Origin of the sequence: Cryptosporangium sp. NPDC051539 (genome assembly GCF_044454545.1) — a bacterium.
Taxonomy (GTDB): Bacteria; Actinomycetota; Actinomycetes; order Mycobacteriales; family Cryptosporangiaceae; genus Cryptosporangium.
The window spans coordinates 360214-416374 of record NZ_JBITDV010000003.1 but is presented as its reverse complement, the minus strand read 5'-3'; the positions used below and the strand labels follow the sequence as shown (position 1 = coordinate 416374).

Below are 56161 nucleotides of genomic sequence, written 5' to 3'. Positions count from 1 at the left end.
TGAGGTCGATCGCGACGATGCCGGCCTGGGCGTACCGCGGTGCGTTCGCCCGGTGCACGGAGGCCGACGTCGCTTCGAAAACCAGATCCGGACGCTCGTCCTGGGCCAGCAGCCAGTCGACGCCACCCGCGCTGACCTCGAGCCCGGCGTCGGCCGCGCGCTTGAGCCCCTCGCTGTCCGGGTCGATGCCGATCATCCAGCGCGGCTCGATGTTCTCGGCGCGCAGGAGTTTGTACATGAGATCGGTTCCGATGTTCCCGGACCCGACGATGGCGGCGGTGCTCACGACTCACCTCGCTGAGTGGGTAGGCGACCGGCGGCGCTCAGCCGCGTAGCGTCCGAAGGAGGATCGAAGGTGAGGTGGACCGCACCGAGCGGGCCGAACTCGGCACGGAACGTGTCGCCGGGGCGGGCGTCGACCGCACGCGTGCAGGAACCGGGCAGCACCACGTGACCGGCGCGCAGCCGGACGCCGAACCGCGCCACGGTGCGGGCCAGCCAGGCGACCGCGACCAGCGGGTTGCCGAGCACGGCGGCCGACGTCCCGGCGCCGACCTGGTCGTGGTTGCGGTGCAGCACCACCGGCAGCGTGGTGAGGTCGACGCGGCGGGGGTCGAGACGGGTCTTTCCGAGGACGAACCCGGCCGAGGACGCATTGTCGGCGATCGTGTCGGGCAGGGCGATCTTCCAGTCGACGATGCGGCTGTCGATCAGCTCGAGTGCGGGCGCGATCGCCTCGGTGGAGGCCAGGGCCTGCGCTTCGGTGCAGTCTTCGGGCAGGTCGTCGCCGAGGATGAAGCCGACCTCGGGCTCGACCCGGGGGAGCAGGTAGCGGCCGGCGTCGACCGGCTGGCCCTCCGTGCAGCGCATGTCCGCGAGCAGGTGGCCGTAGTCGGGCTCGTCGACGCCCATCATCTGCTGCATCGCCTCGGACGAGAGGCCGACCTTGTGGCCGACGACCGGGGCTTCCCGGCGCTCGATGTTGAACAGCTGGATGCGGTACGCGTCGTGGACGTCGATACCGGGGTACGTGCTGATCAGCGGTGGGATGGCCACCCGGTCGCGCTCGGCGTCGCGCAGCGCGTCGGCGGCCGCCGCGAGGTGTTCGGCGTCGAGCACCGGTTTTCCTTCCCGTGACCTAGAACGCGTTCTTTTTCGGGCCTGGCTCTCACCATAGCGGTGCGGTCGGTCCAAACTATAACGTGTTGCAGAAATGGGAGGAGCGTCGATGTCGGAGAGCTACGACCTGGTCGTCGTCGGTGCCGGTGGGGCCGGGATGGCCGCGGCGCTGACCGCCGCGTCGGCCGGCCTGCGCGCGATCGTGGTGGAGAAGGCGCCGCACTTCGGCGGGTCGACCGCCCGGTCGGGCGGAGGCGTCTGGATCCCGAACAACCACGTGCTGGCCCGGGACGGCGTCGAGGACTCCCCCGAGGCCGCACGCGCCTACCTGGACCACATCGTCGGCGTGGCCTCCCGGCCGGACGACGAGGACTTCGCCTCGCTGCGCGAGGCCTACCTGCGGCACGGCCCGGACATGCTCGCGCTCGTGGAACGCGAGACCCCGCTCCGGCTGGGGTGGGTCCGCGGCTACTCCGACTACTACCCGGAAGCACCGGGCGGACGTCCGGCCGGACGGTCGATCGAGCCCAAGCCGCTGCCGTCCTCGGTGCTGGGCGGGTTGCGGGCGGGGCTGGAGCCGCCGTACCTGTCCGCGAAATCGGGGCTGGCGATCACCCAGGCGGAGTTCCGCTGGCTGAACCTGGTGCTGCGGCACCCGCGGGGGCTGACGACCGCCGGACGGGTGGGCGCCCGGGCCTGGGCGAGCCGGTTGCGGCGGCGCGAACTGCTGACGATGGGCCAGGCCCTGGCCGCCGGGCTGCGTGCCGGTCTGGCCGTTCGTGACGTGCCGGTCTGGCTGTCGACGCCGCTGACCGAGCTGGTCGTGGACGGCGGACGGGTCACCGGCGTGCGGGTGGCGGTACGCGGGGCCGAGCCGGAGGTGCTGTTGGCGTCGCGAGGCGTCCTGCTGACCTCCGGCGGGTTCGAGCGCGACGACGCGATGCGCAAGCGGTACCAGAAGGAACCGATTGGCACCGAGTGGACGGTGGGCGCGGAAGCGAACACCGGCGACGGGATCCGGGTCGCGCAGGACCTGGGCGCGGACGTCCGGCTGATGGACGACGCCTGGTGGGGCCCGTCGGTGCCGCTACCGCGCGGGCCGTACTTCCTGCTGGCCGAGCGGACGCTGCCGGGATGCCTGCTGGTCGACCTCGACGGCCGCCGGTTCGTGAACGAGGCCGCGCCGTACGTGGACGCGGTCCACGCGATGTACGAGGCGCGGGAGCCGAAGGTGCCGTCCTGGCTGGTGTTCGACCAGCGGTATCGCGACCGTTACCTGTTCGCCGCGCGCGGGCCGCGGCAGCCGTTGCCGTCCTCGTGGTACCGGGCCGGGGTCGCGGCGAAGTCGTCGACGCTGGCCGGGCTGGCGGAGAAGATCGGCGTGCCGGCGTCCGCGCTGGACGCGACCGTGGAACGGTTCAACGGGTTCGCGGTCTCGGGGAAGGACCTGGACTTCGGGCGCGGTGACTCGGCCTACGACCGGTACTACGGGGATCCGCGGGTGCGCCCGAACCCGTGCCTGGCGACGCTGTCGAAGGCGCCCTTCCACGCGGTGAAGATCGTCCCGGGTGACCTGGGGACGAAGGGCGGGCTGGTCACCGACGCGCGGGCGCGGGTGATGCGGGCCGACGGCTCGGTGATCCCGGGGCTGTACGCGGCCGGCAACTCCAGCGCGCTGGTGATGGGCCGGACGTACGCCGGCCCGGGCGCGACGCTGGGCCCGGCGATGACGTTCGGGTACCTCGCTGCTCTGGATGCCGCCGGTGCCCTATAAAAAGGCGCTGTGACTTCCGAGGACCAGGGGCCGGCAGGGATCGACACGTCGGTGGCGCATCCGGCGCGGCGGTACGACTACTGGCTCGGCGGGACCGTGAACTTCGCGGCCGACCGGGCGTCGGGTGACGCGATCGCGGCGGCGTTCCCACGGACGCGGACGGCCGCGGTGGAGAACCGGAAGTTCCTGCGGCGGGCCGTGTCGTGGCTGCACGCGGCCGGGATCCGGCAGTTCCTCGACGTCGGCACCGGGATTCCGGGTGCCGGGAACGTGCACGAGGTCGCGCCGGACTCCGCCGTCGTCTACGTCGACAACGATCCGATCGTGCTCCGGTACGCGTCGCCGCTGATGACGCGGCGGACGACGTACCTCGAGGGAGACCTGCGGTCGCCGTCGTCGATCCTGTCGCGGGCGCCGCTGGACTTCGACCGGCCGGTCGGGCTGCTGCTGCTGTCGGTGCTGCACTTCGTGGAGGACCGTGATTCGCCGTACGCGCACGTGGCGGAACTCGTCGACGCGCTGGCGCCGGGGAGTTACCTCGCCCTGACGCACGGGACCGTCGACCACCAGACGCCGGCGGAACTGGAGGCGATGGCGCCGATCATGGCGTCGACGCCGGGGCAGTTCCGGTCGCACGCGGAGGTGTCGCGGTTCTTCGACGGGTTGTCGCTGGTGCCGCCGGGGCTGGTGTCGATCTCGGACTGGCAGCCGTCCGAGCCGTCCGAGCCGGCGGGGTCGTCTGAGCCGGCGGGGCCGCCTGAGGCGCTACGGCCGACGCCGGCCGAGGTGGCGATGTGGGGCGGGATCGGAGCCAAGCCGTGACCGCTCGCTGCGGGCCGGTGGTTCGTACGCCCTAGGGTCTGCGTGTGCCGGAGAAACGTGTCAGCTGGGCGGAACTGTTCTTCGATCTGGTCTTCATCTACGCGGTGACGCGGATCTCGTTGCTGCTCGGCGTCGACCACACCGCGCTCGGGCTGCTCCAGGCGCTGGTCGCGTTCGTGCCGGTGTACTGGCTCTGGGTGGGCGCGGCGATCCAGACCAACCATCGGGACGTGACCCGGCCGCTCATGCGGCTCGCGCTGTTCGCAGTGGCGCTGGTCGCACTGTTCATGGCGCTGGCGCTGCCGGAGGTGTTCGCCTCCTCGTCCGAGCGCGCGCTGCTGTTCGCCGGTGCCTACTGGGTGGGGCGGCTCGTGCTGGCCGCCGTGTCGTTCAGCGGGCCGGAGCATCCGATCGTCAGCCCGTACCTCGTCAGCCTGGTGGTGACCGCGCCGCTGCTCGTGGTGGGTGCGGTCCTGCCGCCGGACGGCCGCACGGCGCTGTGGGCCGTGGCCGCAGTGGCCGACCTGGCCGCGCCGCGGCTGCTGCGCTCCCGGCTGGCCTCCAACCACTTCGTCGCGGCTCACCTGGCCGAGCGGTTCGGGCTGTTCGTGCTCATCGCGCTCGGCGAGTCCGTGGTCGTGATCGGCGAGTCCGCCGAGGAGCACCGGCTCGACCTCGCCACCGGTGCGGCCGTGGCCGGGGCGTTCGTGCTGGCCTGCGCCTTGTGGTGGGTGTACTTCCACTTCGCCGCGGACGCCGTGCGGCACGCGCTGGCGACCGCGGAGGCGCAGCTCGACATCGCCCGGACCGTGCTCTCGTACGGGCACCTCTCGTTCATCGCGGCGATCATCCTGGTAGCGGTGGGTCTGCACGAGGCGGTCGCGCATCCCACCGAAGAGCTGAGCCCCGGGTATGCGTACCTGCTCGGCGGCGGGGTGGCCCTGTACCTGCTCTCGTTCGGGTACACCCGCTGGCGGATGTTCCGGCTGCTCTCCACGACCCGGGTGACCGCGGGCGTGGTGGCGCTGGCCGCGACGCCGGTGTTGCCGCTGATACCGGCGCTGGCAGGCCTGGCGCTGCTGGCGGTGGTGGTGATCGTGTTGAACGTGTACGAGTGGCTCAGCAACGACCGGATCGGCTGGCGCTTCCGTCTGGGTCGCCGGGCGTCCTGACCTTCCCAGGAGAAGCCGGGAATCCAGCTGCGCCGGCCGGGACGGGGCGTCCCTCAGTCGTACGACACCCGGAACGGCCCCGCCTTCGGCAGCGACTGGCACGCCAGCACGTAGCCCTCCGACAGATCGGTCGCGTCCAGGACCTCGTTGTTCACCATCTCGACCTCGCCGTCCTCCAGACGGCACGTGCAGGCACCGCAGCGCCCCTCGCGGCACGACGACGGCGCCGACAGGCCGTGCTCGACCAGCACGTCGAGCATCCGACGCTCGGGCGGCCACACCAGCGAGTGCGTCGTCCCGTCGATCTGGACGTCGAGCGGAAAACCGTCGGCGACCGACGGGGGAGCCGACGCGACCGAGGCGAACGGGTCCTCCGACAGCGACTGGAACCGCTCGACGTGCACGCGCGCCACTTCCGACGACCGCAGCGCCTCCTCGACCGCGGCCATGAACGGCGCCGGCCCGCACAGGAACGCCTCCACCGAGGGCCCGGTGAACGGCGAGAGCAGCGGCCCGATACCGGCCACTGACGGCAGCCCGCTCACCGACTCCAGCCAGTGCACCACCCGCAGCCGGTCCGGGTATTCCGCGGCCAGTGCGCGCAGCACCCCGGCGAAGATCACCGACCGCTCGTCCCGGTTCGCGTAGAACAACGTCACCCGGCCGGTCCCGGCGGTCAGCACCGTGCGCAGGATCCCCAGCACCGGCGTGATGCCGCTCCCGGCGGCCACCAGCAAGAACTCACCGTCCAACGACCGCGGCGAGAACCGGCCGGCCGGCGGCAACACCTCGAGCAGGTCACCTTCCGAGACCGACGAGCACATCCACACCGACCCGAACCCGTCGACGGTCCGCTTCACGGTGATCGTCAGCGGCGAGCCGGGCGCGTTGCACAGCGAATAGCACCGGGCCACCGACGCCGCCCGCACGGTCAGGAACTGCCCCGGCTCGTGCGCGAACACGTCGGCCAGCTCCGGTGGGACGTCCAGCACGAACGAGCGCGCGTCCGCGGTCTCCGGGATCACCGAAGCGACCCGCAGCGAGTACGACGTCACGAACGCTCCGGCGGAAGCTCGCCCCGGTTCGCCGCGGCACCGATGGCGCCCATCAGCGCCGCGCACCGCACCACCGGGGCCCCGTGGGCGTCCCGGTCGAGCAGCGACGGGCAGGCCGCCGACGCCGGCCACTGGATCGACGTCTGCTGCTCCGACGACCGCCTCACCAGCACGGTCGTCGTGCAGGCGGCGCACGCCACCGGCCGGAACCCGCTGTGCAGTTGCTCCTCGCGGTGAGTGTCGAGCACGCGCGTCATGACTCCCCGGCGGAACGGGCCAGGTTCTCCGCCACCTCGGCCTCCCACGTCTCGACCGCCCGCGTGGTGTCGACCTCGAACTCGAACCGGGCCACCATGTCGCCGGTGACGTCGGCGGCGTCGACGTAGAACTGCTCGTACCAGCGGCGCAGCTGGTAGACCGGCCCGTCCTCCTCGCAGAGCAGCGGGTTGTCCATCGCCGACTTGTTCCGCCAGATCTCGACGTCCTGGAGGAAACCGACACCGTAGCTCTTCGTGAGCTTCCGGGCGATCTTGTTCGACGTCACCTCGTCCACGCCGGGGATGTTCTTGACCATCAGGCCCCACTGCAGCCGGAACGATGTCGGCGAGACCGGGTAGTGGCAGTTGATGAGGATCGTGTCGAGCGTGAAGCCGTTGGCCATCTCGTTCTTCAGGTAGTCGATCATGTACGACGGCCCGTAGTACGACGCCTCGGACTTGAGCAGGTCGCCGGGGTCGCTCCCGGCGCCGAGACCGGTGTCGGCCCGCGCCCGCGAGTGCAGGTACTGGCTCGCGATGTGGCCCTCGAACACGTTCTTGAAGAACACCGGGAACGCGTGGTGGACGTAGAAGAAGTGCGCCATGTCGACGACGTTGTCGATGATCTCCCGGCAGTTGGCCCCCTCGACCAGGATCGAATCCCAGGTCCAGGCGCTCCACTGGGCCCGCTCGGACGCGGGGAGAATCGCGGGGATGTCGACCCCCGGCGGCGGGGGATTGCCCTCCGGGTCGTGGTAGACGAACAGCTGCTCGTTGCGCTCGAGCGTCAGCCAGGTGCGTGTGCGCGCTCGCGGCGGCACCCGGCGGGCATAGGGAATGCTGACGCACCGGCCGTTGCCGCCCCAGCGCCAGTCGTGGAACGGGCAGGCCACCTCGTCGCCCTTGATCGTGCCCTGGGTGAGGTCGCCGCCCATGTGCCGGCAGTACCCGTCGAGGACGTGCAACGCCCCCGCGCTGTCGGCGAAGACGACGAGCTTGGTGCCGAACACGTGCACCGCGTGCGGTGCGCCGTCGCGGAACGTCTCCGCCAACCCCAGGCAGTGCCATCCCCGTGCGTAGCGTGCGGGCGGCTTCCCGGTGTCGATCGTCCGGACGTCACCGTCGGAGCTCGTCAGCGTCATGCCGAACCTCCCGGTCTGTCGGGCCTTAGTGTAGAACACGTTATAGTTTAGAACCTGTTCTAGACTAGGCCGCACCCGACGGACGGAGAACGCAGCGATGGTCCAACCGACCGAGCAGAGCAGCGTCGGCGAGAAGGTGCTGGACGCGGTCCGCGACATCCTGCCCGCGCTGAACGAGCGTGCCTCGGAGGCGGAGACGCAGCGCCGGGTACCGGCCGAGTCGATCCAGGCGATGCAGGAGAGCGGCGTACTGCGCCTGCTGCAGCCGGCCCGCTACGGCGGTCACGAGACGCACCCGCTGTACTTCTACCGCGCGGTCCGCCTGATCGCGAGCGCCTGCGGGTCGACCGGCTGGGTCGCGTCCGTGCTCGGCGTCCACCCCTGGCACGTCGGGCTCTTCGCCGACGAGGCGCAGCGCGAGGTCTGGGCCGAAGACCTCGACACCCGGATCTCGAGCTCGTACGCCCCGCAGGGCCGGGCCACCGCGGTCGACGGCGGCTACCGCTTCACCGGCCGCTGGAGCTTCTCCTCCGGTTCCGACCACGCCACCTGGGTGCTGGTCGGAGGACTGGTGATGGGCGCCGACGGCGCCCCGACCGACTTCCGTACGTTCCTGGTTCCCCGCGCCGACTACGTGGTGGACGACGTCTGGCACACCGTCGGCCTGAGCGGCACCGGCAGCAACGACGTGGTGATCGAGAACGCGTTCGTGCCCGAGCACCGCACGCTGTCGTTCCGGAGCACGATGAAGGTCAAGTGCCCGGGCCAGGAGGTCAACGACGGGCCGCTGTTCCGGATGCCGTACGGCACGATCCACCCGTTCGCGATCACCGCGCCACTGATCGGCATGGCCGACGGCGCCTACGAGGCCTACGTCGGCTACACCCGTAACCGCGTCCGGGCCTCGTACCTGGGGGAGAAAGCCAAGGACGACCCGTTCGCGCAGGTCCGGGTCGCGAAGGCCGCGGCCGCGATCGACGCCGCCTGGCTCCAGCTCGAGCGCGACGTCAACGAGGAGTACGCGCTGGCCGTCAGCAAGACCCGGATCCCGGTCGACGTCCGGTTGCGGGCCCGGCGTGACCAGGTGCTCGGCAGCGCGGCGGCGATCGAGGCCACCGACAGCCTGTTCGAGAGTGCGGGCGGCAAGGCGATCAACACGGTCGCGCCGATCCAGCGGTACTGGCGCGATGCCCACGCGGCACGGGTGCACGCCGCCAACGACGTCGAGAAGGCACTGCTGATGTACGGGCGGGTCGAGCTGGGGCTCCCGGTCACCGACGGGATGTTCTGAACGATGGCCAGCCCCACTGAGCTCCCGGCGTCCCCCACGTTCGAGAACACCAGCCACACGGTGACGGTCGCCTCCGGGCTGGAGGTGCATTACCACGACGCCGGTGAGGCCGGAGACCGGCCGCCGGTCGTGCTGCTGCACGGCGGCGGGCCGGGCGCGACCGCCTGGAGCAACTTCGGGCGCAACCTCGCGGTCCTGTGCCGGTCGGCACGGGTCCTCGCCGTCGACATGCCTGGTTTCGGACGCTCGGCGAAACTCGCCGAGCATCCTCAGTACTTCACGTTCGCCGCTTCCGTACTGACCGAGCTGCTGGACGCCCTCGGGCTGGACGAAGTCGACCTGGTGGGCAACTCGCTCGGCGGCGGGGTCTCGACCAGGTTCGCGCTCGACCATCCCGGGCGGGCGCGGCGGCTCGTGCTGATGGCGCCGGGCGGCCTCGGGCTCAACGTGTTCTCGGCCGACCCGACCGCGGGCGTGCAGCGGCTCGGTGCGTTCGGCGCGCCGCCGGGGCCGACACCGGAGAAGCTCAAGGCGTTCCTGCGCACGCTGGTGTTCGACCAGAAGCTGATCACCGACGAGCTGGTCGCCGAGCGGTTCGCGGTGGCGAGCGACCCGGCGTCGCTGGCCGCGATGACCGCGCTGGGCATGTCGTTCTTCCGGCACCCCGAGGAGGGGCAGCTCTGGCGCGACGCCCACCGGGTCACCCAGCCGACGCTGATGATCTGGGGCCGCGAGGACCGGGTCAATCCGCTGGACGGCGCGCTGGTGGCACTCAAGCAGCTGCCGGACGTCCAACTGCATGTCTTCAGCCGGTGCGGTCACTGGGTGCAGGTGGAAAAGTTCGACGAATTCAACCGGCTGACGGAGGCGTTCCTAGAATGATCAAGTCGCTCGGGTACCTGCGGATCGAGTGCACGGACCTGGAGGCCTGGCGGACGTACGGCCTGAAGGTGCTGGGCATGGTCGAGGGGCGCGACGCGCCCGACGGTGAGTTGCACCTCCGGATGGACGACTTCCCGGCCCGGCTGGTGATCGTGGCCGGCGAGGCCGATCGGCTGGTGGTGACCGGGTGGGAGACCGCGAACGAGGAGGGCCTGCGGGAGATCGAGGCCCGGCTCGACGCGGCCGGGGTGCCGTGGAAGTCGGGCACGCCCGAGCAGATGGCATCGCGGAAGGTGACCGGGCTGATCCTGTTCGAGGATCCCTCCGGGAACATCCAGGAGGTCTTCAGCGGGGTCGCACTACAGCACCGGCGGGTGGTTTCGCCGTACGGGCACCGGTTCGTCACCGGTGAGCAGGGCCTCGGCCACGTCGTACTGTCCACCCGCGACGACGCCGAGGCGCTGCACTTCTACCGGGACGTGCTGGGCTTCAAGCTGCGCGACTCGATGCGGCTACCCGCGGTGGCGGTCGGCCGCCCCGCCGACGGGCCACCGGCCTGGCTGCGGTTCTTCGGCTGCAACCCGCGGCACCACAGCCTGGCGTTCCTGCCGATGCCGACGCCGTCCGGCATCGTGCACCTGATGGTCGAGGTGGAAGATACCGACGACGTGGGGCTCGCGCTCGACCGGGCCCGGCGGCAGAAGGTACCGATGTCGGCCACGCTCGGGCGGCACGTCAACGACCTGATGCTGTCGTTCTACATGAAGACGCCGGGTGGCTTCGACGTGGAGTTCGGCACCGGCGGGCGCGAGGTGGACGACACGGACTGGGTGGCTCGGGAGAGCACCGCGGTGAGCCTCTGGGGGCACGACTTCAGTGTCGGATTCACGAATTGACCCGGGCACGTTCCGGTCGGTGCTCGGCCAGTTCTGCACCGGTGTGACCGTGGTGACGGCGTGTCTCGGCGGCGAGCCGGCCGGGTTCGCGTGCCAGTCGTTCGCGGCGCTGTCGCTGGACCCGCCACTGGTCGTGTTCTGCCCGGGAGCCTCGTCGCGGACCTGGCCGGTGATCGCGCGGGCCGGGACGTTCTGCGTCAACGTGCTGGCGGCCGACCAGGCCGAGGTGAGCGCGGTGTTCGGCGCCCGGCGCGAAGACAAGTTCGACGTCGTGAAGTGGAGTGCGGCCCCGTCCGGTGCGCCGGTACTCGACGGCGTGCTGGCCTGGGTCGACTGCACTGTGGACGCGGTGTACCCGGGCGGCGATCACCACGTGGTCGTCGGGCGGGTCGACACGTTGCAGGCGCCCGGCGCCGGGCGGGCACCGCTGCTGTTCCACCGGGGCCGGTACACGGCGACGTCCGATCCGGAGCCCTGGTACGGCTGGCCGGAACCCGACGACTGGATCTGACGCCGTACGATCGCTTTCCGTGACCGGTCTGGTGCTGCAGAACGTCTCCGTGCGGTTCGGGCGGCGCGGTCCGTGGGTGCTGTCCGGGGTCAACGGCATGCTTCCCGGGGGCACCGTGACCGCGGTGACCGGCCGTAACGGCGCCGGGAAGACGACGCTGCTGCGTGTGCTGGCCGGGGTGCTGCCCGCGAGCCGGGGCGAGGTCGTCGGCCGGCCGGCGGTGGTGGGCTGGGTCCCGGAACGGTTCCCGGCCGAGCAGGCCTGGACGGTGCGGCAGTACCTGAACACCGCGGGCCGGATCCGGGGTGTCGTGGTCGGCGCCGCGGCGATCGAGGCCTGGGCCGAACGCCTGTACCTGACGCCGTTCCTCGACACCCGGCTCTCCGAGCTCTCCAAGGGCACCGCGCAGAAGGTCGGTCTGGTGCAGGCGCTGCTGGTGCGGCCAGGGCTGCTCGTGCTGGACGAGCCCTGGGAGGGGCTGGACGCGGCCACCCGCTCCGAGTTGCCCGCGCTGGTGCACGAGGTGATCGACGCCGGTGGCGTGTGCGTGGTGTCCGATCACCGCGGTGAGCTCGCCGGGTTGCGTCCGGACGCCGAGTGGCGGATCACCGACGGGCGGCTGACGGTGCTGGCCGTCGCGGCCGAGCCCCAGGTGATCGAGGTCGTGGTGGACGCGGGGGAGGTCGCGGCGGTGGTGGCGTCGTTGCGGGCGGAGGGCCATACGGTGCGATCGGTGCGCCCGGCCGAGGCGGTCGGGTGAGTACGGATGTGGCGTCGCCGGCCCGGCGGGTCGGGCGGCTGGCCTGGAGCCGGGTCAACGGATTCGCGCGGACGCGGCGGGCGCTGGCACCCTGGATCGCGTTGTTCGCATTGCTGGCGATCCTCCACGCGGGCGGCGCCGCACCGAGCATCGAGGCGTACGGCACGTCGGCGCTGGTGCTGCTGCCGGTGTTCGCCTGGCAGGTGAAACTAGTGCTGGACGCGGAGCCCGACGGGCAACGGCTGCTGGCCGGTGTGGCGGTCGGCGGGCTGTTCCGCGAGGTGCTGGCCGGGCTGCTGGCCGCGCTCACCCCGGCCGTGCTGACGATCGTCGTCGCGCTGGCGTTGCCACAGGTCATCGGCGCGATCAAGAACCCCGGGTCGGTCGTGGGCCTGGTGTTCGGGCTGTGGATCCACGGGCTGAGCGCGCTCGTCGGGCTGGCGATCGGGGCCTGGGCGTCCCGGGCGACCGCGCCCGACCTCGGCCGGGCTACGCTGACGCTGGTCGTCGGCGTCGTGCTGGTGCTGGCACTGGGGTCGGGTTCGGTGGATCCGCTCGGCTGGCTGGTGCCCCGGCTGACCGCGACGGTCCGGGCCGCGAACGACGGCTCGGTCCTCGGCGTGGTGCTGCTGAGCGTCCATGCGCTGGCGTGGATCGCGCTGGTGCTGGCGGGGTACGTGCGCACCCGGCTGACGGTCCGTCCATAACCCGGATTCACCGGTGTCTGACCAGCCATAATCGGCACCGTGCACTTCGGACGCGGGTGGGTGGGCCGCGCGGTCCTGCTGGTGGGGGCAGGCGTCGGCTCCGGGTTTTCGCTCTGGTTGTTCCGGCGGTCGGGGCTGACCGGGCTCGACCAGGTGGCGAACGTCGTCGGCGCGGCGCTGAGTGCGGCCGCGTTGCTCGTCGCGCTGCGTTCCGACCGCCGCCGAGCGGACCCCGAGGTCACCGTCGTACCCGGGGACGACCTGGCGCGTTCGGTCGCGGACCTGTGGACGCGGGAGATCGACGACCGGCTGCTCGACACGCCCGAAGCGATCCCGGTGGAGCTCGCGCTGGTCGGGCAGCCGGTGAGCGACCACTGGCGGAACATCCGGTCCGACGGGCTGGACGAACCACCCGACGTCTTCCCCGACCGGGACGCGACCGAGGCCGTCCGGACGTTCCTCGAGGGCCCGGACGTGCGGGGACGGCTGGTGATCCTCGGTGAGCCGGGGTCGGGCAAGACCGCGCTGCTGATCCGCGTCGCGGTCCGGATGCTGCGCGAACGGGCGCGGGGTGGCCCGATCGCGGTGGTGCTGCGCCTGACCTCGTGGACGCCCGCCGACGAGAGCTTCGACGAGTGGACGCTCCGGATGCTGCGCGAGGACTACGGCTGGATCCCGCGCGGCGCCGCCGGCCTGCCCGCGGAGGGTCTGATCTACTTGCTCGACGCACTCGACGAGATGCCGGACCAGGACCGCGCCGAGGCCGTGACCGTGATCAACCACTCGCACGCCCGGATCGTCGTCACCAGCCGGATGGACGAGTACCTCGAGACGTTCGCGGACGGCCGCCGGGGCGTGCTGGCGAGCGCGCTGGTGCTGAGCATCCCGGCGCTGGCCGGCGGCGTCGTCGAGAAGCATCTCGCGCGGGCGCTGCCGCCGGGTCGCGCGGCCGACTGGTCGGCCGCGCTGGAGGAGAACCCGGGCATCGCGCTGGCACTCGACCGTCCGCTCTGGATCTCGCTGGCCCGGGACGCGTACTCGAGCCTGAACTCCGACGCCAGCCCGCTCGAACTCGTGCCGGTCACCGAGCCCGACGGCATGCGGCTGCTCCTGCTCGACCGCTTCGTGGACGTCACCTACCGCAGCGGATCGGGCCGGGACGGGGCACGGCGGTGGTTACGCCGCCTGGCCCGGAAACTCGTCCGCGACGACGCCCACGACATCGCCTGGTGGGGCTTCGCCGACCTGTGCCCGTCGGCGTTCTTCGGCCTGGTGGCGGCGGCGGTGTTCGCCGGCCTCGCCGGGCTGCTGCAGGCGCAGACCGGTGCGGCGGTCCCGAGCTTCCTGGTCGCCGCGGTCGGCGTCGGGACGATCTTCGTGGTGACCGCGCACGGCTTCAATCCCGGGCCCGCGGGCCCGAAGGTGCAGATCAAATGGCAGTCCCCCGACTCGGCCGGCACCCGGATCCGGCGCGCGCTCTCGGTGGCCGGCCGGAGCCGGCGTCCGGTCCGGCTGGCCCAGTTGCTCGGGTACGCCACCGTCTCGGTGGCGGTCTGCTGGGCCTACGCGGACGCTCCGCTGGCCGGCCTGTTCCCGCCGTCGGTGGGTGTGGTGCTGACCGGCGTGGCGGCCGAGTTCACCACGTTCTGGGATTCGGACGCGAAGATCCGGGACACGACGCCCCGGCGGACGCTGGTCGAGGGACGCCAGGCGGCGTTCACCCGCGTCACGGTCGTCGGCATCGCGATCGCGGGCCTGATCTCGGCGGTACTGCTCGGGTACCTGCCGGCGTCGCGCGTCCTGCCGGTGGCGGTCGAGATCTGTCTGGCGACGGTGCTGATCGGCCTGCTGCAGGTCGCCTGGGGCCGGTACCAGCTGGCGCGGGTGTGGCTGGTGGTCACCGGCCGGCTGCCGTTCCGGATCATGGAGTTCCTCGAGGACGCCCACCGGCGCAGCGTCCTGCGCCGCGCCGGTGGCGTCTACCAGTTCCGGCACGCGTTGCTGCGCGACCGGATGGCCGGGGCCGTCACACGCGGGTGAGGATCGTCGCGGTGGCCAGTGCACCGCCGGCGCACATGGTGACCAGGGCGGTTTCGGCGTCCCGGCGTTCGAGCTCGTGCAGTGCGGTCGTCAGCAGGCGGGCGCCGGTGGAGCCGACCGGGTGGCCCAGGGCGATCGCTCCGCCGTTGACGTTCACCCGGTCGACGTCGGGCGAGTGGACGGACATCCACGACAGGGGTACCGACGCGAAGGCCTCGTTCACCTCGAACACGTCGATGTCGCCAATCTTCATACCGGCGTTGGCCAGCACTTTCGCGGTGGCCTGCACCGGGCCGTCGAGGTGGTAGAACGTCTCGGCGCCGACCAGGCACTGGGCGACGATGCGGGCCCGGGGGGTCAGGCCCCGGTCGGCCGCCGCGGACGCGTCCATCAGCAGCAGTGCGGCCGCGCCGTCGGAGATCTGCGACGACGTGCCCGCGGTGTGCACCCCACCGTCGAGCACCGGCTTGAGCGCGCCGAGCCCCTCCAGCGTGGTCGCCCGCAGGCCCTCGTCGCGACGGACGACCGTGCCGTCGGGCAGTTCCACCGGCACGACCTCGCGGTCGAACCGGCCGTCGGCCCAGGCCGCGGCCGCGAGCGTCTGCGACCGGACGCCGAACGCGTCGGTGTCGTCCCTGGTCAGACCACGGCGGGTCGCGATGCGCTCGGCGGCGCCGTACTGGTTCGGCAGGTCGATGTTCCACGTCGACGGTTTCGGCGTGTGGCCCTCGGAGACGTTGCTGCCCAGCGGCTGCCGGGTCATGCCCTCCACCCCGCACCCGATGCCCGCGGTGATCACGTCCGCGGCGATCAGCGCGGCGATCAGGTGCGTCGCCTGCTGGGCCGAGCCGCACTGCGCGTCGATCGTCGTGCAGCCGGCCTGCTCCGGCAGCCCGGCGTGCAGCCAGGCCACCCGGGTGACGTTGCCGGCCTGCTCGCCGGCCTGGGTGACGCATCCACCGATCACCTGCTCGACGTCGGCGGCCGGCACGCCCGCCCGCTCGACGGCGGCCCGCTGGGCGACCCCGAGCAGTTCGGCCGGGTAGAGGCCGGACAGTTGCCCGCGACGACGCCCGATCGGCGTCCGCACGGCCGAGACGATGACCGGACTTCCCATGCGCACTCCTCGAGTTCGGGTGTACCGTCCCGTAATTAGAACAGGTTCCATTTGTCTCTGGCCACCCGTCTCGGAGGTCGCCGCAATGACTGCACCCGACATCCCCGTCGGCATCGATTACACCGACCCCGACACCTACGCGGACGGCGTCCCGCTGGACGACTTCGCGGAGCTGCGCCGGGTGGCGCCGGTCTGGTGGAACTCGACGGAATTCCACGCGGCGGGCTTCGACGACGACGGGTACTGGGTGGTCACCCGCCACGCCGACATCGTCGACATCTCGCGCAACCCGTCGGTGTTCTCCAGCACCACGAACACCGCGATCGTCCGGTTCGGCCCGGACATGACGCGCGACGCCATCGACATGCAGTCGTTGATCCTGCTGAACATGGACCCGCCCAAGCACACCGCGCAGCGCTCGATCGTGTCCCGGATGTTCACGCCGCGGGCGGTGAACAGCCTGCGCGACGAGCTGACCCGGCGGGCCAGGCAGATCGTCGACGAGGCCGTCGAGAAGGGCGACGGCGACTTCGTCAGCGACGTGGCGGTCGAACTGCCGTTGCAGGCGATCGCCAGCCTGCTCGGCGTCCCCCAGGAAGACCGGCACAAGGTCTTCGAGTGGTCGAACCAGATGATCGGGTCCGACGACGACGAGCTCGCGACGGAGGCGTCCAACCTGGCGTCGGCCAACATGCTCGGGTACGCGATGGGGATGGCCGAGGAACGGCGGAAGTGCCCGGCCGACGACCTGGTGACGACGCTGCTCAACGCCCAGGAGGGCGAGAGCGGCCTCTCCGACGACGAGTTCGGGTTCTTCGTCCTCATTCTGGCCGTGGCCGGGAACGAGACGACGCGCAACGCGATCACCCACGGGATGAACGCGTTCCTCGATCACCCCGATCAGTGGGAGCTGTACAAGCAGCAACGGCCGAAGACCGCACCGGACGAGATCGTGCGGTGGGCGACGCCGATCATCGCGTTCCAGCGCACCGCGACGCAGGACACCGAGCTCGGTGGCCAGGCGATCAAGGCGGGTCAGCGGGTCGTGATGTTCTACAGTTCGGCGAACCAGGACACGGCGGTGTTCCAGGAGCCGGAGAAGTTCGACATCCTGCGCAGCCCGAATCCGCATCTCGGGTTCGGGGGCAGCGGCACGCACTACTGCATCGGCGCGAACCTGGCTCGACTGGAGATCGACCTGATCTTCAACGCGATCGCCGACGCGATGCCCGACATCCAGAAAGTCGGCGAACCCGCCCGCCTGCGCTCGGGCTGGATCAACGGAATCAAGCACCTGCCCGTCCGCTACGCGTAAGTGGGCTCCAGGTCAGAACCAAAGGCGCTGCCGCGCGCTGCACGGGAGGTTCAGCATGCAACTCGGGCTTCAACTCGGGTATTGGGGGGCGGGGCCGCCGGCTGATGCGCCGGAGCTGGTGGCGGCGGCTGAGGCGGTGGGGTTCGACGCGGTGTTCACGGCGGAGGCGTGGGGGTCGGACGCGTTCACGCCGTTGGCGTGGTGGGGTGCGGCGACGCAGCGGCTCCGGCTGGGCACGTCGGTCGTGCAGCTCTCGGCCCGGACCCCGGCCGCGTGCGCGATGCACGCGCTCACGCTCGACCACCTCTCCGGCGGCCGCTTCCTGCTCGGCCTGGGCGTGTCGGGCCCGCAGGTCGTCGAGGGCTGGTACGGCCGGCCGTTCGGCAAGCCGCTGGCCCGCACCCGCGAGTACGTGCAAATCGTCCGCGACATCCTGGCCCGCGAAGCCCCGGTCACCAACGACGGCCCGCACTACCCGCTGCCCTACACCGGCCCCGGCGCGCTCGGCCTCGGCAAGCCGCTCCGCCCGATCACCCACCCGCTCCGCGCCGACCTGCCGATCATGCTCGGCGCGGAGGGCCCGAAGAACGTGGCGCTCACCGCCGAGATCGCCGACGGGTGGCTGCCGATCTTCTACTCGCCCCGCCTGGCCCCGCTCTACGACGAGTGGCTCGCCGAGGGCTTCGCCCGCCCCGGCGCCCGCCGCCGGAAGGACGACTTCGAGATCATCTCGACCTGCCAGGTGACGGTCACCGACGACCGCCGGTCGGCTCTCGACGCCCAGAAACCCGTGCTCGCGCATTACATCGGGGGCATGGGCGCGCCCGGGATGAACTTCCACGCCGACCTGATCGCGCGGGCCGGCTTCGAGGAGGCCGTCGCCGAGATCACGGCGCTCTTCCAGGCCGGAAAGCGCGCCGAGGCCGTCGCCGCGGTGCCGGACGAGCTCGTCGACGAGCTGTCGATCGTCGGTGACGCCGAGCACGTCCGCGCCGGGATCGCCCGCCGCGAGGCGGCCGGCGTCACGATGCTGCTCGTCGGCTGCCGCACGGTGGCCGAGGTCCGTGCTCTCGGTTCCCTGGTCGAGGCCGACGTGGGGGCAGCGCGGTAGCGGGGGAGTGCGACGCTGGTCCCGGGAGGGGATCAACGATGAAACTGCTCTTCGAGGCTTCAGAAACGGTGGCCGCGCCGATCACCCGGGTGCAGCCGCTCCTCGACCAGGGGTGGGCGCTCGACGCGTTCCTCGGCAAGGGCGGCCGGGAGGTCGCCACCGCCTACCAGTACATCGACGTCGACCACCGGGACGGCGTCGTCGGGTTCCAGGGCCACTGGTGGTACCGGGGTGAGCTGTCTGCCACCCCGGAGAACGGCACCACGCTGCTGACCTACCGGGTCTACAACATCGCGTCCCGGATGGCCTGGGCCGTGCCGCTGGCCAACAAGATGTTCATCGGCTACGACAAGGAGGTCCGGGCCGGCGCGGTCGGCCTGGCCAGGGCCATCGAAGAGCACCTCGCCTAGCGGTGGGTCGCGCCCTTCCGGTACTCGGCGCGCAGTTCCCGCTTCAACACCTTGCCGGTCGGGCCGAGCGGTAGCGCCTCCACGAAGTCCACGTACTTCGGCAGTTTGTACCCGGCCAGTCGCGGCCGGGCGAACCCGATCAGGTCGTCGGCGGTCAGCGCGCTCCCGGGCCGGGGTACGACGACCGCCGTCACCGCCTCGCCCCACCGCGGGTCCGCACGCCCGACCACGGCGACCCCGGCGACGTCCGGATGGTCGGCGAGTACGGCCTCGACCTCGACCGGGTACACGTTCTCGCCGCCGGTGATGATCATGTCCTTGAGCCGGTCGCTGATCGTCAGGTAGCCCTCGCCGTCCAGGCGGCCGATGTCGCCGGTGTGCAGCCAGCCGTCGTCGTCGAGCAGGGCCGAGGTGGCATCGGGCTGGTTGTGGTAGCCGGGCGTGTTCACCACGCTGCGGACGAGGATCTCGCCCGCCTCGCCGGTGGACGCCTCGGCGCCGGTCGCCGGGTCGACGATCCGCAGTTCGACCCACGGATACGGCTTGCCGGCGGCCCGCATCAGGTGGGCCCGCGGCCCGTCCGGGTCGTGGTCTTCGGCGTCGAGCTGGACGATCGCCCCCTGCGTCTCGGTGAGCCCGTAGAGCTGGAACAGCGGGCGGCCGAACGTCGCCAAGGCTCGTCGTAGCTGGGCCGGCGTGATCGGGGAGGCGCCGTAGGCGATCGAGCGGAGCGCCGAGTAGTCGCGTCCGGCCGCGCCGGGCAGGTCGCAGAGCATGCCGATGACCGACGGCACCAGGAACGTGTTCGTCACCCGGCGCTCGACGACGAGGTCGAGCAGGGCGGCCGGGACCAGTTCGCGAACGATCACCACCTGGGCGCCGAACGAGAGACCGACCAGCAGGAAGCCCAGGCCTCCGATGTGGAACAGCGGCATCGCGGCCAGCGCCACCGAGTCGGCGTCGATACCCCAGGAGGGCGCCGCGCCGTCCTCGAGGACGCTGAGCGTGCGGTTCGTCGTGAGGACGCCCTTCGGCCGCCCGGTGGTGCCGGACGTGTAGAGCTGGAACACGACCGTGTCGGGGTCGCCCCGGTAGCCGTCGTCCTCGCCCGAGGCGGCGGCGAGCCACTCCTCGTAATCCTTGCCCAGGCGGACGGTCTTGGTCACCGTGCCCGCGGCCACCGCCACCCGATCGGCCGTCGGAGCGAACTCCTCGCCGGCGAACAGCATCGTCGCGCCGGCGTCGTCGAGCACCGCGGTGAGCTCGGGTTCGGCCAGCCGCCAGTTGAGCGGGATCAGGACCGCACCGGCCTTCACTGCGCCGAACAGCAACTCCCCGATCTCGATCGAGCCCTTGTCGAGCACCGCGATCCGGTCGCCGGGCCGGACGCCGTCCGTGCGCAGCGCGTTCGCGATGCGGGTCGTCCGCTCGTCGAGCGTCCGGTAGGTGATCGTGGTGTCGTCGAGGGTGAGCGCGGGATGGTCACCCCGCTCGCGGGCGTGTTGCCGGGGGACATCGGCCAGACGGAAATCGTCGTTCGCCACGGGCCACCTCGCTGTCGCCGCGAATGTTCGTTCACATTATGAGCGGCGTGTGCCGTTGATCAAGGAAACGGCCGTTGTCAGGAACAATAACCTGTTCTAATTTGGTGCCATGGTCCTCACCGTGGCAGACCTCGTCGAACATGCCGTCGACCTTGTTCCCGACCGCGTCGCCCTGGTCTTCGGGAGCCGTCGCCTGACCTACGCCGAATACGAGGGGCGGGCCAACCAACTAGCCCACCACCTGGCCCGACAGGGTGTGGGGCCGGGTGACCACGTGGCGCTCTACACGTCCAACACGGTCGAGGCCACCGAGGTGATGCTCGCGGTGTGCAAGCTCCGCGCCGTGGTCATCAACGTCAACTTCCGCTCGACCGAGAACGAGTTGCGATATGTGCTCCGCGACTCGGACGCGGTCGCGCTCGTCTACCAGCGCGGGCTGGCCGGGAACGTGGCCGCGGTTCGGGCCGACTGCCCCGATCTGCGGCACGTCGTCGAGTTCGAGGGTGCACCGCCGGGCATCGAGGCGCCGGGCACCGTCGACGGCGCGGCCGACTACGAGGAGGCGCTGGCGGCCGAGTCGCCGGAGCGCGACTTCGCCGAGCGCGATCCGCACGACCTCTTCATCATCTACACCGGCGGGACGACCGGCCGCCCCAAGGGCGTGATGTGGCACCACGAGGACATCTGGCGGGTGCTCGGGGGCGGCGTCGACTTCATGACCGGGGTGCCGATCGAGGACGAGTGGGAGCAGGCCCGCAGCGGCGTCGGGGGCGCGGTGGTGCGGCTCGTCTCCGCACCGCTCATCCACGGCGCCGCCCAGTGGACGCTCTACGGCGCCCTGTTCACCGGCGGCACGATCGTGCTGATGCCGAAGTTCGACGCGCACGACATCTGGCGCGCGATCACCGACGAGGGCATCAACGTCCTGGCGATCGTCGGTGACGCGATGGCCCGGCCGTTATTGGAGGCCTACCGCGAGGGCCCGCCGGACGGCGGCAAGTACGACCCGTCGTCGCTGCTCGCGATCTCGACGACGGCGGCGCTGATGTCGCCGGGGGTCAAACGCGAGTACCTCGACACGTTCCCGAACGTGTTCCTGACCGAAGCGGTCGGGTCGTCCGAGACCGGGTTCAGCGGGATCGGCGCGATCAGCAAGGACAACATCGAACCGCGCGGCCCCCGGGTGAACTCGAGCCGGGAGACGATCGTCATCGACGAGTACAACCGGAAGATCGAGCCCGGCTCCGGACAGGTCGGCCGGCTGGCCCGGGGCGGGTATCTCCCGCAGGGCTACTACAAGGACCCGGAGAAGACCGCGGCGCTGTTCGCGGTGGTCGACGGCAAGCGCTACACCGTGCCCGGCGACTTCGCGATCCCCGAGGCCGACGGCACGTTCCTGCTGCTCGGCCGGGGCAACACGTGCATCAACACCGGCGGCGAGAAGGTCTATCCGGAAGAGGTCGAGGGCGCGCTGAAGTCGCATCCGGGCGTCTACGACGCGCTGGTCGTCGGTGTGCCCGACGAGCGGCTCGGCTGGAAGGTCGGCGCGATCGTGCAGTGGCGCGAGAACGCGGAGCCCGACGTGGCCACGCTCGACGCGGCCGGGCGGATCGAGCTGGCCGGCTACAAGATGCCCCGCGCGTACTGGTGGGTGGACCAGATGCCGCGGCTGGCGACCGGGAAAGCCGACTACACCGGGGCCCGGCGCCACACCGAGGACAACCCGCCGTCCCAGGAACTCCCCGTGACGGCAGGCCACTAAGGAGCGGAAGCTTGCGTACTGACCTCTGCGACCGGCTCGGCATCGAGCACCCGATCGTCGGATTCACGCCGTCCGAGCACGTGGCGGCGGCGATCAGCCGGGCCGGTGGCCTGGGTGTCCTCGGTGCCGTCCGGTTCAACGACCCGGCCGATCTGGCTGCCGCGCTGGACTGGATGGACAAGAACACCGACGGCCGCCCGTACGGCGTCGACGTCGTGATGCCGATGAAGGCGCCGACCGAGGGCTCGTTCGGTGATCTGAAGTCGCTGGTCCCGGCCGGGCACCGCGACTTCGTCGAGAAGACGCTCCACGAACTGGGGGTGCCGCCGCTCCCGGCGTCCGACGATCCGGATCAGGACGGCGTGCTCGGGTGGCTGCACTCGGTGGCGCGGGCGCACGTCGAGGTCGCGTTGGAGCACCGCCCGGCGCTGATCGCGAACGCACTCGGGTCCCCGCCCGCCGACGTCATCGCGCAGGCGCACGAGCGCGGGATCCTGGTCGCCGCGCTGGCCGGGCGGGTCGACCACGCGAAGCGGCAGGTCGCCGACGGCGTCGACATCGTGGTCGCGCAAGGGTCGGAGGCCGGCGGACACACCGGTGAGATCGGCAGCATGGTGCTGCTGCCGGAGATCGTGGACGCGGTCGGCTCGTCCGTCCCCGTACTCGGCGCGGGGGGTATCGGGTCGGGGCGTCAGCTGATGGCGGCGCTGTCGCTGGGAGCGTCCGGGGTCTGGATGGGCTCGACCTGGCTGCTCACCGAGGAGTACGCGCTCGGGCTGCCGAACCAGACCGCGGTGCGGCGGGCGCTGCTCGCGGCGTCGTCGTCGGACACCGTGCGGGCCCGGATCTACTCCGGGAAGATGGCCCGGCTGGTGAAGAGCAAGTGGACCGAGGCCTGGGCCGCCGCCGACGCGCCCGATCCGCTGCCGATGCCGCTGCAGAACCTGCTGGTGGGGGAGGCTCACCGCCGGATCGCCGCCGCCGACGACCCGGAGGTCGTCGCGATGCCGGCCGGACAGGTCATCGGCCGGATCTCGGAGATCCGTCCGGTCGCGGACGTGATCGCCGAGATGGTCGCGGAGGCCGACGCCACGCTGGCGCGCCTCGACCGGCTGCGCTGACCAGAAATCGTTGCTACCGCACCGGGCGGTAGCAACGATTTGCCGCCGCGTTCAGATCAACGCCGCGGGGGTGTCGCGCACGAAGCGGAGCAGCGCTTCGCGGTCGCGGCGCACCCTCCCCGGGGGACTCACGATGAGACGGTCGACGCCGGCTTCGGCGTAGCCGGCCACCAGCGAGGCGTCCAGGGGCGTGCGGGCGTCCGGGGTCACCGAGATCTCCAGCCGGCCCAGGCCGGGCGGCCGGTCGAGGTTGTCGGCCAGCTCGGCCAGCTGGGTGACGATCGCCGCGGTCTGCTCCGGCCCGACCCCCCAGCCGTACCAGCCGTGCGCCCGGAGCACGGTCCGCCGCAGCGCCGCCGGGGCTGCCCCGCCGACGTGCAGCGGCGGCCCGCCCGGCCGGACCGGCCGGGGCTCCGCGGTCACTCCGCTGATCGCGACGCGCGGCCCGACGACGTGCACCGCCGACGTCGTCCAGAGCGCGGCCAGTGCGTCGAGGTACTCGTCGGTGCGGGCGCCCCGGTCGGAGATCGGGACGCCGAGCGCACGGAACTCCGGCTCGAGGTAACCGACGCCGACCCCGAACAGGAACCGGCCGTTGCTGATGCGGTCGACGCTGGCGACCTGCTTGGCCAGCATCACCGGCTGGTGCACCGGCACGACCGTGACACCGGTGCCCAGCAGCAGCGTGCTCGTGACCCCGGCGAGGTGGCCGAGCGCGACGAACGGGTCGAGGATCGGAGTGTCGGGCCGCGCCGGTGACGCGGGCACCGGCGGGTCGGGCAGCGCGTAGTGCTCCCCGGTCCAGGCGCTCTCCCAGCCGGACTGCTCGGCGGCCACCGCGACCTCCGCGGCGACCCGCGGATCCAGCGCGCAGAGGTCGGTGTTGACGCCGAACAGCCCCAGCCGCATGTGGAGAGAATACTCAGTCCGAGCTGAGCACCGTACCCAGCTCCAGGAGCTGTGTCGTCGCGCCTCCGCCCTCGAACTCGCTGCGCTTCGCCGCCAGGAAATACCGGTGGGCCGGGTGTGACACGTCGATGCCGGTACCGCCGTGGACGTGCACCAGCGTGTGCGCGACCCGGTGCCCGGCCTCCGCGGCCCAGAATTTCGCCGTCGCCACCGCGGCCCGCGGGTCGTCGTCCGACTCCAGCGCGTCGATCGCCGCCCAGAGCGTCAGCTCGGCCGCCCGTACGTCGACGTAGGCGTTGGCGAGCCGCTGGCTGACGGCCTGGAACGCGCCGATCGGGCGGCCGAACTGCTGACGGGTCCTGGCGTGCTCGGCGGTCATCTCCAGGGCCGCCTCCAGCACCCCCAGCTGCCACGCCGACCGCGCCACCGCGGCCCGCAACCGCAGCCACTCGGCCACGTCGTCCCCGTCCAGGCGGCGGTCGTCGGGCAACGCCACCTCGTTCAGCACCAGGAGCCCGGCGTCGTCCAGGTCGGTGCTGGGCTGCCGCTCGATCGTCACGCCGGGGTCGCCGGGCGTCACGACGAACACGCCGCCGACGGTCTCTACCAGCAGTGCGTCGGCGATCGGGCCGGCCGGGACCGCGATCACTTCACCGGAGAGCCGCCAGCCGCCGCCCGGCTGTCCGGCGACGGCGGGCTGCCGGACGTCCGGATGGGAAAGCGCGAACGTGAGGACGGCCGCGTCGGTCAGCCACCGCTCCCGTTGTCCGGCGGAGCCGAACCGGGCCAGCGCGGGCCTGGCGACGGCCACCGTCGGGAGGTAGGGGACCGGGGCGAGGCCGCGGCCGAGCTCGGTGAGGACCGAGCACTGTTCTGCGAGCCCGTCGACGTCGAGGAGGCCGGTCTCGGCGAGCACCGCCCAGAGCGCGCGGTCGTAGCGGGAACCGGACTCCTCGGCGGCCTGCAGGGACGCGGTCGTGACCCGGTCGCCGACGATCCGGCGGGTGAGCTCGGTGAGCTCGGTCTGCGCCTCGGTGAGGGTGAAGTCCATCGTCTACCGCCGTCCGACCGGCAGCCGGAGACCACCGGCCGCGATGATGTCCCGCTGGATCTCGTTCGTGCCGCCACCGAACGTGAGGATGAGCGCGGCCCGGTGGGCGCGCTCGATCCGGCCGTGGATCGCCGCGCCCGGCGAGCCGGTGCGAAGGGTCGCGGACGGGCCGAGTACCTCCATGAGCAGGCGGTACGCCTCGGTGGAGAGCTCGGTGCCGTAGACCTTGGTGGCGCTCGCGGCGGCCGCGGTCAGATCTTTCTCCCAGGCCGCGCGCAGGTTCATCAGGCGCAGCACCTCGGCGTGCGCGTGGACGCGGGCCAGGTGGGTCTGCACCCACTCGGAGTCGAGCAGCCGTTTGCCGTTGCGCCCGGGGGTGGCGGCGGCCCAGGCCCGCACGTCGGCCAGCGCCCGGCGGAGCGGCGCCGCCGAGGTGAGCGCGATCCGCTCGTGGTTGAGCTGGTTCGTGATCAGCGCCCAGCCCTCGTTCTCGCCCCCGATCCGCGCCTCGACCGGAACGCGGACGTCCTGGTAGTAGGTGGCGCTGGTGGTGATGCCGGCCATCGTGCGCACCGGCGTCCACGAGAAGCCTTTCGCGTCCGTCGGGACGACGAGGACCGACAGCCCGCGGTGGCGTACCGCCTCCGGATCGGTGCGGCAGGCCAGCCAGACGTAATCGGCGTAGCCGACCAGGCTCGTCCACATTTTCTGACCGTTGACGACGTAGTCGTCGCCGTCGCGGACCGCTTTCGTGCGCAGCGACGCGAGGTCGGTACCGGCGCCGGGTTCGGAGTAGCCGATCGCGAAGTGCAGCTCCCCGCCGGCGATGCGCGGCAGGTACTCGCGCTTCTGCTCCTCGGTGCCGTGCCGCATGATCGTCGGCCCGACCGTGTTGAGCGTCAGGAACGGGATCGGGACGCCGGCCAGCGCGGCCTCGTCGAGGAAGATCAGCTGGTCGAGCTGGGAACGGCCCTGACCGCCGTACCCGGTCGGCCAGCCGAGCACCAGCCAGCCGTCCTTGCCGAGCTGGCGGACGATCTCGCGGTAGGCGCTGCCGTCGCTCTCGTCGTCGAGGGATTCCAGGGCTTCGCGGCGCTCGGGAGTCATCAGCGTGTCGAAGTAGGCGCGTAACTCGGCCGCCAGGGCTCGCTGCTCCCGCGTGTAACGCAGCTGCATCCGCGTCTCCTTGTTCCGGTTCTTTCCGTTGAGCCGTCGCCTCCGCTAGCGTAGAACACGTTCTAGATATGCGGCGAGTTCGCGGCTCAGGTGGACCGTAACGGGTTTCAGGATGGGGTGCCGGTCTGTGGATGATCTCGACCTCTCCGGCCGGGTGGCGATCGTGACCGGCGCCGGGTCCGGTCTCGGCCGGGCCGAAGCCGCGGCCCTGGCGGCTGCCGGGGCGTCCGTCGTCGTCAACGACGTCGCTCCGTCGGACGTTCTGGACGAACTTCCCTCCGGCTGTGCTTTCGTCCAGGGTGACGTGTCCGACGCGGCGGTGGCCCGATCGCTGGTGACGACGGCGGTGGAGCGCTTCGGGCGGCTGGACGTCGTGGTGAACAACGCCGGGGTCGTGCGCGACCGGATGTTGTTCACGATGTCCGACGACGAGTGGGACCTGGTGATCCGGGTGCACCTCCGGGGGCATTTCCTGCTGTCGCGCAACGCCGGGGCGTACTGGCGTGCGCAGTCGAAGGACATCGGCTCGCCGGTCTACGGGCGGCTGATCAACACGACGTCGGAGGCGTGGTTCCTGGGCGCGGTGGCGCAGCCGAACTACGCGGCGGCGAAGGCCGGGATCGTGTCGCTGACGGTGGCGGCGGCGCGGGGCCTGTCCCGGTACGGGGTGCGCGCCAACGCGATCTGCCCGCGGGCCCGGACGGCGATGACCGAGCCGGTGTACGGCCCGGCGCCGTCCTCCGGGATCGACCCGCTGGGCGTGTCGCAGGTGACGCCGTTGGTGGTGTACCTGGCGTCACCCTCGTCGGAGCAGGTGAACGGACAGGTGTTCTTCGTGCACGGCGGGATGGTAGCGGTGCTCGCACCCCCGACCGTGGCGGCGCAGTTCGACGCGGCCGGGCCGGAGTGGACGGCCTCCGAACTGGCGGATTCGCTCGGGGAGTACTTCGCCGACCGCGGTCCGGACGACGTGTTCAGCGGACGGGCGATTTCGGCGGTGCAGCGCAGGGCTGCGCCGGGCCGAGCCTCGGTTACGGGAGGTTGACGTGGGACGTTTAGCGGGCAAAGTCGCGCTGATCACGGGTGCGGCCCGGGGGCAGGGAGCGGCGGCGGCCAGGCGGTTCGTGGCCGAGGGCGCTTCGGTGGTGCTGACCGACGTGCTCGACGAAGACGGCGCGAAGCTGGCAGCGTCGCTGGACTCGGTCTACGTCCCGCTGGACGTGTCCTCGGAGGAAGACTGGGCGCGGGCGGCCGGCGTCGTGCGCGAGCGGTTCGGGCGGCTCGACGTGCTCGTGAACAACGCCGGGATGCTGCACTTCTCGGCGTTGGCCGACACCACGCTCGCGGACTACGAGCGGGTGATCCGGGTGAACCAGTTCGGGACGTTCCTGGGCATGCGGACCGCGGTGCCGCTGATGCGCGAACACGGCGGGTCGATCGTCAACGTCTCGTCGATCGAGGGGCTGGGCGGGATGCCGCTGCTGGTCGCGTACGCGTCCAGCAAGTTCGCGATCCGGGGCATGACGAAGGTCGCGGCGATGGAGCTCGGGGAGCACGGAATCCGGGTGAACTCCGTGCACCCCGGAGCGGTGGACACACCGATGGTGTCGAACGCGCTGGGCGGGATGCCGGTGCCGGTCGAGCCGATCGGCAAGAAGGTGGCGCTCGGGCGGGTCGCCAGCGCGGACGACATCGCGAACATGGTGCTGTTCCTGGCGTCGGACGAGAGCTCCTACTGCACCGGTTCGGAGTTCGTGATCGACGGCGGGGCCACCGCGTCGCACGCCCTCGCGAACATCCTGCGGTGAGTCAGGCGGCGCCGCCGCCGTCCACGTCGAGGGTGGCGCCGGTGACGTAGCGGGCGGCCGGGCCGGCGAGGAACGGCGCGCGGATGTTCACCGCGATCGTCTGCTCCGAGTCGTCCGGGGTGAGCTGCTCGATCGGGCGCGGGCGCGGCGGCTGTGGGCGCGGATCTGCCCGGCGACGGGGTCGGCGTGGTCGTCGCTCGGCGGACGGCTCAGCCGGCGATCCGGGAGGGGAGGGTGTCGACGAGCAGGTCCACGAGTTCGGTGGGGCTGTTGGTGGCGCCCTGCGCTCCGCGGTGGTTCGCCTCGCGCCGGTGCTCCGGGGAACGGGAGGACGAGTAGACGAAGAAGGGCGTCTGCTTGTCGTGGGCGCGGAGTGCGTCGAGCAGTACGTAGCCTTCGTCGGGCCCTTCCCGGCGGCCCATGTCGGAGATCACGGCCCCGAAGCGGCGGTCGGCGAGTTGGGCCAGCGCTTCCCGGGTGGACGTCACGGTCGTGATCGTGAGCCCGAGTGCTTCCAGGGCGGCTCGTTCGTAGGAATTGTTCTGCGGGACATCGTCGACCCAGAGAATGGTGCGCCGCCAGTCGGAACTCTCGTCGATGCGCAATTGGCTCGTCAGGTCGATGCCCCGGAGCAATCGGACGGCAGCGTCTTTGGTGGCAGTTCCGTCCGGCGCGAGGGGATCGTCTTTATGGGTGGCATTGGCCAGCGCGACCGCACCCACGACCAGGCTTTCGAGCTGTTTGACGGTGAGGTTGCCGATTCGGGCGGAGTCGGGAACCGGAGTGCCGGGGTCGCTCTCCGGACCACGGTCGAGTTCGTGGGCCCGGCCGGCGATCTTGACCAGGCTGCGCTCCCAGAGCAGCCCGTGGACGATGGGCGGGAGATCGGTCTCGGGCAGCGACGAATCCGCGAGATAGACGAGAACCGGGCGCCCGGCACCCCAGAACGCGCCGAGCTCGGTGGCGCACCAGGACGAATGCACCGACTTGTGGGTCGCGACGAAAATGCAGGCGCTGCACTGGCCAATCGCGTCCCGGAGCCGGTCGCGGAGTGACTCTCCGACGCTGATGTCGCCCGGTTCCCAATAGGGGACGGATTCGCTGTCGAGGAAGTGCGTGACGTTCTCGAACTCCGGGCCGTCTCCGAAGTCGTGGCTGATGAATACCGTCACGTCTTTCCTTCGGGTTCGACGACGTCGGTTCACCTTTCCATATCGGGGGAGCTTTCGTGGGGAGTGGACTTGGTTTCCCGGCGGTGGGCCAGGCCGGAAGCGATTCTGATCGACCTGTTGGCGTCCGTCGCTGGTCCGCGTCCTGGCGTCGACCGCGCCTCCTTCCGACCGCGGGGTCGACAGCACGGCACCCTGCTCCTGGGCGCGCTCGGTTACGCCGGGCGGTCCGGCTCGGGAGACCGAGGCCGGTCGCCGGCACGCAGCGCGTAGACGGCGGCAGCCAGGGTGCCGACGCAGAGCGCGGCGGCGCTCAGGCCCAGCGACCAGTGGACGCCGACGACGGCGCCGAAGAGGCCGACGGTGACGCCGCTGCCGAACCGGCCGCCCATCGCGGCGGTGCCGTAGACCCCGAGGACCCGGCCCCGGTGCTCCGCCGACGCACGCAACTGGACGATCGTCTGGCCGATCGACATCGCGGCCAGGTTCGCCACACCCCCGACGACGAGCATGAGCAGCGCCAGCGGATAGTTGCCGGTCGCCGCGAAGATCACTGTCGTGACGCCGTAGACCAGCGTGCTCGCCACCGCCGCCCGGACGCTCGGGTTGAGCCAGCCGGTCGCCTCCAGCAGGAACCCGCCGAGCACCCCGCCGGCCCCGTTCGCGAACAGCAGCACCCCGTAGGCGGTGCCGGCGCTGCCCGCGCCGAGGTCACCGGCGAAGATCGGCATCGCCGACTGCAGCGACGCGCCGATGAAAAACGATCCCAGCCCGCCCAGCACGATCATGCTCACCAGCGTGTGATCGCTCCGGACGTCCCGCAGCACCCGGACCGAGTCCATCAGCCCGACCCGGGGCCGCTTCACCCGCTCGCCGTCGCGGGAATGGCCGGTGAATTTCGTCCGCAGGAGAAAGACGGTCAGCGGAACATAGATCAGCGCGTTCGCGAAGATGCCGGTGGTCGGCCCGAGGCCGAGCAGCAGGGCCGAGCCCACCACCGGGCCGAACAGGATCCCCAGGCTGCGGAACGTGGCGTTGAGCCGGACCGCGCTGGGCAGGTCGCGGTCACCGACGAAGTCGTGCAGCATGAGCTGCTCGCCGGGTCCCCACAGCGCACCGGCCATCCCGTGCAGGACGAGGAGCACGCAGGCTTCCCAGATCCGCAGCGAGTCGGTCAGGAACAACAGGCCCCAGGTGATCGAGACGACCATGAAGAGGACCTGGGCCGCCTGGATGACGCGGCGGCAGTCGTACCGGTCGGCCAGACCGCCGAAGTAGACCGAGAACAGCAGGAACGGCACCCAGTGGCTGATCACCTGGAACCCGGCGAGCGCGGGCGAGTGGAACTTCTCCCAGAGCACCCAGTACGTGATGACGTGCTCGATGTTGTCGGCCATCATCGCGAGGGCCGCGCCGAGGAGGTAGATCCGGCAGTCGCGGTTCTTCAGGGCGGCGAACCGGGCCGGAGCTTCTGTCACGGGTACTCAGACTAGGCTCTCCGGAATGGCCCGGTTCATCGACATCCATCCGGTCAACCCGCAGCCGCGCGCGATCAGCCAAGTGGTGGCGATGATCCGTGACGGCGCGCTGATCGCCTACCCGACCGACTCGTGCTACGCGCTCGGCTGCCAGCTCGGCAACCGCGACGGGCTCGACCGGATCAAGACGATCCGCAAGCTCGACGACCGGCACCACTTCACGCTGATCTGCAGCGACTTCGCGCAGCTCGGCCAGTTCGTGCAGGTCGACAACGCGGTGTTCCGGCAGATCAAGGCGTCGACGCCGGGGCCGTACACGTTCATCCTGCCGGCGACTCGCGAGGTGCCGAAGCGGCTGCTGCACGCGAAGAAGAAGACGGTCGGGGTACGGATCCCGGAGCACGCGGTGACGCAGGCGATCCTGGCCGAGCTCGGTGAGCCACTGCTGTCGACAACGCTGACGCTGCCGGGTGACGAGGAGCCGCTGACCCAGGCCTGGGAGATCCAGGAGCGGCTCGAGCACCAGATCGACGCGATCGTCGACGCCGGTGAGTGCGGCATGGAGCCGACGACGGTCGTCGACCTCTCCGGGGACGAGCCGGAGATTCTGCGCCGGGGGGCGGGCGATCCGTCTCGCTTCGAGTGAGTGCGCAGGTCAGCGCGCTTGATGGTAGGCCCGTAGCCGCCCGAGCAGGCTGACGAGTTCGGCGCGTTCGGCCGGGTCTAGCGGCGCGAGGATCTCCTCCTGGACCGCGGTGACGCGCGCGTCCAGTTCGGCCAGGCGTTCGCGGCCGTCGGCGGTGAGCGTGATGACGTTGCGACGTTTGTCGGCCGGGTGGGGGTCTCGTTCGACGGCAGCGTCTGGACGCCACCCGCTGGACCGGCGAGCTGCCCGACGCCGGCCGCGACTACGGGTTTCCGCTGGCCGACGCGTTGCCGCTGCTGCTCACCCACGGCTGGCCCGGATCGATCGTCGAGTTCCTCGACGTGATCGAGCCGCTGTCGGCGGACTTCCACCTGGTCGTCCCGTCCCTGCCCGGGTTCGGGTTCGGGTTCTCCGGTCCGACGCACGAGCGCGGCTGGGACGGCCACCGCGTCGGCGCCGCCTGGGTCGAGCTGATGGAGCGGCTCGGCTACGACCGGTTCGGTGCCCACGGGGGCGACTGGGGGTCCGCGGTCTCCCGGGTGGTCGGCAACTCGGCATCGCGCCGGTGGCCAGCTTCAGCGGGGTCCGTTCCCACCAGCGGACGGTGGACCCGGCGCAGGTGAGCAGCGTCAGGCCGACGTTGCCGTCGAACGCGACCGCGCTGCTCCAGCGCCATCAACGCCGCCGCGACCCGCTCCCGCTCACCCACCGCGGACCACCTTCTCACCCGCGACGTCCATCCTCTCCGGACACGAAACCACGCCGGGTCCACCCCCGACGAATGCTTCCCGAACTAGAAAGTCCGGAGTTCGAGAAGGTCACCCGCTGGCTCCGGTACGCGATCAGCCAATGCAGCGCCCGCCCCTTCGTCCCGACGCACAAGTCAGCGCGTTCCTCCCGGTGCGCCACCGAACTCGGCGCGTTCCGGGGCGACGGCCGCCCGGTCCCCGTCCCCCCGCGGATGCCTCGATGAGGCCGTTCTCGATCCGCAGCGTGTCGGTGCCGTAGAACTGGATGTCGCGCCCGGCCGGGTCTGCCGGGGAGCACGCCGGTGTACGTGCCCCGGGCGTACCAGCGGAGGACGAGGTGGTCCTCTCCGTTTCGACGCCACACCGGAACGGCGGGCGGCGCACCGGCGAGCGCGACGGCACTGCATGGCAGGTGGCCAGGGTCGACACGCGTCGGACGGATCGGGAACGGTTTTCGAGGGAGAATCACCGGGGCTATCACCCGGACGTTCTTCCATCGATTTCTGCGCGCCCGTGACGCGTTCGGTCGTCGCCGGCCAAATCGGTCGGGAAGATGGCGGGAACAGGACGGGCGTCCCAGCCCATGGGACGATTCCCGGATCGTGGCCGCGAGCCGATCAGGGACACGACCAGTGCCGGGCGGGCAGCGGGACACGGTCAATTGACGGAGAGCCACCGGCCCCGTCCGGGCGGCGGCGTCGGGCGGCCCGGCCAGGTTGGTGCTCGACCGGTCCGCCGAGGATCAACCGCCGGTCGTCGGTGTGCCCGGCCGCGGCAGCGGGGTCAGTCTTTCGTGGGGAGTTCGATCCGGTAGTGCGCGATCTTGCGGTACAGGGTGGCCCGGCCGATGCCGAGTTCCTCGGCCGCGCGGGTCATCGTCTGGTTCGGCTCGACCAGGCACCGCACGATCTCGTCCCGCTCGAGCCTCTCCAGCCGGGTCAACGGCCTGGACCCCCGATCGAGCACCTCCGGCGCCAGGTGGTGCAGGTCGACGACGGTCGCGCGCAGTACCGCGTCCCGGACGACGCGGCGGAGCTGGGTGGCGTTGCCCGGCCAGTGGTACGCGGTCAGCGCGGCCGCCGCGCGCGGCGTGAACGTCACCTCGCGACGCCGGATCGAGCCGGCCACGTACCGGGCCAGCGGCAGGACGTCGTCCGGGCGCAGGCGCAGCGGCGGGACCTCCACCAGCGCGTCGACCAGCATCGCGATCTCGTCCGGAAGCGACGTGAAGCCGGGCGCGGTGAGCACGAACGGCACCGGGCCGGCCGGGCGGGCGTCGGCGAACAGGCGCGCGAGCTCGCCGGCGGCCCAGGCCGGCAGCGTGTGCAGCCCGGACACGATGATGAACGTGTCGGGTTTGCGCAGCTCCGGCGTCCAGAGCTCGAGCCAGGCCGGCACGTCGGCGGCCTCCGGGGCGCGAGCGTGCAGGATCCGCGACCGGGGCACCAGCGACCGCCGGGCCTGCGCGGCCAGCGCCGCTTTTCCGGCACCGGCTTCCCCGACGACGGCGGTCACCCGACCGGCGGCCAGTGCTCCCAGCGCGTCCGCGTGGGCGGTGCGCCAGCCCGGAGACGGGCACGGCGCACCGTCGGACGCCCCACCGGTGACCGAGAAGACCTCGCCGCGGGGAGCGGGGCGCACCGTGCGGCCGGTCGCGCGGACCAGCATCATCGCGCTGGTGGCGCCCGCCGCGGCCTGGGCCAGCGCGAGCAGCAGTTCGGACGACGACTCCGACCACGTGGTCAGGTTGATGCTGCCGGCCAGGTCGCCGCCGACCGGATCGAGGACCGGCACCGCCGCGCAGGTGTAGTGGCGTAACTCGGTGCAGTAGTGCTCGCTCGCGCGAACCAGCGTGGGCACCCGGTCGGCCAGCGACAGGCCGAGGCCGTTCGTCCCGGCGTTGCGCTCGGCGTAGGAGAAGCCGGGCGCGAGATGGACGCGGTCGAGCGACCGGAGGATCGACGGGTCGTTGCACAGGCGGGCGAGCACGAGCCCGTTGCGGTCGGCGACCATCAGCCCGACCGGCTCGTTGGCGATCGTCGACTGCAGACCGGTCAGCACCTCGAACGCGCAGTCGTAGAGCAGGGAACCGGTGTCGACGGACTCGGTGAACACCGGGCTGACCTCGTCGGGCGACACGCCGTAGCGCTCGCTGCGGCGCCACGATGCGCGCAGCCGACCTTCCACGAGGCACCTCCGAGCCGGGGACCAGGTGTCGTGTATTGCGCAGAAACCAAGCCTACGCGGGGATGCTCCGACCGGCTGGATGTTCGGCGAGGTCAACTGCCGTTTCAAAGTGAGACAGCCGGTGCCTTGTCGGTCCGGTAGGCCATTCATAGCGTCGTCGGTCAAGAGCGTGACCGCTGACACACGACCGCTCGGAGGGCTGACATGTACAGCAAGAACGGCGAGGACTACTACATCGTCGACGCGCACATCGCGCTCTGGGATGCGCGCGCGGAGAACCTGCGCAACATTCACGGCAAGCAGTTCATCGACTGCTTCTACGACTACCACCGCAACCTCAGCCCGGAGTCCGAGGTCTGGCCCTACGAGGAGTACCTCTACCAGGGCGGCGAGCGGCTGATGCGGGACCTGTTCGAGCTCGGGTACGTCGACCACGCGATCTTCCAGCCCGCGTTGCTGGGCGAGTTCTACCACCGCGGGTTCGGGCAGACCGAGGAAGCGTTCGCGCTGACCCAGGCCAACCCCGGGAAACTCACCTACAACCACTGCTTCGACCCGCGGTTCGGTGAGGAGGGCCTCAAGCAGCTGCGCGAGGACGCGGCGCGGTTCGGGCTGAAGGGCGTGAAGCTCTACACGGCCGAGTGGCAGGGTGAGTCGCGCGGCTACAAGCTGACCGACCCGTGGGCCTACCGGTACTTCGAGGCCTGCCAGGAACTGGGCATCACGAACATCCACGTGCACAAGGGCCCGACGATCCGGCCGCTGGACCGGGACGCGTTCGACGTCGCCGACATCGACCACGCCGCCACCGACTTCACCGACCTGAACTTCATCGTGGAGCACTGCGGGCTGCCCCGGCTCGAGGACTTCTGCTGGATCGCCACCCAGGAGCCGAACGTGTACGCGGGCCTCGCGGTCGCGATGCCGTTCATCCACACCCGGCCGCGGTACTTCGCGCAGATCATCGGCGAGCTGAACTACTGGCTCGGCGAGGACCGGATCCTGTTCTCCAGCGACTACGCGCTGTGGACGCCGAAGTGGCTGGTCGAGCGGTACGTGGACTTCCAGATCCCGGAGGACATGACCGAGTACGGCCCGCTGACGACCGAGCAGAAGAAGAAGGTGCTGGGTCTCAACGCGGCCCGGCTCTACGACCTCGACGTGCCGAAGGAGCTGCAGTTGCCGGTCGCGGACGAGACCGCCACCGGCCCCCGCGAGCCGGAATCGGCCGACCTGGCCGGCGCCGCCTCGTGACGGCTGAGGCTGAGGCCGCGGTCGGTCGCGGCCCGGCCGGCCCGGACGGCGGCCTCGCCGCCGTCCGGGCCGCGCTCGGTGCGGTGGTGGATCCGGAACTCGACGAACCGATCACCGATCTGGGGTTCGTCCGGTCGATCGTGATCGACGACGGCGTGGCCGAGGTCCACCTCCGGCTGCCGACGTCGTTCTGCGCGCCGAACTTCGCGTACCTGATGGCGTCGGACGCCTACGAAGCGGTCGAACGGGTGCCCGGTATCAGCCGGGTCGTGATCGAGCTCGACGACCATCACGACTCCGACCTGATCAACCGGGGGCTCGCCGACCGCGCCGGTTACCGGGGCACGTTCAAGCACGAGGCCGACGAGTCGCTGGACGAACTGCGGGCGACGTTCCTGCGCAAGGGGCACACGGCGGCGATGGAGCGGGCGATCACCGCGCTGCTGCGAACCGCGCCCGACACCGACGTCTGGGCGTTGACGCTCGCGGACCTGCCGGACGCGGACGCTCTTCGGCGGCGCCGGGCGGCGCTCGGGTACTCCACCGACCCGGACGATCCGGTGCTGCTCAACGACGACGGCACCCGCCCGACGCGCGAGGGAGCCGAGATGCGGCTGCGGCGCGCCCGGTCGGTTCGTATCTCCGTCGACGGGAATGCTCACTTCTGCCGGGGCCTGCTCGCCACCAGGTACCCCGGTGCGGAGAACGATCAGGCGCCCCGCGCCGACGACCGACCCCTACTTCCGCTGATCTTCGAGGAGGCCGCCCGATGAAAGCCGTGCGTGTCGTCGGTTATCACCAGCCGCTGCGGGCCGACGACGTCCCCAAGCCCGAGATCACCGGCCCGCACGACGTCATCGTCAAGATCGGCGGAGCCGGGGTGTGCCGGACCGACCTGCACATCCTCGAAGGCCAGTGGGCCGAGAAATCAGGCGTGGGCCTGCCGTACACGATCGGCCACGAGAACGCCGGCTGGGTCGAGGCGGTCGGCAGCGCGGTGACCAACGTCGCCGAAGGCGACAAGGTGATCCTGCACCCACTGGTGACGTGCGGGCTGTGCCGGGCGTGCCGCGACGGTGACGACGTGCACTGCGAGAACTCGGCGTTCCCGGGCATCGACACCGACGGCGGGTACGCCGAGTACCTCAAGACGTCGGCCCGCAGCTGCGTGAAGATCGACGACCGGCTCGAGCCCTCCGACATCGCGGCGCTGGCCGACGCCGGTCTGACCGCGTACCACGCGGTCGCGAAGGCCGCGCGGAAGCTGCGGGCCGGGGATCGCACCGTGCTCATCGGCGCGGGCGGTCTCGGGCACATCGGCATCCAGGTCATGGCGGCGCTGTCTCCGGCCGAGCTGATCGTCGTCGACCGGAACCCCGACGCCCTCAAACTCGCTCTCGAGGTCGGTGCCCAGCACGGCGTCGTGGCGGGCGGCAGCCACGTCGACGAGGTGCTGGAGCTCACCGGCGGGAACGGCGCCGAGGTGGTGATCGACTTCGTCGGCGAGGGCGGATCCACCGCCGAGGGTCTCCGGATGACCCGCCGGGCCGGGGACTACCACGTCGTGGGGTACGGCGAGAACATCGACGTGCCGACGATCGACCTGATCTCGACCGAGATCAACATCATCGGCAACCTGGTCGGGTCGTACAACGACCTGGCCGCGCTGATGGCGCTCGCGGCGGCGGGCAAGGTGACGTTGCACACGGCGAAGTACCCGCTGGACCGATTCCAGGACGCGATCGACGATCTCGACAACGGCCGCGTCCGGGGCCGGGCCATCCTGATTCCGTAGGGCCATCCCGATTTCGTAGGGCCATCCCGATTTCGTAGGGGGAGTCTTGATCTTCATCACCGCGAAGTTCCCGGTGAAGCCGGAGTACGCCGATTCCTGGCCCGAGTTGTCCAAGGCGTTCACCGAGGCGACGCGGGCCGAGCCCGGGTGCCTGTGGTTCCAGTGGTCGCGCAGCCTGGACGACGCGTGCGAGTACGTGATCGTCGAGGCGTTCCGCGACCAGGACGCCGGGGTCGCGCACGTGACCGGCGAGCACTTCAAGACCGCGCAGCGCGAGTTGCCCCAGTACCTGTCGGCGACCCCGCGCATCGTGAACACGACGGTTCCCGGGACCGAGTGGTCGCTGCTCGGGGAGTTCGCCGTCGAGGGCTGAGGCGATCCGAAGGAAATCGGGGTCTGCGGCGCGTCGCAGACCCCGATTTCCGTCAGTTCCCGCGGAGCTCGCGGCGGAGGATCTTCCCGGTGGTGGTCTTGGGAAGGTCCTCCACCAGCGTGACCGTGCGGGGGTACTTGTACGCGGCCATGTTCGCCCGGCAGAACGCGATCAGTTCCTCCGGAGTGACGCGCGCTCCGGGCAGGAGTGACACGAACGCGGCGACGGTCTCGCCCCGGTACTCGTCCGGGACGCCGACGACGGCGGCCTCGCGCACCGCCGGATGCGTGTACAGCACGTCCTCGACCTCGCGCGGCCACACCTTGTAACCGGCCGCGTTGATCATGTCCTTCTTGCGATCGACCAGGTAGAACCAGCCGTCGGTGTCCATGAAACCGACGTCGCCGGTGCAGAGCTCACCGCCGGGCAGCGACTCGGCCGTCGCGTCGGGCTTGTTCCAGTAGCCGGGCACGACCTGCGGGCCGGTGATCGCGATCTCCCCGATCTCGCCGACCGGCAGGTCCTCGCCGTCCTCGCCGGCGATGCGGGCCACCGTGTTGAACACCGGCACGCCGATCGAGAGCGCCCCGGACGCCGGGTCCACCGGTGCTTCCGCGCCGAGCGGCACGCCGTGCGACGGAGAGTTCGTCTCGGTCAGCCCGTAGATGTTGTGGATGTTCAGGCCGCTCCGGTCGCGGAGCCGGTCTCGCACGGCCGGGGCGATCGGCGCACCGCCCGAGTACACGACCCGCAGCGACGCGAAATCGCGTTGCTCCGCGTCCGTGAGATCGGCGAGCGCGATGAAGACCGTGATCGCCCCGATCACGAACGTCGGCCGGTGCTCGCGGATCGCGTCGAGCACCACCGCGGGGTGGAAGCGGTGCGTGAGCACGAGCGGGGCCGGGAGCAGCAGCGCGAGCCCGACGTGCCCGATCAGCCCGGTGATGTGGAACAGCGGCGCGACCCCGAGGACGGTGTCGGCCGGGGTCAGCGCCATCCAGTCGCGGTAGGTCTGGCAGTTGAACGCCATCGTGCGGTGGGTGTTCATCGCCCCCTTCGGCACGCCGGTCGTCCCCGAGGTGTAGGTGAGGACCGCGATGCCGTCGGGGGACGGGTGCACCTCCGGCGGCCGGCTGGTGGCGTACTCCTCCAGCAGTCCGACGAGATCGAGCGCGTCCTCCACGACCGGCTTGAGCACCGTGCCGAACAGGCGCGGGTCGAGGCGCTGCTGGAAGTCCAGCGCCGACGCGGTGATCACCAGCCGCACGACGGTCTGCCCGGACACGATCACCGATCGGGCCACGTCCGCGTAGAGCTCGTCGAGGCAGAGCAGCGCGGTCGCTCCGGAATCGTGGAGCAGGTAGGCGAGTTCCCGGTGCTTGTTCATCGGGTTGACGGCGACCGCGCTGCCACCGGCCTTCCAGGCCGCGATCATCCCGATCACGAACGCCGGATCGTTCTGCAGGTAGAGCGCGAGCCGGTCACCGCGGCGGAAGCCGCGTTCGAGCAACGCGGCCGCCAGGGCGTCCGACGCGCGGTCCACGTCCGCCATCGTGAGGACGCCGTCGAAGTACTTGATCGCGGACGTCGCCGGGGCCCGTTCCGCCGACGCGCGGAACAGGTCGAGCATCGTGGTGAAGTCGGGGGTGATGTCCGCCGGTCTCCCGGCGCCGTAGCGCGCGAGCCACGGCCGATCGCCGTAGCTGTTCACGTCACGGCCACCGCGTCGGCCATCGACGGGACGTCGGACATGAAGCACCCTCCGGTCTCGACGGCGAGACGGCGAACTCCACCCAAGGTCACACGGCCGAATCAGGGTGTCAACGAACCGGGCAAACGGGCATCGGCGTGACCGGGGCCGGGTTCACGGACGCGCTACCGCGTCCACCAGGAATCTCTCCAGGACGCGGACGCCGAACCGGAGGGCGTCGATCGGGACGCGTTCGTCGACGCCGTGGAACAGGGAGAGGAAGTCGAGGTCGGCGGGCAGACGCAGCGGCGCGAAGCCGTAGGTACGCAGGCCGAGGCGCGCGAACGCCTTGCCGTCGGTGGCGGCCGGGAGCAGGTACGGCAGGAGGCGGGCGTCCGGGTCCTCGGCGGTGATCGCCCTGGCCATCGCGTCGACGAGCGGACTGTCGAACGGGGTCTCCCAGGCCGGGAGATGGTCCCACTCGGCCTCGACGCCGGGCCCCAGAACGTCGGCCAGCTCGTGTTCGAAGGCCCGCAGGCGGCCCGGCAGCACCCGGCAGTCGACCTCGGCCCGCGCGACCGACGGGACGACGTTCGACTTGTAGCCGGCCGAGAACATCGTGACGTTGGCGGTGTCCCGGAGGGACGCGCCGATGAGCCGCTCCAGCGGGCCGAGCCGGGCGAGGACGCGCTCGGGATCGGCGTCTTCGCCGAGCATCTCGGCCGCGCCCTCGACGAAGGCCCGGACCGGGTCGGTCAGCACGACCGGGAAGCGGTGCGCGTCGAGGCGGGCGACCGCGGCGGCGAGGCGGGCGACGGGGTTGTCGTCGTGCAGCAGGGCGCCGTGACCGGCCTGGCCGTGCGCGGCCAGCCGGAGCCAGAACGAGGTCTTCTCGGCGACCTGGATCAGATAGGCCCGGCGGTCGCCGATCGCCACCGAGTAGCCGCCGACCTCGCCGATCGCCTCGGTGGCCCCGTCGAACAGGTCGGGCCGGTGATCGACGAGCCACTGCGCGCCGATCCGGCCGCCGGCCTCCTCGTCGGCGAGGAACGCGAAGATCAGGTCGCGCGGCGGGACCGTGCCGTCGCGCCGGAACTGCCGGGCCAGCGCGAGCGCGATCGCGACCGTCCCCTTCATGTCGACCGCGCCGCGTCCCCAGACGTAGCCGTCGCGGACCTCGCCCGAGAACGGGTGCACCGACCATTCGGACGGATCGGCGGGTACGACGTCGAGGTGGCCGTGGACGAGCAGTGCCTCCGGACTGCGGCCCGGTAACCGCACCACGACGTTGCCGCGGCCGGGAGCACCGGACTCGACGTAAATCGGGCGGTACCCTACGTCGGTGAGCTGTTCGGCGACGAATTCCGCGGCTGCCCGCTCGGTACCGGGCGAGTGCGGATCACCGCTGTTCGTGGTGTCGAACGCGATCAGCGCGCTGGTGAGCGCGACGACCTCGTCGACCGCGCGCGTCCCGGTCATAGGCGTCACGCTAACTCAGCGTCTTGCGTCGACCGCGAATCGCTGCGTGAATAGTGGTGTGAGGGACAACCACCTCGAATCTCTTCCGTGGCCCGAGTAGGCCGGGAGAGATGCGGCGCTACATCGTGACCGGGGCTCCCGGCAGCAGCAAGACGGCGATCGTCGCTGCCTTGCTGGGCCGCGGCTATGCCGTCGTGGCGGAAGCCGCCTCCGACGTCGTCACCCGTGAGCGGGCGGCCGGGGTCGAGACGCCGTGGCGGGAGCCCGGTTTCCTCGACGCGGTGGTCCGGCTGCAGCAGGACCGGCAGCAGCGGCTCCCGGCCGGCGACGCGACGATGCAGGTGTTCGACCAGTCGCCGATCTGCACGCTGACGCTGGCGCGGTACTGCGGTCTGCCGATCACCCGGGAGTTACGCACCGAGGTGAACCGGGTCGTGACGAATTCGATCTACCAGCCCGTCGTGTTCTTCGTGCACCACGACGGCGACGTCGAGTCGGCCGCGGGCTGGTGCGCGACGGCCGAAGACGCCAAGCGATTCGAGGAACAGCACCGCGCGGTCTACGAGAGCATGCGCGTGTACGAGTTGGTCGACGTGCCGCCGATGGCGCTGGAAGACCGGGTCGACCTGATCGACGAGGCGCTCCAGGCGGACGAGGTCCGCTTCGCGGAAGAAGCCTGGAACTACTGAATACTCGCTCGGATTACGGGCACCGGGGTCGGCGGGGGCGCTCCCGATTCGAGTGTGAGTGGTGATCGTCGGATGGACGAGACAATCGGAACCGAGATCGACGGCTACGCGGTCGTGGCCGGGCACTGGCCGTTGGTGGGTCCGTTCAGTCCGGTGCGGACCGGATACGCGTCCCAGGCGCTGACGTCGCTGGTCTCGTATCTGGGGTGCGCGGTGCACGCCGAGGACGGTCTGGCCGACGGCGAGGACGTGGACCGGCTGCTGGCCGCGGCGCGGGAGGCGCTGGCGGCGCTCCCCGCGGTGATGGAGTCGGCGCAGGAGCGTCGCCGCGCCTGGCCGCAGTGACCGCCGGGTGCGCGGCGCCGGCCGGCGCCGCGCACCCGGCCGGCCGGATCGGGCTTCGATCGGCGGGGCCGCGGCCCACCGTCGGGCCGGCGTCACCCTCGTTCGGTGGGGATCTTCTCGCCGGCCTCGATGGCGATCGGGAGGCGGTTCTCGGCCGGGGGGAGCGGGCAGGTCGCCAGGTCGGTGTACGCGCAGGGCAGGTTGGCGGCCCGGTTGAAGTCGATCGTCACCGTGCCGTCCTCGTCCGGGGCGTCCACCTGCAGTGAGCGGTTGGCCGCGTACGTCGTCACGCCGGACGTGGCGTCGGTGAACAGCACCGAGAGCGTGCCCGGCCGGTAGCCGTTGAACGCGGTCAGCGTGTACTCGTTGCCGTCGAGCGTGAAGCGGAGCTCGCCCGGGGCGTCGTACACGTGCTGCAGGCCCTCGACGGCGGCGCCGACCGTCGTCGGGCGGGGCTCGTCGAACGCCGTGTACCGGCCGGTGGCGACCCAGCGCGGGTCGGGGTCGTACGCCGGGGTGCCCTCGAATGCGACCCGCAGCGGGTTCTCCGGGTGGCGCGGCCGGATGATGTCGTGCCCGCCGCGCTTCGCGACCTCGATCACCGCGTCTCCGGCCTCGGGGTACAGGCTGCCGCGTTCGGGGATCACGCCGAACGAATGCCGGCCGGTGACGGTGTTGCCGCCGACGACCAGCTCCTCGCCGGGCGCCAGGTCGACGACGACGCCCTCCGGGCCGGTGGACCACTCGCCGGGGGCGTCGTCGAATCGCTGCGGGTTCTCGTCGAGCCAGTTGAGGCTGGTGATCGCCAGGAAACCGTGGGGGTCGCCGAGCACGCGCTGGTGCTCGGCGTACCAGGAATCCCAGTCCTGCCGGAACGTGGTGGTGTGGACGGCGGTCATCGCTGCTCCCTCTCCGACGCCGGATACCACCTTCGACACTACGTCGGCCACACGTAATTGCCTATCGAACGGATAGGGATTACTTCGGGGCGGTGTCCGCCTCCGGGTGCCCGGCCCGTTCGCCGAGTCGTGTCGTCCCCGGTCCGTACACACACGACACGCCGACCCGATGGTGCCGGTTGCGGCGAAGTGTCCGGTGCTTACTCTCATCGGGTGCGGCTCGCGGGGAAAGCTCTGGCGTCTCTGCTCGTCGTCGTGCTCGCGGCAGGCTGCCAGGGGCCGGAGAAACCACCCCGCGAGCCCGCGCCGAAGGCCTCACCGAGCGCCGCGCCCCCGGCCCTGGAGCACCTCGGCACGACCACGATCTCGCGATCGTCGGACTTCCGGGGCACGGTCGTCGGCGGCTTCTCCGGGATCAGCTACGACCGCAAGAACGACCGGTACTTCATCGTCAGCGACGACCGCTCCGAGCGGAGCCCTGCCCGCTTCTACACCGCGGCGGTCACGATCGCCGGTCAGTCGGTGCAGGCCCGGCTCACCGGCACGAAACCGCTGCTGCGCGGCGACGGCTCCGTGTTTCCGTCGCTCCGCACTGGCGTTCCTCCCGATCCCGAGGGAATCGCGGTCGACCCCCGTTCGGGCAACCTCTACTGGGTGGACGAGGGGGAGCGATCCGACGTTCTGGAGAACCCGTCGGTGCGGGTTGCCACCCCGAGCGGTCGGTACGTGCGGGAGCTACCGATTCCGGCAGCGTTGAAGATCTCGTCCGGTAAGGGCCCGCGGCGCAACCAGGCCCTGGAGGGCGTGACGTTCACCCCGGACGGGCGTCAGCTCTTCACCGGCATGGAGGACCCGCTGCGGCAGGACGGGCCGAACCCGACGACCGCGCACGGTGCGCTCACCCGGATCACGCGGTATCAGGACGACGAGCCCGTCGCCCAGTACGCGTACCCGCTGGAACCGCTGTTCCTGGAGCCCCGCGAGGCCGGCCGGGCCGACACCAACGGGCTGTCGGACCTGGTCGCACTCGGCAACGGACGATTCCTCGCGATCGAGCGCGCCGCGGTCGTCGACCGCTACCGGATCAAGGTCCGGATCTTCCTGGCCGAGGCCGCGAAGGCGACGAACGTGCTGTCCCGCGCATCGCTGACCGGCGCGACCCCGATGCGCAAGACGCTGCTGATCGACCTCGACGACGTACCTGGGCGCGTCGACAACGTCGAGGGCGCGACGCTCGGCCCGGAGCTCCCGGATGGCCGGAAGACGCTGGTGCTGGTCACCGACGACAACTTCAACTGGCTCCAGCAGACGCAGATCCTGGTCTTCGCGCTGACCGGACTCTAGTTCCCGCAGGTGTCGTTGGGCTCGCCGATCTTCACGACCGTGAGCAGCACCCGCGTCGACCGGACCGGGCGGCTGCCCGCGGCCACCGACTGCGACGTGACCACCCAGTTCCGGTCGACGAGTTGCCTTCGCCCTTGACCGGTGCCGTCGGTCGAGTCCAGGACGAAGAACCCGGCGGCCTGCATCGCGTCCTGGGCCGCCTGCAGGTCGCGGCACACGACGTTCGGGATCACCCCGTCGACCGGCGCACTCGTGGACGCCACGTCGGTGGGCTTGCTGACCCGGAGCGTGACCTTCGTCGACGGCGCGACCTTGCGCCCGGCCGGTGGGTCCTGCGACCGCACGATCCAGTTGTCGCGCGAGACCACGACCCGGTTGCGGCCCGTGGCGTCCACCAGGTGACCGTCCAGACCGAGGGACTTCAGCTGCCGGTCGGCGTCCGGAAGGCGCTTGCCGACGAGGTTCGGGACGGCCACCGCGCCACGCGCCGCCGACCCCGACGGCGCGGCGGCCGTTGAGGACGATGTGGACGGATTGCCCTTACCGACGCGCTGCACGGTCGCCACCAGCAGACCGATGAAGCAGCAGAGCGCGAGCACGATGAGCACGGCGACGAAAAACATCCACGGCCCGCGTCGCTGCGGACGAGGTCCTCGGGTGTATGTCATCGCGCCCCCACCGTGAGTCAGCGTGCACCTCCAGTGTGTACGGCTCGCGCGAGCCGCGGGACCCCTACGCGAGGCCGGACCGGTTCGTGGCCGCGAGACGCGTCGGCCGGGTCGTCCGCACCGGCCCGGAGTGGCAGGCTGCCGGGTAGGTCCGGGTGGGAGCTCACGAGGAGAGGTGCCGGCGTGGTGGGTCACGGAGTGGTGATCGTCGGGGCGAGCCTGGCCGGCGGTAGCGCCGCGCTCGCGCTGCGGGAGAACGGGTACGACGGGCCGATCACGCTGGTGGGCGAGGAGAAGGTGGCGCCCTACGAGCGGCCGCCTCTCTCGAAGCAGATCATGCAGGGCGAGCGAGACCAGCCCGACTGGGTGCTCGCGGAAGGCGACGCGAACGCGTGGGCCGGGAAGGACGTGACGTTCCGTGCCGGTCGGCGCGCGGTCGCTCTCGACGCCGCCACCCGGACCGTGACGCTCGACGACGGCGACACCCTCGGCTACGAGTCGCTCGTGCTGGCGACCGGCTCGGAACCGTGACGCTCGGAGCGGACGTGACCAGCATCACCGACCGGGGCGTCACGCTGGCGGACCGGACCGTCGAGGCGCCGGTCGTCGTCCAGGCCGTGGGCGTGACGCCGCGGCTCGAGCTCGCCCGGTTGGCCGGCCTGGCCGAGGGGGCGGGCGGAGTCGCGGTGTCGTCGACGCTGCAGACGTCGGACCCGCACGTCTGGGCGGCCGGCGACATCGCGGCGGTCGACCATCCGCTCTACCGGACCCGGGTGCGCGTGGAGCACTGGGACGTGGCCCAGAAGCACGGGCAGTACCTCGGCCGGGCGCTGACGTCCGCGGCCGAGCCGTACAGCCGGGCGCCGTACTTCTTCTCCGACCAGTTCGAACTGGGGTTCGAGTACCGCGGGTGGGTCGACCCCTCGGCCTCGGCCGAGATCGTCGTGCGCGGGGACGACCCGGCCGGCTCGTGGTACGCGTTCTGGCTGGTCGGCGGCGCGGTGCAGGCGGTGCTGAACGCGAACGCGTGGGACGACGGCGACGCGATCCGGACGCTCGTGAACGGCCGCGTGACGGTCGCGCCGGCCCGGCTCAGCGATCCGTCGGTGCCGCTGACGGAGCTCGCGTAACAGGTCGGTGTGCAGAACCTTATGCCTGACTGAGCCCGGATGACGGTGGTAGACGCGGTACCGGAGAATAGCCGTGTGCCACCCTCTCATCGGCGTCCGGGACGCCCCAAGGTTCTGATCCTCGTGGTGTGCGCCGTGATCGCGGTGGCCGCCCTCAGCATCGGGGGGTGGATCGTCGCGTCCGGCTCTGACGGGGACAAATCCGGGTCGGAACCCGGTGCGAACTCGTCGCCGGGTGCGACGAAAGGCCCGGCGCGGCTGACGACGAAGAAGGGCGCCGCGCTCAACCCGTTCGCGCCGGTGACGTCGGCGCTGGCCGACTCCGGCGTGAGCTGGTACTACGACTGGGACGGGTCCCCCCAGGGGATCAAGTCGCCGCCCGGCGTGCAGTACGTGCCGATGATCTGGGGCGACAAGGCCGCGAACGACGGAAAGACGCTCGCCGCGGTGAAGAAGGAAGGCGACACGCTGCTCGGCTTCAACGAGCCGGACTTCGAGAGCCAGTCGAACATGTCGCCGGACGAGGCCCTGAAGCTGTGGCCGAAGCTGGAGGCGACCGGCATGCGGCTGGGCAGCCCGGCGCCGGCCAACGGCGGGGCCGAGGACGGCAGCTGGTTCGACGAGTTCATGAAGGGCGCCGAGGAGCGCGGATACCGGATCGACTTCATCGCGCTGCACTGGTACGGCGGCAACTTCGAGACCGAGGAAGCGGTCGAGGGGCTCAAGGAGTACCTGCAGGCGGTCTACGACAAATACCACAAGCCGATCTGGCTCACCGAGTACGCGCTGATCAACTTCGCGAACGGCGGGGCGGACGTGGCGTCGGAGGACCAGCAGGTGGCGTTCGTGAAGGCGTCGACTCAGATGCTGGACGGGTTGTCGTTCGTCGAGCGGTACTCGTGGTTCAAGTTCTCGCCGCCCAAGGAGGGTGGCCAGGCCGGGACGACGTTGTACAACGCCGACGGCTCCACCACGCCGATGGGGGACGCCTACCGCGAGGCGGGATAGCGTCTTGGCTCGTCGGACGAGGGGTGGCCGCGACCGCGACCGGCGGTTGCCGGACACTGGTCGCGTGTCGCCCTCACACAGACGCCCCCGGCGTCATTCGCGCCTGATCCTCGCCGTGTGCGCCGGGTTCGCGCTCGTGGCTCTCAGCGTCGGCGGATGGCTCGTCGGGTCGGGCCCGGACGGGGACCTGGCGGCGGTCGCGGACGCTCGCCCGGCGCCCTCGTCCGGTACGGCGTCGGCGCGGCCGCGGGTCTCGCTCGGGCCGAAGCAGGCGGGCGCCGGAGCGAGCCGGTCGCCGCACGCCTCGGCGACGCACGGCGCCACGCATTCGGTCTCCAGCAAGAAGGGTGCCGCGCTGAACCCGTTCGGGGCGATCCGCTCGTCGCTCGCCGACTCCGGGGTGAGCTGGTACTACGACTGGGACGCGTCCCCGCAGGGGATCTCGGCGCCGCCCGGCGTGCATTTCGTGCCGATGATCTGGGGCACGAAGTCGATGAACGACGAGACGCTGGCCGCGGTCAAGCAGCGCGGAGACACGTTGCTCGGGTTCAACGAACCGGACTTCGAGAGCCAGTCGAACATGTCGCCGTCGGAGGCACTCGACCTGTGGCCGCGGCTGGAGGCGACCGGAATGCGGCTGGGCAGCCCGGCTCCGGCGTTCGGCGCGGCCGACGACGGGAGCTGGTTCGACCAGTTCATGAAGGGGGCGAAGAGCCGCGGGTACCGGGTCGATTTCATCGCGCTGCACTGGTACGGCGGTGATTTCGAGACCGAGAACGCGGTCGAGCAGCTGCAGCGGTACCTGCAGCGGACCTGGGATCGCTGGCACAAGCCGATCTGGCTCACCGAGTACGCGCTGATCAACTTCGGCAACGGCGCGGAGGTGGCGTCACCGGAGCAGCAGTCGGCGTTCGTGACCGCGTCGACGAAGATGATGGACGGGTTGTCGTTCGTCGAGCGGTACTCGTGGTTCAAGTTCTCGCCGCCGAAGGAAGGCGGCCAGGCCGGGACGACGCTCTACAACGAAGACGGCTCCCGGACGACGATGGGGGACGCGTACCGCGCCGCCGGCTAACGCCGGAACGTGTGGGTGACCAGGACGACCGCCTCCCCGGGCCCGGCGCCGCGCCAGCGGTGCGGCACGCCGCCGTCCCACTGCGAGACCTCCCGGGCGTGCAGCGTGTGCCGGCCGGACGGCAACTCCACCTCCACCGTGCCCGAGGCCACGTAGAGCATTTCCGCGTGCTCGTGCACGAAGAACTGACCGAACCCTCGTGGGGGCAGCCGGAACTCGGTCAGCGCGAACTGTCCCGGTACCTCGGTGAGCAACCGCGCCGCGCCGCCGTCGTCCACCGGCACCTCGGCGTCCGGTGCCGCCTCGGCGAGGATCGCCTGCTGGGTGGTCCGGAGCGCCTCGGCGACGAGGAAGAGCGAACGCATGCTGCCCCGGGTCCGCCCGCGTTCGAGCTGACTGAGGAACGGGTGGGACAGCCCGGTCGCCTCCGCCACCTGGACCAGCGTCAGTCCCAGCGTGCGCCGTCGGCGGCGGATCACGTCACCGACCGCCGTTGCCTGCGGACCCGGCTGCCGCACTTGCCCCCCTGAAATCTCGCGGTGCGCGCGACGAAACATTCGGAGCCTAGCCTCGCCGATGTTCACCCGGTCAACATTGTGCCGCAGGGAGTCGCCGTGCCCGATCCGTTCGCGCTCCGGCCGGGTGAGACCGTCGCGGTGCTCCGCAACGTCCGGCGGCTGGACGGTGAGACGGTCGATCTCCGGCTCGGCGACGAGCGGCTCGGCGACGAGCGAATCGTCGACGCCACCGGCTGGCTCGCGTTGCCCGCGCTCGGCGAGCCGCACGCGCACCTCGACAAGGCGCTGACCGTCGACCGTGCCTCCACCCGCCCGAACAGCCTCGTGCAGGCCGTCGAGCAGTGGCACGGGATGCTTCCGGACATCACCGGGCCGGACGTCCGCGACCGGGCGGAGCGGGCGCTCGCGCAGTACGCGGCCGCCGGCGTCACCGCGATCCGGACCCATGTGGACGTTCCGCCGGACGGTGACGCGCTCCGCTGCCTGCGGGCGGTCCTCGAGCTCCGGGACGCGGTCGCCGACCGGATGACGGTTCAGGTCGTTCCGTTGATCTCTCCGGCGACGCCGCTGCCGGTGATCGAGGCCGCGGTCCGTGAGGGTGCCGATCTGCTCGGCGGCGTCCCGCACCTGGCCGACGACCCGGCGGCGGAGACCACGCGGCTGCTCGACGTCGCCGAGCGGACCGGGCTGCCGCTCGACCTGCACACCGACGAGGCCCTCAACCTGCACGGCCTCGATCTCGCCGACCTGGCCGCCCAGGTGCTGGCCCGGGGGCTCCAGCAGCGGGTCACGGCCAGCCACTGCGTCCGGCTGTCGCTGCTGCCGCCCGAGCGGCTGGCCGCCACGCTCGCGAAGGTCGCCGAGGCGCGGATCAGCGTGGTGGTGCTGCCGCAGACCAACCTGTTCCTGCAGGGCCGCGACCACCGGCACTCGGTGCCGCGGGCGATCGCGCCGGTCCGGATGATGCTCGACGCCGGCATCACGGTGGCGGCCGGTGGCGACAACCTGCGGGACCCGTTCAACGCGGTCGGGAGGGGCGATCCGCTGGAGACGGCGTCGCTGCTGGTCGCGGCCGCGCACACGGATCCGCGGGAGGCACTGGACGCGGTCACGACCGGGGTGCGCGAGGTGCTCGGTCTCCCACCTGCCGAGGACGTCGCCGACCTGCTGCTCGTGCCCGACCAGAGCCTCACCGCGGTGGTGGCCGGCCCGGGTGACGCCCGGGTCGTGCTGCGGGCCGGCACGGTTCTCGCCCGCACCCGCGTCGATCGGGTGACCGGCCTCACCCTGCAGGAGGTGCCATGACGGCGCTCGACTTCCGTGGCGTCAGCAAGGTCTTCGACACCGGCACCACCGCCCTCGAGAACGTCGACCTGAGCGTCCGGCCGGGGGAGTTCGTCGCGGTCGTCGGGCCGTCCGGGTGCGGCAAGAGCACGCTGCTGCGGCTCGCCGCCGGGCTCGACCACGCCACCGGCGGCACGGTCGGGGTCACGGCGACGACCACGAGCTACGTGTTCCAAGACCCGACGCTGCTGCCCTGGCGGTCGGCGCTCGGCAACGTCGCGCTGGTCGGCCGGCTCCGACACGTCCCCAAGAAGGAACGAACGGAACGGGCCGCGGAGGCGCTGGCCCTGGTCGGCCTGGCCGACTTCGCGAAGAGCCTCCCTCGGCAGCTGTCCGGCGGGATGCGGATGCGGGTTTCGCTGGCCCGCGCGCTGGTCGCGGACCCGCAGCTCGCGCTGTTCGACGAGCCGTTCGGCGCGCTGGACGAGATCACCCGGCTGGGGATGCAGACCGAGCTGCAGCGGCTGTTCGAGCTGCGCGGCTTCGCCGGTCTGTTCATCACGCACTCGGTGAGCGAGGCCGTCTACCTCTCGACCCGGGTCGTCGTGATGACCGGCCGGCCGGGACGGATCGCGGCCGAGATCCCGGTGCCGTTCGGGCACCCGCGCTCTCCGGAACTGCGGTATTCGCCGGAGTTCGCGGCGCTGACCGGCGAGGTCTCGCACGTCCTGGAGGGCCATCACTCATGACTACGGCCACGATCGTCGAGGCACCGGCGACCCCTGCCCCGAGGAAGAAGAAGCCCCGCCGCGTCCTGCCGGTGCTGTGCGCGCTCGCAGCCGGTATCGGGCTCTGGTACGCGATCACGTACCTGGTGCTCAGCGACGCTCGCCGGTTCCTGTTGCCACCACCGCACGAGGTCGTCACGGTCGCGTTCGGCGACCCGGCCCACCTGGAGCCGAAGCTCGTCGCCCTCGCGCTGACCACCAAAGTGGCGCTCACCGGGCTCGCGATCGCCGTGGCGATCGGCATCGTCACCGCGATCCTGATGAGCCAGGCGGCCTTCCTCGAGCGTGCGATCTACCCCTATGCCGTCATCATCCAGACCGTGCCGATCCTCGCGATCGTGCCGCTGATCGGGCTCTGGTTCCAGTTCGGGTTCACCAGCCGGGTGATCGTCTGCGTGATCATCTCGCTGTTCCCGATGATCTCGAACACGCTGTTCGGCATCCACTCGGCCGACCGGGACGCGCACGACCTGTTCACGCTGAACAAGGCGAGCCGCTGGCAGCGGCTGGTGCTGCTCCAACTCCCGGCCGCGGTGCCGTCGATCTTCACCGGTCTGCGGACGTCGGCCGGGCTGTCGGTGATCGGCGCGGTGGTCGGCGACATGTTCTTCCGCCAAGGCGAACCCGGCATCGGCGGCCTGCTCGACACGTACCGGTCGCGGCTGCAGTCCGAGGACCTGATCGGTGCGATCTTCCTCGCCTCGTTCCTGGGCGTGGCGATCTTCGCCGTGTTCACCGCGCTCGACCGCGCGGTGGTCGGCCGCTGGTACGGCACCAACCGCTCCTAGGAGACCCCGTGAAAAGACTGACCCTGGCCGTACTCGTCCTGACGCTGGCCGCCGCCTGCTCGTCCGGTGGCGACACCGCCACCAGCGGCGAGAACACCGCGACGGCCGCCGCGACCGGCTCCGCGCAGGACCTGTCCGGCGTCTGCCCGGCCACCGTCGTCGTCCAGATGGACTGGGAGCCGGAGGCCGAGCACAGCGCGGCCTACGCGCTGATCGGCGGCGGCTACACCGTCGACGCCAAGAAGAAGCGGGTCAAGGGACCGCTGGTGTCCGGTGGCGTCGACACCGGCGTCGACATCGAGGTCCGGGCCGGCGGCTCGGCGATCGGCTTCCAGTCGGTGTCGTCACAGATGTACATCGACCAGGACATCCTGCTCGGCGCGATCACCACCGACGGCGCGATCGCCGCGTCGGCGAAGCAGCCGGTGACCGCGGTCGTCGCGCCGCTGAACAAGAGCCCGCAGATGCTGATGTGGGACCCGGAGAGCCACCCCGACGTGAAGTCGGTGAAGGACCTCGGCGCGAAGAACGTCACCGTCGTCGTGTCCGAGGGGACGCTCTACGCCGAGCTGCTGGTGAAGAACGGCCTGATCAAGAAGTCGCAGATCGACACGAGCTACGACGGCGCTCCGGCCCGCTTCGTCGGCGACCCGAAGATCGCGCAGCAGGGCTTCGCGACCGCCGAGCCGTACATCTACGAGAAGGAGGTCCCGGCCTGGGGCAAGCCGGTCTCGTACCAGCTGCTGGCCGACGTCGGTTACAACGTCTACCCGGAGCCGCTGTCGGTCCGGTCCGGCGAGCTGGCCAAGCAGGCGCCGTGCCTCAAGAAGCTGGTCCCGATCCTGCAGAAGGCCCAGGCGTCCTACCTCAAGGACCCCTCGGAGACGAACGCGCTCCTCACCGACGTCGTCACGAAGTACAACGACGGCTGGACCTACTCGAAGGGTGTGGCCGACTACGCGGCCAAGGAGATGGCCGAACTGAAGATCGTGGCGAACGACGCCAGCGGTCCCCTCGGTGGGATGGACCCGGCCCGGGTGCAGCAGTCGATCGACACGTTCGCGCCGCTGCTGCAGACCAGCGGGGCCACGCCGAAGGCCGGTCTGAAGGCGGCCGACATCATCGACACCCAGTTCCTCGATCCCTCGGTGAAGCTGTGATCACGCTGCCGCCGACTCCCACCTCTTTGCAGGTGGACGACTTCGTCCGGCTGGTCGGTCCGGAGGTCGTCCGTACCGACCACAAGGAGCTGGTGAAACTCTCGTCCGACTGGTCGAAGATGTCGCCGGTGCTGCAGGAGAAGCTGCCGCCGGGCCGGTTCACGGCGCAGCTGGTGGTGACGCCCCTGTCCGCCGAGGAGATCCCCCGTATCCTCACCGCCGCGTTCGAGACCGGAGTTCCGATCACCCCCCGCGGCGCCGGTACCGGCAACTACGGCCAGGCCACGCCGTTCGCCGGCGGCGCCGTCCTCGACCTGCGGCGCTGCAACCGGGTGCTCGAGGTCGGCGACGGGTTCGTGCGGGTCGAGCCGGGCGCGAAGCTCACCGACGTGGACACGGCGGTGCGCGAGACCGGCCAGGACCTCTGGATGTTCCCGTCGACCAAGGGCTCCACCGCCGGAGGTTTCGTCGGGGGCGGCAGCGCCGGGACCGGCACGATCGAGCACGGCACGACGTTCGACGGGTTCGTCCGATCCGTGACCGTGGCGCCGTGCGACGGCAGCGGGTCGTCCGTGACCGCGTCCGGCACCGACGCTCTGCCGTACGTGCACGCGTACGGCGTGACCGGGGTTCTCAGCGAACTGACGCTGGCCACCGAACCCGCGCGGGACTGGCGCGCGGTCTATCTCGCGGCCGACGACTACGACACCGGCACGGCGATCCTGCGCGGGCTGCGGGAGTTCGGGCCGCGGCTCGCGTCGATGGACGAGGTGCCGCTGGCCGCGCATCTGCCGTCGTCGTACGTGGACAAGACGCGGATCAGCGTCCGGGCGATCCTTCCGGCGGCGTCGGTGACCGGCGTCCGGGACCTGGTGTACGACCTCGGCGGCGACGTCTCGGCGGTGGTCGACGGCGTCGAGGCGACCGATCTGCTCTCCGGGATGTCGTACAACCACCCGGTGTACTTCCTGCAGCAGTCCGGCTACCGCTGCTTCCACCTGGAGAGCGCCGGTGACCCGCTCTGGCAGGCCCCGGACGCGATCCGCGCGCTGCTGCCGAACGTCCTGTTCCACCTGGAGCTGGGACATCGCGGGATGCAGGCGATGATCGTCGCGGACTACGTCGACGAAGAGCAGGTGCTCGGCGGGATCGCCGGGCTGGAGGCGCTCGGCGTGGCCGTGCACAGCCCGCACCAGTGGTACGTCGACCGGCAGCTGCCGATGATCCGGGCCGTGGCGCCGCGGGTCGACCCGCGCGGGCTGCTCAACCCGGGGAAGCTGGCATGAACTTCATCGACCGGACCGGGCCCGAACTCGGTGCGCTCGACCCGGACACCGTGATCGTGCTCCCGCTCGGCTCGATCGAGCAGCACGGGCCGCACCTGCCGGTGTCGACCGACCTGACCGTGGCATCGTCGGTGGCGTCGGCCGCGGTGCCGCTGGCTCGGTCGAACGGGGTGGACACGCTGCTGCTCCCCGCGCTCTCCTACACGAAGTCGGACGAGCACGCCTGGTCACCGGGGACGATCTGGGTCTCCTGGGACACGCTGATGCGCACGCTGATCGACATCGGACGGTCGGTGGCGACGACCCCGGCCCGGCGCCTGCTGCTGCTGAACGCCCACGGCGGCAACTCGGCGCTGGGCCAGGTCGCGTGCCGGGAGCTGCGGCGGGAGTTCGGGCTGCACACGTTCCTGGCCCATCCCGGGTTCGGCGGCGGTCCGCCGTCGGAGCTCGGGCTCGGGATCCACGGCGGGCATTCCGAGACGTCGGTCATGCTGCACCTGCGTCCGGACCTGGTGCGGACGGAACATGCCCGCCGCTGGGTGCCGGAACCGCTCGCCGGGTACGAGCACATCGGGTTCGGCAAGCCGGTCAGCTTCGGCTGGCTCTCGTCCGACTTCGACACCGACGGCGTGCTCGGGGACGCGTCCACCGCTACCGCGGAGTACGGAAAACAGGTCTTCGAAACCGCGGTCGCGACGATCGCGTCCGCGCTGGGTGAGGCCCAGCGGTTCCGTCCGTCGTGAGGGTCGTCGGCGCGCTGCGCCTCTGGGACGCGTTCTCCGAGCGCGAGGGTGAGCTGACCTGCGATCCGGTCTCCGGTCTTTTCCGCGACGCCGACCCGGTGGACGACGTGGTGCTGGACGCCGGTGGATGCGTGGTCACCCCGGGGCTGGTGAACGCGCACCACCACCTGGTGCAGACCGCGTTCCGGTCCCTGCCCGGCACCCGCGGAGTGCCGATGCGGGACTGGCTCGGCGTGATGGGCGCGGCCTACCGCCGGGTCGGCGTGGACGCGGAACTGGCCGCGTCGGCCGCGTCGGCCGGCCTGGCGGAGTCGCTGCTGCGCGGGGTGACCACGGTCGCCGACCACCACCTGACCTGGCTCGGGCCGTCGGTCGCGGACGACGTCGCGCTGGCGACGGCGGTGGCCGCGTCGGCCCGGCGCCTCGGGATCCGGCTGGCCTTCGTGCGGGGGAGCGCCGGGGACGATCCGCTCCGCGCGGCCGCGTCGGCCGTGGAGATCGTGTCGGCGTTGCGGGCGTTCCCCGAGGTGCAGGTGGCGGTCGGGCCGGCCGGGGTGCACAGCGACTCGAAGGAGACGTTCGCGCTGCTGGGCGAGGTGGCCGCCGGCCACGGGCTGCGGCGCCGGACCCAGGCGAACGAGCAGGTGGACGTGGCCGTCGCGGCGCAGAAGTACGGACGCCGGCCGCTGGACCTGCTGGAGGACTGGGGCTGGCTGGCGCCGGACGTCACGCTGGCGCATCTGTGCGGAGTCACCCCGGACGAGGTGCGGCGGGTGGCTTCCGCCGGGGTGAGCGTGACGCACGCGCCGGGCTGCGACCTGCCGATGGGGTGGGGAGTGGCACCGATGGCGGCCCTGTCCGACGCCGGCGTGACGGTGGGCCTGGGAACCAGCGGCGGCGGGTCCAACGACGCCGGTCACCTGCTGGCCGACGCCCGGCTGGCGATGCAGGTGGCGCCCCTGACCGGTCGCCCGGTCACCGCACGGGAGGCGCTGGCGTGGGCCACCGCGGGCGGCGCCGCCGGCCTGGGCCACCCGGAGCGGGGATCACTCGCGGTGGGGGCGGCGGCCGACTTCGTCTGCTGGGACGTCAGCGGCGTGGCCGACGCCGGGGTTGCCGACCCGGTAGGCGGCCTGCTCTGGGCCGACCCCGGCCGCCGGCCCCGGCACGTCGTCGTGGGCGGCCGGGTCGTGGTGCGCGACCACGCGCTGGTGACCGGCGACGAGGACGCGATCGCCCGGGACCTGCGCGCGCTCCTGGGGCGGCCCGGGGTCACGCCTGGGTGAAGGTCGAGGTGTCTACCGCGCCGTGCGAGCCGGCCGCGGCGGACGGGTGCCGCGTCCGTCCAGTAACGGCCGGGCCGGGTTCCACGTGTCGCCCCGGCGGCGCGCGGCCATTCCCGACAGCGCCTCGAGCACGATCCGGTTCCCGAGGAACGCGGTCACCTCGGCGTGGTCGTACGGCGGCGACACCTCGACCACCTCGAGCCCGGCGATCGGCAACTCCAGGCTGAGCCGGCGCACCGCGTCCAGGAGCTGCCGGGACGTCAGGCCGCCCGGCTCGGGTGTGCCGGTGCCGGGCGCCATCCCGGGATCCACCACGTCCACGTCGACCGACAGGAACACCGCGTCGCACTCGTCCAGCGCTAACCGGGACGCTTCGGTCAGCACCGTGTCGAGGCCCCGCGCGACGATCTCGCTCATCTCGTACGAGCGCATGTACTGGTCGGCCATCCAGTCGAGCGTCTCCGGCCCGGGCCAGTACCCGCGCAGCCCGATCTGGATGAACCGGTCACCCCGCACCGCGCCGGACTCGATCAGCCTGCGCATCGGCTGCCCGTGCCCGTGCAGGTGCCCGAACTCGA

The 56161-nt window shown here is 71.3% G+C and carries 55 protein-coding genes and 1 pseudogene (2 of these 56 running past the window's edge); 37 read left to right on the top strand and 19 right to left on the bottom strand.

Going from position 1 to position 56161, the window contains the following annotated elements:
• Together ACIBZJ_RS12190 and ACIBZJ_RS12185 are read right to left on the bottom strand one after the other, a co-directional pair.
• Window positions 1-286 carry the 5' portion of an acetaldehyde dehydrogenase (acetylating) gene (locus ACIBZJ_RS12190; protein ID WP_395928511.1) on the bottom strand. It extends 593 nt beyond the left edge of the window, so the window shows 286 of its 879 coding nt (coding positions 1-286); the start codon lies at window positions 284-286; its stop codon lies off the left edge, out of view.
• Window positions 283-1119 carry a 2-keto-4-pentenoate hydratase gene (locus ACIBZJ_RS12185; protein ID WP_395928509.1) on the bottom strand — a complete coding sequence of 279 codons (837 nt, stop codon included), beginning with the start codon at window positions 1117-1119 and terminating at the stop codon, window positions 283-285. Before ACIBZJ_RS12185 ends, ACIBZJ_RS12190 begins: the two co-directional genes overlap by 4 nt.
• 109 nt (window positions 1120-1228) lie before the next feature.
• Here ACIBZJ_RS12185 and kstD point away from each other — a divergent pair, with 109 nt between their 5' ends.
• The 3 genes from kstD to ACIBZJ_RS12170 are packed head-to-tail and all read left to right on the top strand — an operon-like array spanning window position 1229 to window position 4887.
• Window positions 1229-2893 (top strand): 3-oxosteroid 1-dehydrogenase, encoded by a 1665-nt coding sequence (kstD, locus tag ACIBZJ_RS12180; protein ID WP_395928507.1) that lies wholly within the window; start codon window positions 1229-1231, stop codon window positions 2891-2893.
• Window positions 2894-2902: 9 nt separating this feature from the next.
• A complete protein-coding gene (locus tag ACIBZJ_RS12175) occupies window positions 2903-3715 on the top strand; it encodes an SAM-dependent methyltransferase (protein ID WP_395928505.1) in 813 nt (270 codons plus the stop codon).
• A 44-nt stretch (window positions 3716-3759) separates the two neighbouring features.
• Complete coding sequence (locus ACIBZJ_RS12170) at window positions 3760-4887, top strand: low temperature requirement protein A (protein ID WP_395928503.1); 1128 nt, start codon at window positions 3760-3762, stop codon at window positions 4885-4887.
• A gap of 53 nt (window positions 4888-4940) precedes the next feature.
• Here ACIBZJ_RS12170 and ACIBZJ_RS12165 read toward each other — a convergent pair whose 3' ends face one another.
• The 3 genes from ACIBZJ_RS12165 to ACIBZJ_RS12155 are packed head-to-tail and all read right to left on the bottom strand — an operon-like array spanning window position 4941 to window position 7341.
• Window positions 4941-5942, bottom strand: coding sequence for a 2Fe-2S iron-sulfur cluster-binding protein (locus tag ACIBZJ_RS12165; RefSeq protein WP_395928501.1), 1002 nt, complete (start codon window positions 5940-5942; stop codon window positions 4941-4943).
• Complete coding sequence (locus ACIBZJ_RS12160) at window positions 5939-6199, bottom strand: hypothetical protein (protein ID WP_395928499.1); 261 nt, start codon at window positions 6197-6199, stop codon at window positions 5939-5941. Before ACIBZJ_RS12160 ends, ACIBZJ_RS12165 begins: the two co-directional genes overlap by 4 nt.
• Window positions 6196-7341 (bottom strand): Rieske 2Fe-2S domain-containing protein, encoded by a 1146-nt coding sequence (locus ACIBZJ_RS12155; protein ID WP_395928497.1) that lies wholly within the window; start codon window positions 7339-7341, stop codon window positions 6196-6198. Before ACIBZJ_RS12155 ends, ACIBZJ_RS12160 begins: the two co-directional genes overlap by 4 nt.
• Window positions 7342-7438: 97 nt before the next feature.
• Here ACIBZJ_RS12155 and hsaA point away from each other — a divergent pair, with 97 nt between their 5' ends.
• From hsaA to ACIBZJ_RS12120, 7 genes are read left to right on the top strand one after another with little or no spacing between them, the layout of a single operon-like run.
• The gene (gene hsaA, locus ACIBZJ_RS12150) at window positions 7439-8632 is read left to right on the top strand and encodes a 3-hydroxy-9,10-secoandrosta-1,3,5(10)-triene-9,17-dione monooxygenase oxygenase subunit (RefSeq protein ID WP_395928495.1); all 1194 of its coding nucleotides are present in this window, start codon (window positions 7439-7441) and stop codon (window positions 8630-8632) included.
• 3 nt (window positions 8633-8635) lie between these two features.
• Window positions 8636-9514, top strand: a complete 879-nt coding sequence (gene hsaD, locus ACIBZJ_RS12145) for a 4,5:9,10-diseco-3-hydroxy-5,9,17-trioxoandrosta-1(10),2-diene-4-oate hydrolase (RefSeq protein WP_395928493.1) — start codon at window positions 8636-8638, stop codon at window positions 9512-9514.
• Entirely contained in the window at window positions 9511-10410 is a 900-nt protein-coding gene (gene hsaC / locus ACIBZJ_RS12140; RefSeq protein WP_395928490.1) for an iron-dependent extradiol dioxygenase HsaC, read from the top strand. The genes hsaD and hsaC overlap by 4 nt, the downstream gene beginning before the upstream one ends.
• On the top strand, window positions 10391-10921 hold the full coding sequence (gene hsaB, locus ACIBZJ_RS12135) for a 3-hydroxy-9,10-secoandrosta-1,3,5(10)-triene-9,17-dione monooxygenase reductase subunit (RefSeq protein WP_395928488.1): 531 nt from the start codon (window positions 10391-10393) through the stop codon (window positions 10919-10921). Before hsaC ends, hsaB begins: the two co-directional genes overlap by 20 nt.
• Before the next feature lie 19 nt (window positions 10922-10940).
• Entirely contained in the window at window positions 10941-11681 is a 741-nt protein-coding gene (locus tag ACIBZJ_RS12130) for an ATP-binding cassette domain-containing protein (protein ID WP_395928486.1), read from the top strand.
• A complete protein-coding gene (locus ACIBZJ_RS12125) occupies window positions 11678-12388 on the top strand; it encodes a hypothetical protein (RefSeq protein ID WP_395928484.1) in 711 nt (236 codons plus the stop codon). Before ACIBZJ_RS12130 ends, ACIBZJ_RS12125 begins: the two co-directional genes overlap by 4 nt.
• A 39-nt stretch (window positions 12389-12427) precedes the next feature.
• Complete coding sequence (locus ACIBZJ_RS12120; RefSeq protein WP_395928483.1) at window positions 12428-14428, top strand: hypothetical protein; 2001 nt, start codon at window positions 12428-12430, stop codon at window positions 14426-14428.
• On the opposite strand, the gene ACIBZJ_RS12115 is transcribed toward ACIBZJ_RS12120, so the two are convergent.
• Window positions 14415-15545, bottom strand: coding sequence for a steroid 3-ketoacyl-CoA thiolase (locus ACIBZJ_RS12115; RefSeq protein ID WP_395928481.1), 1131 nt, complete (start codon window positions 15543-15545; stop codon window positions 14415-14417). The genes ACIBZJ_RS12120 and ACIBZJ_RS12115 overlap by 14 nt on opposite strands.
• 85 nt (window positions 15546-15630) lie before the next feature.
• Between ACIBZJ_RS12115 and ACIBZJ_RS12110 the strand changes: the two genes are divergently transcribed.
• The 3 genes from ACIBZJ_RS12110 to ACIBZJ_RS12100 are packed head-to-tail and all read left to right on the top strand — an operon-like array spanning window position 15631 to window position 18381.
• Window positions 15631-16860 (top strand): cytochrome P450, encoded by a 1230-nt coding sequence (locus ACIBZJ_RS12110; protein ID WP_395928479.1) that lies wholly within the window; start codon window positions 15631-15633, stop codon window positions 16858-16860.
• Window positions 16861-16915: 55 nt separating this feature from the next.
• Entirely contained in the window at window positions 16916-17971 is a 1056-nt protein-coding gene (locus tag ACIBZJ_RS12105; protein ID WP_395928477.1) for an LLM class F420-dependent oxidoreductase, read from the top strand.
• A 38-nt stretch (window positions 17972-18009) separates the two neighbouring features.
• Window positions 18010-18381, top strand: a complete 372-nt coding sequence (locus ACIBZJ_RS12100) for a hypothetical protein (RefSeq protein WP_395928475.1) — start codon at window positions 18010-18012, stop codon at window positions 18379-18381.
• Here ACIBZJ_RS12100 and ACIBZJ_RS12095 read toward each other — a convergent pair.
• Window positions 18378-19925 carry a long-chain-fatty-acid--CoA ligase gene (locus ACIBZJ_RS12095; RefSeq protein ID WP_395928473.1) on the bottom strand — a complete coding sequence of 516 codons (1548 nt, stop codon included), beginning with the start codon at window positions 19923-19925 and terminating at the stop codon, window positions 18378-18380. The genes ACIBZJ_RS12100 and ACIBZJ_RS12095 overlap by 4 nt on opposite strands.
• A gap of 109 nt (window positions 19926-20034) precedes the next feature.
• On the opposite strand from ACIBZJ_RS12095, the gene ACIBZJ_RS12090 reads away from it, so the two are divergent.
• Together ACIBZJ_RS12090 and ACIBZJ_RS12085 are read left to right on the top strand one after the other, a co-directional pair.
• Window positions 20035-21687 carry an acyl-CoA synthetase gene (locus tag ACIBZJ_RS12090; RefSeq protein WP_395928471.1) on the top strand — a complete coding sequence of 551 codons (1653 nt, stop codon included), beginning with the start codon at window positions 20035-20037 and terminating at the stop codon, window positions 21685-21687.
• Window positions 21688-21698: 11 nt separating this feature from the next.
• Window positions 21699-22808, top strand: a complete 1110-nt coding sequence (locus ACIBZJ_RS12085) for an NAD(P)H-dependent flavin oxidoreductase (protein WP_395928468.1) — start codon at window positions 21699-21701, stop codon at window positions 22806-22808.
• A gap of 51 nt (window positions 22809-22859) precedes the next feature.
• Here ACIBZJ_RS12085 and ACIBZJ_RS12080 read toward each other — a convergent pair whose 3' ends face one another.
• Genes ACIBZJ_RS12080 through ACIBZJ_RS12070 form a run of 3 tightly spaced genes read right to left on the bottom strand, consistent with a single transcriptional unit; the run spans window position 22860 to window position 25944 of the window.
• A complete protein-coding gene (locus ACIBZJ_RS12080) occupies window positions 22860-23717 on the bottom strand; it encodes a TIGR03619 family F420-dependent LLM class oxidoreductase (protein WP_395928466.1) in 858 nt (285 codons plus the stop codon).
• A 13-nt stretch (window positions 23718-23730) separates the two neighbouring features.
• Window positions 23731-24768, bottom strand: a complete 1038-nt coding sequence (locus ACIBZJ_RS12075) for an acyl-CoA dehydrogenase family protein (RefSeq protein ID WP_395928464.1) — start codon at window positions 24766-24768, stop codon at window positions 23731-23733.
• Window positions 24769-24771: 3 nt separating this feature from the next.
• Entirely contained in the window at window positions 24772-25944 is a 1173-nt protein-coding gene (locus tag ACIBZJ_RS12070) for an acyl-CoA dehydrogenase family protein (protein WP_395928462.1), read from the bottom strand.
• A 112-nt stretch (window positions 25945-26056) separates the two neighbouring features.
• On the opposite strand from ACIBZJ_RS12070, the gene ACIBZJ_RS12065 reads away from it, so the two are divergent.
• Both ACIBZJ_RS12065 and ACIBZJ_RS12060 read left to right on the top strand, forming a co-directional pair.
• Window positions 26057-26989 (top strand): 3-oxoacyl-ACP reductase, encoded by a 933-nt coding sequence (locus tag ACIBZJ_RS12065; protein WP_395928460.1) that lies wholly within the window; start codon window positions 26057-26059, stop codon window positions 26987-26989.
• Between the two features lies 1 nt (window position 26990).
• Entirely contained in the window at window positions 26991-27752 is a 762-nt protein-coding gene (locus ACIBZJ_RS12060; RefSeq protein WP_395928458.1) for a glucose 1-dehydrogenase, read from the top strand.
• A gap of 209 nt (window positions 27753-27961) precedes the next feature.
• Here the strand turns inward: ACIBZJ_RS12060 and ACIBZJ_RS12055 are convergent, their stop codons facing one another.
• Together ACIBZJ_RS12055 and ACIBZJ_RS12050 are read right to left on the bottom strand one after the other, a co-directional pair.
• On the bottom strand, window positions 27962-28924 hold the full coding sequence (locus tag ACIBZJ_RS12055; RefSeq protein ID WP_395928455.1) for a TIR domain-containing protein: 963 nt from the start codon (window positions 28922-28924) through the stop codon (window positions 27962-27964).
• A gap of 212 nt (window positions 28925-29136) precedes the next feature.
• The gene (locus tag ACIBZJ_RS12050; protein WP_395928453.1) at window positions 29137-30399 is read right to left on the bottom strand and encodes an MFS transporter; all 1263 of its coding nucleotides are present in this window, start codon (window positions 30397-30399) and stop codon (window positions 29137-29139) included.
• 25 nt (window positions 30400-30424) lie between these two features.
• Here ACIBZJ_RS12050 and ACIBZJ_RS12045 point away from each other — a divergent pair, with 25 nt between their 5' ends.
• A complete protein-coding gene (locus ACIBZJ_RS12045) occupies window positions 30425-31045 on the top strand; it encodes an L-threonylcarbamoyladenylate synthase (protein WP_395928451.1) in 621 nt (206 codons plus the stop codon).
• Between the two features lie 215 nt (window positions 31046-31260).
• Window positions 31261-31593, top strand: a pseudogene (locus ACIBZJ_RS12040) (alpha/beta fold hydrolase); the annotation flags it as partial.
• A 984-nt stretch (window positions 31594-32577) separates the two neighbouring features.
• On the opposite strand, the gene ACIBZJ_RS12035 reads toward ACIBZJ_RS12040, so the two are convergent.
• Entirely contained in the window at window positions 32578-33981 is a 1404-nt protein-coding gene (locus ACIBZJ_RS12035) for a helix-turn-helix domain-containing protein (protein WP_395928449.1), read from the bottom strand.
• 204 nt (window positions 33982-34185) lie between these two features.
• Here ACIBZJ_RS12035 and ACIBZJ_RS12030 point away from each other — a divergent pair, with 204 nt between their 5' ends.
• From ACIBZJ_RS12030 to ACIBZJ_RS12015, 4 genes are read left to right on the top strand one after another with little or no spacing between them, the layout of a single operon-like run.
• The gene (locus ACIBZJ_RS12030) at window positions 34186-35235 is read left to right on the top strand and encodes an amidohydrolase family protein (RefSeq protein WP_395928447.1); all 1050 of its coding nucleotides are present in this window, start codon (window positions 34186-34188) and stop codon (window positions 35233-35235) included.
• Window positions 35232-36008 carry an iron-sulfur cluster assembly protein gene (locus tag ACIBZJ_RS12025; RefSeq protein WP_395928446.1) on the top strand — a complete coding sequence of 259 codons (777 nt, stop codon included), beginning with the start codon at window positions 35232-35234 and terminating at the stop codon, window positions 36006-36008. Before ACIBZJ_RS12030 ends, ACIBZJ_RS12025 begins: the two co-directional genes overlap by 4 nt.
• Window positions 36005-37030 (top strand): NAD(P)-dependent alcohol dehydrogenase, encoded by a 1026-nt coding sequence (locus ACIBZJ_RS12020; RefSeq protein WP_395928444.1) that lies wholly within the window; start codon window positions 36005-36007, stop codon window positions 37028-37030. Before ACIBZJ_RS12025 ends, ACIBZJ_RS12020 begins: the two co-directional genes overlap by 4 nt.
• Before the next feature lie 46 nt (window positions 37031-37076).
• Window positions 37077-37403, top strand: a complete 327-nt coding sequence (locus tag ACIBZJ_RS12015; RefSeq protein ID WP_395928442.1) for a putative quinol monooxygenase — start codon at window positions 37077-37079, stop codon at window positions 37401-37403.
• Between the two features lie 52 nt (window positions 37404-37455).
• Here ACIBZJ_RS12015 and ACIBZJ_RS12010 read toward each other — a convergent pair whose 3' ends face one another.
• Both ACIBZJ_RS12010 and ACIBZJ_RS12005 read right to left on the bottom strand, forming a co-directional pair.
• The gene (locus tag ACIBZJ_RS12010; protein ID WP_395928440.1) at window positions 37456-39114 is read right to left on the bottom strand and encodes a class I adenylate-forming enzyme family protein; all 1659 of its coding nucleotides are present in this window, start codon (window positions 39112-39114) and stop codon (window positions 37456-37458) included.
• 153 nt (window positions 39115-39267) lie between these two features.
• Window positions 39268-40572 (bottom strand): M20/M25/M40 family metallo-hydrolase, encoded by a 1305-nt coding sequence (locus ACIBZJ_RS12005; RefSeq protein WP_395928438.1) that lies wholly within the window; start codon window positions 40570-40572, stop codon window positions 39268-39270.
• Between the two features lie 110 nt (window positions 40573-40682).
• Here ACIBZJ_RS12005 and ACIBZJ_RS12000 point away from each other — a divergent pair, with 110 nt between their 5' ends.
• Window positions 40683-41261, top strand: coding sequence for an AAA family ATPase (locus tag ACIBZJ_RS12000; RefSeq protein ID WP_395928436.1), 579 nt, complete (start codon window positions 40683-40685; stop codon window positions 41259-41261).
• Window positions 41262-41333: 72 nt separating this feature from the next.
• On the top strand, window positions 41334-41606 hold the full coding sequence (locus ACIBZJ_RS11995; RefSeq protein WP_395928434.1) for a hypothetical protein: 273 nt from the start codon (window positions 41334-41336) through the stop codon (window positions 41604-41606).
• Between the two features lie 92 nt (window positions 41607-41698).
• On the opposite strand, the gene ACIBZJ_RS11990 is transcribed toward ACIBZJ_RS11995, so the two are convergent.
• Window positions 41699-42505, bottom strand: coding sequence for a DUF1684 domain-containing protein (locus tag ACIBZJ_RS11990; protein WP_395928432.1), 807 nt, complete (start codon window positions 42503-42505; stop codon window positions 41699-41701).
• 213 nt (window positions 42506-42718) lie between these two features.
• Between ACIBZJ_RS11990 and ACIBZJ_RS11985 the strand changes: the two genes are divergently transcribed.
• Window positions 42719-43849 (top strand): esterase-like activity of phytase family protein, encoded by a 1131-nt coding sequence (locus ACIBZJ_RS11985; RefSeq protein ID WP_395928430.1) that lies wholly within the window; start codon window positions 42719-42721, stop codon window positions 43847-43849.
• On the opposite strand, the gene ACIBZJ_RS11980 is transcribed toward ACIBZJ_RS11985, so the two are convergent.
• Window positions 43846-44472: a PASTA domain-containing protein gene (locus ACIBZJ_RS11980; RefSeq protein WP_395928428.1), complete on the bottom strand. Its 627-nt coding sequence runs from the start codon at window positions 44470-44472 to the stop codon at window positions 43846-43848. The genes ACIBZJ_RS11985 and ACIBZJ_RS11980 overlap by 4 nt on opposite strands.
• 228 nt (window positions 44473-44700) lie before the next feature.
• On the opposite strand from ACIBZJ_RS11980, the gene ACIBZJ_RS11975 reads away from it, so the two are divergent.
• The 4 genes from ACIBZJ_RS11975 (at window position 44701) to ACIBZJ_RS11960 (ending at window position 47730) form a co-directional block, all read left to right on the top strand.
• Window positions 44701-45048 carry an FAD-dependent oxidoreductase gene (locus ACIBZJ_RS11975; protein WP_395928426.1) on the top strand — a complete coding sequence of 116 codons (348 nt, stop codon included), beginning with the start codon at window positions 44701-44703 and terminating at the stop codon, window positions 45046-45048.
• A 14-nt stretch (window positions 45049-45062) separates the two neighbouring features.
• Window positions 45063-45647, top strand: coding sequence for an oxidoreductase C-terminal domain-containing protein (locus tag ACIBZJ_RS11970; RefSeq protein WP_395928424.1), 585 nt, complete (start codon window positions 45063-45065; stop codon window positions 45645-45647).
• Window positions 45648-45722: 75 nt separating this feature from the next.
• Complete coding sequence (locus tag ACIBZJ_RS11965) at window positions 45723-46655, top strand: glycoside hydrolase family protein (RefSeq protein ID WP_395928422.1); 933 nt, start codon at window positions 45723-45725, stop codon at window positions 46653-46655.
• 64 nt (window positions 46656-46719) lie between these two features.
• Window positions 46720-47730: a glycoside hydrolase family protein gene (locus tag ACIBZJ_RS11960; protein ID WP_395928420.1), complete on the top strand. Its 1011-nt coding sequence runs from the start codon at window positions 46720-46722 to the stop codon at window positions 47728-47730.
• On the opposite strand, the gene ACIBZJ_RS11955 is transcribed toward ACIBZJ_RS11960, so the two are convergent.
• Window positions 47727-48248 carry a cupin domain-containing protein gene (locus ACIBZJ_RS11955; RefSeq protein ID WP_395928418.1) on the bottom strand — a complete coding sequence of 174 codons (522 nt, stop codon included), beginning with the start codon at window positions 48246-48248 and terminating at the stop codon, window positions 47727-47729. The genes ACIBZJ_RS11960 and ACIBZJ_RS11955 overlap by 4 nt on opposite strands.
• Window positions 48249-48344: 96 nt before the next feature.
• Between ACIBZJ_RS11955 and ACIBZJ_RS11950 the strand changes: the two genes are divergently transcribed.
• Genes ACIBZJ_RS11950 through ACIBZJ_RS11920 form a run of 7 tightly spaced genes read left to right on the top strand, consistent with a single transcriptional unit; the run spans window position 48345 to window position 55583 of the window.
• Entirely contained in the window at window positions 48345-49553 is a 1209-nt protein-coding gene (locus tag ACIBZJ_RS11950; RefSeq protein WP_395928416.1) for an amidohydrolase family protein, read from the top strand.
• Window positions 49550-50281 (top strand): ABC transporter ATP-binding protein, encoded by a 732-nt coding sequence (locus ACIBZJ_RS11945; RefSeq protein ID WP_395928414.1) that lies wholly within the window; start codon window positions 49550-49552, stop codon window positions 50279-50281. Before ACIBZJ_RS11950 ends, ACIBZJ_RS11945 begins: the two co-directional genes overlap by 4 nt.
• Window positions 50278-51108 carry an ABC transporter permease gene (locus tag ACIBZJ_RS11940; protein WP_395928412.1) on the top strand — a complete coding sequence of 277 codons (831 nt, stop codon included), beginning with the start codon at window positions 50278-50280 and terminating at the stop codon, window positions 51106-51108. Before ACIBZJ_RS11945 ends, ACIBZJ_RS11940 begins: the two co-directional genes overlap by 4 nt.
• Before the next feature lie 8 nt (window positions 51109-51116).
• Window positions 51117-52268, top strand: a complete 1152-nt coding sequence (locus ACIBZJ_RS11935) for a hypothetical protein (protein WP_395928410.1) — start codon at window positions 51117-51119, stop codon at window positions 52266-52268.
• Window positions 52265-53554: an FAD-binding oxidoreductase gene (locus ACIBZJ_RS11930; RefSeq protein ID WP_395928408.1), complete on the top strand. Its 1290-nt coding sequence runs from the start codon at window positions 52265-52267 to the stop codon at window positions 53552-53554. The genes ACIBZJ_RS11935 and ACIBZJ_RS11930 overlap by 4 nt, the downstream gene beginning before the upstream one ends.
• Window positions 53551-54297 (top strand): creatininase family protein, encoded by a 747-nt coding sequence (locus tag ACIBZJ_RS11925; protein WP_395928406.1) that lies wholly within the window; start codon window positions 53551-53553, stop codon window positions 54295-54297. The genes ACIBZJ_RS11930 and ACIBZJ_RS11925 overlap by 4 nt, the downstream gene beginning before the upstream one ends.
• Window positions 54294-55583: an amidohydrolase family protein gene (locus tag ACIBZJ_RS11920; RefSeq protein WP_395928404.1), complete on the top strand. Its 1290-nt coding sequence runs from the start codon at window positions 54294-54296 to the stop codon at window positions 55581-55583. The genes ACIBZJ_RS11925 and ACIBZJ_RS11920 overlap by 4 nt, the downstream gene beginning before the upstream one ends.
• 12 nt (window positions 55584-55595) lie before the next feature.
• Here ACIBZJ_RS11920 and speB read toward each other — a convergent pair whose 3' ends face one another.
• On the bottom strand, window positions 55596-56161 hold the 3' portion of the coding sequence (gene speB, locus ACIBZJ_RS11915) for an agmatinase (protein ID WP_395928402.1). The gene runs 472 nt beyond the window's last position; only the last 566 of its 1038 coding nucleotides appear in the window; the start codon falls outside the window, past its right edge; its stop codon occupies window positions 55596-55598.

Bases quoted from the DNA above. Each gene is read 5' to 3' on its own strand.
- kstD (WP_395928507.1), top strand. From the start codon at position 1,229: ATGTCGGAGAGCTACGACCTGGTCGTCGTCGGTGCCGGTGGGGCCGGG.
- ACIBZJ_RS12160 (WP_395928499.1), bottom strand. From the start codon at position 6,199: ATGACGCGCGTGCTCGACACTCACCGCGAGGAGCAACTGCACAGCGGG.
- ACIBZJ_RS12155 (WP_395928497.1), bottom strand. From the start codon at position 7,341: ATGACGCTGACGAGCTCCGACGGTGACGTCCGGACGATCGACACCGGG.
- hsaA (WP_395928495.1), top strand. From the start codon at position 7,439: ATGGTCCAACCGACCGAGCAGAGCAGCGTCGGCGAGAAGGTGCTGGAC.
- hsaD (WP_395928493.1), top strand. From the start codon at position 8,636: ATGGCCAGCCCCACTGAGCTCCCGGCGTCCCCCACGTTCGAGAACACC.
- hsaC (WP_395928490.1), top strand. From the start codon at position 9,511: ATGATCAAGTCGCTCGGGTACCTGCGGATCGAGTGCACGGACCTGGAG.
- ACIBZJ_RS12115 (WP_395928481.1), bottom strand. From the start codon at position 15,545: ATGGGAAGTCCGGTCATCGTCTCGGCCGTGCGGACGCCGATCGGGCGT.
- ACIBZJ_RS12110 (WP_395928479.1), top strand. From the start codon at position 15,631: ATGACTGCACCCGACATCCCCGTCGGCATCGATTACACCGACCCCGAC.
- ACIBZJ_RS12105 (WP_395928477.1), top strand. From the start codon at position 16,916: ATGCAACTCGGGCTTCAACTCGGGTATTGGGGGGCGGGGCCGCCGGCT.
- ACIBZJ_RS12100 (WP_395928475.1), top strand. From the start codon at position 18,010: ATGAAACTGCTCTTCGAGGCTTCAGAAACGGTGGCCGCGCCGATCACC.
- ACIBZJ_RS12090 (WP_395928471.1), top strand. From the start codon at position 20,035: ATGGTCCTCACCGTGGCAGACCTCGTCGAACATGCCGTCGACCTTGTT.
- ACIBZJ_RS12080 (WP_395928466.1), bottom strand. From the start codon at position 23,717: ATGCGGCTGGGGCTGTTCGGCGTCAACACCGACCTCTGCGCGCTGGAT.
- ACIBZJ_RS12075 (WP_395928464.1), bottom strand. From the start codon at position 24,768: ATGGACTTCACCCTCACCGAGGCGCAGACCGAGCTCACCGAGCTCACC.
- ACIBZJ_RS12070 (WP_395928462.1), bottom strand. From the start codon at position 25,944: ATGCAGCTGCGTTACACGCGGGAGCAGCGAGCCCTGGCGGCCGAGTTA.
- ACIBZJ_RS12065 (WP_395928460.1), top strand. From the start codon at position 26,057: ATGGGGTGCCGGTCTGTGGATGATCTCGACCTCTCCGGCCGGGTGGCG.
- ACIBZJ_RS12045 (WP_395928451.1), top strand. From the start codon at position 30,425: ATGGCCCGGTTCATCGACATCCATCCGGTCAACCCGCAGCCGCGCGCG.
- ACIBZJ_RS12030 (WP_395928447.1), top strand. From the start codon at position 34,186: ATGTACAGCAAGAACGGCGAGGACTACTACATCGTCGACGCGCACATC.
- ACIBZJ_RS12020 (WP_395928444.1), top strand. From the start codon at position 36,005: ATGAAAGCCGTGCGTGTCGTCGGTTATCACCAGCCGCTGCGGGCCGAC.
- ACIBZJ_RS12005 (WP_395928438.1), bottom strand. From the start codon at position 40,572: ATGACCGGGACGCGCGCGGTCGACGAGGTCGTCGCGCTCACCAGCGCG.
- ACIBZJ_RS12000 (WP_395928436.1), top strand. From the start codon at position 40,683: ATGCGGCGCTACATCGTGACCGGGGCTCCCGGCAGCAGCAAGACGGCG.
- ACIBZJ_RS11995 (WP_395928434.1), top strand. From the start codon at position 41,334: ATGGACGAGACAATCGGAACCGAGATCGACGGCTACGCGGTCGTGGCC.
- ACIBZJ_RS11990 (WP_395928432.1), bottom strand. From the start codon at position 42,505: ATGACCGCCGTCCACACCACCACGTTCCGGCAGGACTGGGATTCCTGG.
- ACIBZJ_RS11980 (WP_395928428.1), bottom strand. From the start codon at position 44,472: ATGTTTTTCGTCGCCGTGCTCATCGTGCTCGCGCTCTGCTGCTTCATC.
- ACIBZJ_RS11945 (WP_395928414.1), top strand. From the start codon at position 49,550: ATGACGGCGCTCGACTTCCGTGGCGTCAGCAAGGTCTTCGACACCGGC.
- ACIBZJ_RS11940 (WP_395928412.1), top strand. From the start codon at position 50,278: ATGACTACGGCCACGATCGTCGAGGCACCGGCGACCCCTGCCCCGAGG.
- ACIBZJ_RS11925 (WP_395928406.1), top strand. From the start codon at position 53,551: ATGAACTTCATCGACCGGACCGGGCCCGAACTCGGTGCGCTCGACCCG.